The organism is Shewanella sp. MBTL60-112-B2, from assembly GCF_019655055.1.
Classification (GTDB): domain Bacteria; phylum Pseudomonadota; class Gammaproteobacteria; order Enterobacterales; family Shewanellaceae; genus Shewanella.
This window is the reverse complement of sequence record NZ_BPFA01000015.1, coordinates 1-57,671: the sequence shown is the minus strand read 5'-3', so window position 1 is coordinate 57,671 and position 57,671 is coordinate 1. Positions and strand designations below refer to the sequence as shown.

The 57,671-nt window shown below is 43.9% G+C and carries 45 protein-coding genes and 4 tRNA genes (1 of these 49 running past the window's edge); 18 read left to right on the top strand and 31 right to left on the bottom strand.

Annotated elements, in window-relative coordinates; translation table 11 throughout:
• The 3 genes from K5Q73_RS11340 to nfsA all read right to left on the bottom strand — a co-directional run.
• Positions 1 to 419, bottom strand: the 5' portion of a protein-coding gene (locus K5Q73_RS11340) for a helix-turn-helix domain-containing protein (RefSeq protein WP_220760001.1). 391 nt of this gene lie to the left of the window's left edge; 419 of the gene's 810 nt are visible here — the first part of the coding sequence; its start codon is at positions 417 to 419; its stop codon lies beyond the left edge, outside the window.
• Between the two features lie 64 nt (positions 420 to 483).
• A complete protein-coding gene (locus tag K5Q73_RS11335; protein ID WP_220759999.1) occupies positions 484 to 1,011 on the bottom strand; it encodes a YbhB/YbcL family Raf kinase inhibitor-like protein in 528 nt (175 codons plus the stop codon).
• Positions 1,012 to 1,210: 199 nt separating this feature from the next.
• Positions 1,211 to 1,933 (bottom strand): oxygen-insensitive NADPH nitroreductase, encoded by a 723-nt coding sequence (gene nfsA, locus K5Q73_RS11330; RefSeq protein WP_220759997.1) that lies wholly within the window; start codon positions 1,931 to 1,933, stop codon positions 1,211 to 1,213.
• Between the two features lie 310 nt (positions 1,934 to 2,243).
• On the opposite strand from nfsA, the gene K5Q73_RS11325 reads away from it, so the two are divergent.
• Positions 2,244 to 2,804: a CBS domain-containing protein gene (locus K5Q73_RS11325; RefSeq protein ID WP_220759995.1), complete on the top strand. Its 561-nt coding sequence runs from the start codon at positions 2,244 to 2,246 to the stop codon at positions 2,802 to 2,804.
• 521 nt (positions 2,805 to 3,325) lie between these two features.
• Here K5Q73_RS11325 and K5Q73_RS11320 read toward each other — a convergent pair.
• Positions 3,326 to 4,852 carry an EAL domain-containing protein gene (locus tag K5Q73_RS11320; protein WP_220759993.1) on the bottom strand — a complete coding sequence of 509 codons (1,527 nt, stop codon included), beginning with the start codon at positions 4,850 to 4,852 and terminating at the stop codon, positions 3,326 to 3,328.
• 597 nt (positions 4,853 to 5,449) lie between these two features.
• Between K5Q73_RS11320 and K5Q73_RS11315 the strand changes: the two genes are divergently transcribed.
• The gene (locus K5Q73_RS11315; RefSeq protein WP_220759991.1) at positions 5,450 to 6,448 is read left to right on the top strand and encodes a lipid A deacylase LpxR family protein; all 999 of its coding nucleotides are present in this window, start codon (positions 5,450 to 5,452) and stop codon (positions 6,446 to 6,448) included.
• A 67-nt stretch (positions 6,449 to 6,515) separates the two neighbouring features.
• On the opposite strand, the gene K5Q73_RS11310 is transcribed toward K5Q73_RS11315, so the two are convergent.
• From K5Q73_RS11310 to bshA, 3 genes are read right to left on the bottom strand one after another with little or no spacing between them, the layout of a single operon-like run.
• Positions 6,516 to 7,337: a hypothetical protein gene (locus K5Q73_RS11310; protein ID WP_220759989.1), complete on the bottom strand. Its 822-nt coding sequence runs from the start codon at positions 7,335 to 7,337 to the stop codon at positions 6,516 to 6,518.
• A 26-nt stretch (positions 7,338 to 7,363) separates the two neighbouring features.
• Positions 7,364 to 9,574, bottom strand: coding sequence for a cation:dicarboxylate symporter family transporter (locus K5Q73_RS11305; protein WP_220759987.1), 2,211 nt, complete (start codon positions 9,572 to 9,574; stop codon positions 7,364 to 7,366).
• Positions 9,567 to 10,748 carry an N-acetyl-alpha-D-glucosaminyl L-malate synthase BshA gene (gene bshA, locus K5Q73_RS11300; RefSeq protein WP_259655234.1) on the bottom strand — a complete coding sequence of 394 codons (1,182 nt, stop codon included), beginning with the start codon at positions 10,746 to 10,748 and terminating at the stop codon, positions 9,567 to 9,569. The genes K5Q73_RS11305 and bshA overlap by 8 nt, the downstream gene beginning before the upstream one ends.
• A gap of 316 nt (positions 10,749 to 11,064) precedes the next feature.
• Between bshA and K5Q73_RS11295 the strand changes: the two genes are divergently transcribed.
• The 6 genes from K5Q73_RS11295 to K5Q73_RS11270 all read left to right on the top strand — a co-directional run bounded on the left by K5Q73_RS11295 (position 11,065) and on the right by K5Q73_RS11270 (position 19,633).
• Entirely contained in the window at positions 11,065 to 13,221 is a 2,157-nt protein-coding gene (locus tag K5Q73_RS11295) for an LruC domain-containing protein (RefSeq protein WP_220759983.1), read from the top strand.
• Between the two features lie 11 nt (positions 13,222 to 13,232).
• Positions 13,233 to 13,760 (top strand): hypothetical protein, encoded by a 528-nt coding sequence (locus K5Q73_RS11290; protein WP_220759982.1) that lies wholly within the window; start codon positions 13,233 to 13,235, stop codon positions 13,758 to 13,760.
• A gap of 231 nt (positions 13,761 to 13,991) precedes the next feature.
• Entirely contained in the window at positions 13,992 to 14,669 is a 678-nt protein-coding gene (locus K5Q73_RS11285) for a CIA30 family protein (RefSeq protein ID WP_220759980.1), read from the top strand.
• Between the two features lie 35 nt (positions 14,670 to 14,704).
• On the top strand, positions 14,705 to 15,340 hold the full coding sequence (locus K5Q73_RS11280; RefSeq protein WP_220759979.1) for an HAD family hydrolase: 636 nt from the start codon (positions 14,705 to 14,707) through the stop codon (positions 15,338 to 15,340).
• Between the two features lie 478 nt (positions 15,341 to 15,818).
• Entirely contained in the window at positions 15,819 to 16,997 is a 1,179-nt protein-coding gene (gene rsgA / locus K5Q73_RS11275; RefSeq protein WP_220759977.1) for a ribosome small subunit-dependent GTPase A, read from the top strand.
• Positions 16,998 to 17,395: 398 nt separating this feature from the next.
• A complete protein-coding gene (locus K5Q73_RS11270) occupies positions 17,396 to 19,633 on the top strand; it encodes an acyl-CoA dehydrogenase (RefSeq protein ID WP_220759975.1) in 2,238 nt (745 codons plus the stop codon).
• 360 nt (positions 19,634 to 19,993) lie between these two features.
• On the opposite strand, the gene K5Q73_RS11265 is transcribed toward K5Q73_RS11270, so the two are convergent.
• From K5Q73_RS11265 to K5Q73_RS11245, 5 genes are all read right to left on the bottom strand, one after another.
• Positions 19,994 to 22,006: an alkyl/aryl-sulfatase gene (locus tag K5Q73_RS11265; protein ID WP_220759973.1), complete on the bottom strand. Its 2,013-nt coding sequence runs from the start codon at positions 22,004 to 22,006 to the stop codon at positions 19,994 to 19,996.
• A gap of 274 nt (positions 22,007 to 22,280) precedes the next feature.
• Complete coding sequence (locus tag K5Q73_RS11260) at positions 22,281 to 23,288, bottom strand: AraC family transcriptional regulator (protein WP_220759971.1); 1,008 nt, start codon at positions 23,286 to 23,288, stop codon at positions 22,281 to 22,283.
• Positions 23,289 to 23,326: 38 nt separating this feature from the next.
• Complete coding sequence (locus tag K5Q73_RS11255) at positions 23,327 to 23,812, bottom strand: hypothetical protein (RefSeq protein ID WP_220759969.1); 486 nt, start codon at positions 23,810 to 23,812, stop codon at positions 23,327 to 23,329.
• A gap of 201 nt (positions 23,813 to 24,013) precedes the next feature.
• Positions 24,014 to 25,426 carry an ammonia-forming cytochrome c nitrite reductase subunit c552 gene (locus K5Q73_RS11250; RefSeq protein WP_220759967.1) on the bottom strand — a complete coding sequence of 471 codons (1,413 nt, stop codon included), beginning with the start codon at positions 25,424 to 25,426 and terminating at the stop codon, positions 24,014 to 24,016.
• A 152-nt stretch (positions 25,427 to 25,578) separates the two neighbouring features.
• On the bottom strand, positions 25,579 to 26,790 hold the full coding sequence (locus K5Q73_RS11245) for an NnrS family protein (RefSeq protein ID WP_220759965.1): 1,212 nt from the start codon (positions 26,788 to 26,790) through the stop codon (positions 25,579 to 25,581).
• Between the two features lie 371 nt (positions 26,791 to 27,161).
• Between K5Q73_RS11245 and K5Q73_RS11240 the strand changes: the two genes are divergently transcribed.
• Together K5Q73_RS11240 and K5Q73_RS11235 are read left to right on the top strand one after the other, a co-directional pair.
• Positions 27,162 to 27,782: an NAD(P)H-dependent oxidoreductase gene (locus K5Q73_RS11240; protein WP_220759963.1), complete on the top strand. Its 621-nt coding sequence runs from the start codon at positions 27,162 to 27,164 to the stop codon at positions 27,780 to 27,782.
• Between the two features lie 2 nt (positions 27,783 to 27,784).
• Positions 27,785 to 29,713: a monovalent cation:proton antiporter-2 (CPA2) family protein gene (locus tag K5Q73_RS11235; RefSeq protein ID WP_220759961.1), complete on the top strand. Its 1,929-nt coding sequence runs from the start codon at positions 27,785 to 27,787 to the stop codon at positions 29,711 to 29,713.
• A gap of 328 nt (positions 29,714 to 30,041) precedes the next feature.
• On the opposite strand, the gene hpf is transcribed toward K5Q73_RS11235, so the two are convergent.
• Positions 30,042 to 30,398 carry a ribosome hibernation-promoting factor, HPF/YfiA family gene (gene hpf / locus K5Q73_RS11230; RefSeq protein WP_220759959.1) on the bottom strand — a complete coding sequence of 119 codons (357 nt, stop codon included), beginning with the start codon at positions 30,396 to 30,398 and terminating at the stop codon, positions 30,042 to 30,044.
• A 600-nt stretch (positions 30,399 to 30,998) separates the two neighbouring features.
• Between hpf and K5Q73_RS11225 the strand changes: the two genes are divergently transcribed.
• The 5 genes from K5Q73_RS11225 to K5Q73_RS11205 all read left to right on the top strand — a co-directional run bounded on the left by K5Q73_RS11225 (position 30,999) and on the right by K5Q73_RS11205 (position 34,615).
• Entirely contained in the window at positions 30,999 to 31,298 is a 300-nt protein-coding gene (locus tag K5Q73_RS11225) for a hypothetical protein (RefSeq protein WP_220759957.1), read from the top strand.
• Positions 31,299 to 31,301: 3 nt separating this feature from the next.
• Entirely contained in the window at positions 31,302 to 32,945 is a 1,644-nt protein-coding gene (locus K5Q73_RS11220; protein WP_220759955.1) for a PepSY domain-containing protein, read from the top strand.
• 3 nt (positions 32,946 to 32,948) lie between these two features.
• Positions 32,949 to 33,275 (top strand): DUF3325 domain-containing protein, encoded by a 327-nt coding sequence (locus tag K5Q73_RS11215; RefSeq protein WP_220759953.1) that lies wholly within the window; start codon positions 32,949 to 32,951, stop codon positions 33,273 to 33,275.
• Between the two features lie 189 nt (positions 33,276 to 33,464).
• The gene (locus K5Q73_RS11210; RefSeq protein ID WP_220759951.1) at positions 33,465 to 33,920 is read left to right on the top strand and encodes a hypothetical protein; all 456 of its coding nucleotides are present in this window, start codon (positions 33,465 to 33,467) and stop codon (positions 33,918 to 33,920) included.
• Positions 33,921 to 34,171: 251 nt separating this feature from the next.
• A complete protein-coding gene (locus K5Q73_RS11205; protein ID WP_220759950.1) occupies positions 34,172 to 34,615 on the top strand; it encodes an OsmC family protein in 444 nt (147 codons plus the stop codon).
• Positions 34,616 to 34,694: 79 nt separating this feature from the next.
• Here K5Q73_RS11205 and K5Q73_RS11200 read toward each other — a convergent pair whose 3' ends face one another.
• From K5Q73_RS11200 to K5Q73_RS11185, 4 genes are all read right to left on the bottom strand, one after another.
• Positions 34,695 to 35,279: a hypothetical protein gene (locus K5Q73_RS11200; protein ID WP_220759948.1), complete on the bottom strand. Its 585-nt coding sequence runs from the start codon at positions 35,277 to 35,279 to the stop codon at positions 34,695 to 34,697.
• Positions 35,280 to 35,534: 255 nt separating this feature from the next.
• Complete coding sequence (locus tag K5Q73_RS11195; protein WP_220759946.1) at positions 35,535 to 36,605, bottom strand: DUF2955 domain-containing protein; 1,071 nt, start codon at positions 36,603 to 36,605, stop codon at positions 35,535 to 35,537.
• Positions 36,595 to 37,740 carry an HlyD family secretion protein gene (locus K5Q73_RS11190; protein WP_259650720.1) on the bottom strand — a complete coding sequence of 382 codons (1,146 nt, stop codon included), beginning with the start codon at positions 37,738 to 37,740 and terminating at the stop codon, positions 36,595 to 36,597. The genes K5Q73_RS11195 and K5Q73_RS11190 overlap by 11 nt, the downstream gene beginning before the upstream one ends.
• Positions 37,741 to 38,111: 371 nt before the next feature.
• Positions 38,112 to 41,390, bottom strand: a complete 3,279-nt coding sequence (locus K5Q73_RS11185; RefSeq protein ID WP_220759942.1) for a S41 family peptidase — start codon at positions 41,388 to 41,390, stop codon at positions 38,112 to 38,114.
• A gap of 370 nt (positions 41,391 to 41,760) precedes the next feature.
• On the opposite strand from K5Q73_RS11185, the gene K5Q73_RS21600 reads away from it, so the two are divergent.
• A complete protein-coding gene (locus K5Q73_RS21600) occupies positions 41,761 to 42,024 on the top strand; it encodes a hypothetical protein (RefSeq protein ID WP_259650719.1) in 264 nt (87 codons plus the stop codon).
• 91 nt (positions 42,025 to 42,115) lie between these two features.
• Here K5Q73_RS21600 and K5Q73_RS11175 read toward each other — a convergent pair whose 3' ends face one another.
• The 7 genes from K5Q73_RS11175 to K5Q73_RS11145 form a co-directional block, all read right to left on the bottom strand.
• The gene (locus K5Q73_RS11175; protein ID WP_220759938.1) at positions 42,116 to 42,679 is read right to left on the bottom strand and encodes a hypothetical protein; all 564 of its coding nucleotides are present in this window, start codon (positions 42,677 to 42,679) and stop codon (positions 42,116 to 42,118) included.
• On the bottom strand, positions 42,669 to 43,259 hold the full coding sequence (locus K5Q73_RS11170) for a sigma-70 family RNA polymerase sigma factor (protein ID WP_220760194.1): 591 nt from the start codon (positions 43,257 to 43,259) through the stop codon (positions 42,669 to 42,671). The genes K5Q73_RS11175 and K5Q73_RS11170 overlap by 11 nt, the downstream gene beginning before the upstream one ends.
• Before the next feature lie 537 nt (positions 43,260 to 43,796).
• Positions 43,797 to 44,300, bottom strand: a complete 504-nt coding sequence (gene purE / locus K5Q73_RS11165) for a 5-(carboxyamino)imidazole ribonucleotide mutase (protein WP_220759936.1) — start codon at positions 44,298 to 44,300, stop codon at positions 43,797 to 43,799.
• A gap of 568 nt (positions 44,301 to 44,868) precedes the next feature.
• Positions 44,869 to 45,486: a hypothetical protein gene (locus tag K5Q73_RS11160; protein WP_220759934.1), complete on the bottom strand. Its 618-nt coding sequence runs from the start codon at positions 45,484 to 45,486 to the stop codon at positions 44,869 to 44,871.
• 126 nt (positions 45,487 to 45,612) lie between these two features.
• Complete coding sequence (locus K5Q73_RS11155; RefSeq protein ID WP_220759932.1) at positions 45,613 to 46,053, bottom strand: hypothetical protein; 441 nt, start codon at positions 46,051 to 46,053, stop codon at positions 45,613 to 45,615.
• 2 nt (positions 46,054 to 46,055) lie between these two features.
• Positions 46,056 to 47,624, bottom strand: coding sequence for a glutamate--cysteine ligase (gene gshA, locus K5Q73_RS11150; RefSeq protein ID WP_220759930.1), 1,569 nt, complete (start codon positions 47,622 to 47,624; stop codon positions 46,056 to 46,058).
• Positions 47,625 to 47,800: 176 nt separating this feature from the next.
• A complete protein-coding gene (locus K5Q73_RS11145; protein WP_220759928.1) occupies positions 47,801 to 50,638 on the bottom strand; it encodes a pitrilysin family protein in 2,838 nt (945 codons plus the stop codon).
• 476 nt (positions 50,639 to 51,114) lie between these two features.
• Here K5Q73_RS11145 and K5Q73_RS11140 point away from each other — a divergent pair, with 476 nt between their 5' ends.
• Both K5Q73_RS11140 and K5Q73_RS11135 read left to right on the top strand, forming a co-directional pair.
• On the top strand, positions 51,115 to 52,365 hold the full coding sequence (locus K5Q73_RS11140) for a dicarboxylate/amino acid:cation symporter (protein ID WP_374706843.1): 1,251 nt from the start codon (positions 51,115 to 51,117) through the stop codon (positions 52,363 to 52,365).
• Between the two features lie 102 nt (positions 52,366 to 52,467).
• Entirely contained in the window at positions 52,468 to 52,653 is a 186-nt protein-coding gene (locus tag K5Q73_RS11135) for a hypothetical protein (protein ID WP_220759927.1), read from the top strand.
• 78 nt (positions 52,654 to 52,731) lie between these two features.
• Here K5Q73_RS11135 and K5Q73_RS11130 read toward each other — a convergent pair whose 3' ends face one another.
• The 7 genes from K5Q73_RS11130 to K5Q73_RS11100 all read right to left on the bottom strand — a co-directional run bounded on the left by K5Q73_RS11130 (position 52,732) and on the right by K5Q73_RS11100 (position 57,641).
• Positions 52,732 to 53,862, bottom strand: a complete 1,131-nt coding sequence (locus tag K5Q73_RS11130; protein WP_220759925.1) for a sodium ion-translocating decarboxylase subunit beta — start codon at positions 53,860 to 53,862, stop codon at positions 52,732 to 52,734.
• An 8-nt stretch (positions 53,863 to 53,870) separates the two neighbouring features.
• A complete protein-coding gene (gene oadA, locus K5Q73_RS11125) occupies positions 53,871 to 55,694 on the bottom strand; it encodes a sodium-extruding oxaloacetate decarboxylase subunit alpha (protein WP_220759923.1) in 1,824 nt (607 codons plus the stop codon).
• Between the two features lie 20 nt (positions 55,695 to 55,714).
• Positions 55,715 to 55,960 carry an OadG family transporter subunit gene (locus tag K5Q73_RS11120; protein ID WP_220759921.1) on the bottom strand — a complete coding sequence of 82 codons (246 nt, stop codon included), beginning with the start codon at positions 55,958 to 55,960 and terminating at the stop codon, positions 55,715 to 55,717.
• A gap of 1,224 nt (positions 55,961 to 57,184) precedes the next feature.
• Positions 57,185 to 57,276 (bottom strand) — tRNA-Ser (locus K5Q73_RS11115).
• A 9-nt stretch (positions 57,277 to 57,285) separates the two neighbouring features.
• A tRNA-Arg gene (locus K5Q73_RS11110) sits at positions 57,286 to 57,362 on the bottom strand.
• A gap of 33 nt (positions 57,363 to 57,395) precedes the next feature.
• Positions 57,396 to 57,472, bottom strand: a tRNA-Arg gene (locus K5Q73_RS11105).
• Positions 57,473 to 57,549: 77 nt separating this feature from the next.
• Positions 57,550 to 57,641, bottom strand: a tRNA-Ser gene (locus K5Q73_RS11100).
• Positions 57,642 to 57,671 lie beyond the last annotated feature (30 nt).

Below are 57,671 nucleotides of genomic sequence, written 5' to 3'. Positions count from 1 at the left end.
AAAGCATCTAAGTAACACTGCTGCACAGCTGAACTTAAATCTTGCCCTGACATCGCGATAAGCTGTGAAAACGCAAAATTAAGGCTATCAGTAGCCCTAAGTCTCGGTGAACTCAAAGCCGTTAAATGATTTGTGTCTGTGTTAACCCGCTGCTTTAAAACCCATTCAGAGGGGCGCGATAAAAATGACAACTGAATTGACTGAAATTTATTCTGATAAGGCTCATTAACAAAGGTGAGCTCTTGAGCGGAAGAGGCAAGCAGCCAATAGTTAGGATCGAATGCTAGGGTTTCTCCCTGCCAAAGCAGGGCCTTCACGCCAGATGTAACCGCTATAATACTTGGTGTATACACAGGTACATTACGTAAAGGCTGCGACTTTTGCCCATAGAAACGTTCAATCTTCACCAATGGTGTCACTCTTACTCTCTCCCTCAATGGCACAACTATTTACTACAAAAGACTTCTACTACACAGTATACGGTTAACGTACATAAGTTGCTGTTAATACAGCTTTATCTATTGCCATTTTATTCAACGTGAAACCCACTACCGCAGGGGAAATATCTGTAGGCAATTCAATGTTAGCCTCTGGCAGCGCCCAGATAGTGAATTGATAACGATGCATGCCATCACCTTCTGGTGGGCAAACACCGCCATAACCAGGCTTGCCGTAATCTGTTCTGGTTTCATGACCGATTTTAAGCTTGCCTGATGCGCCTTGCTCTAACGATGTGGTCGTAACAGGAATATTGAGTAGCGTCCAGTGCCACCAACCACTACCTGTTGGCGCATCGGGATCAAATGCTGTAATAGCAAAACTCTTAGTGCCTTTCGGTGCGTCACTCCAGCTAAGTTGAGGTGAAAGATTACCACCATCGCAACCCATGCCCTTGTATTCAAACTTAGATGACATCAGCTGACCTTCGCTGATATCTGAACTTGTTAATTCTAAGGCATAGCTATGAGCCGAAAAAGCAATTAAGCCGATAGATAAAGCAAGACGTTTCATTTTATTGTCCTAGATTACATGGTGAGTATCTAGCTAGTTTAGACAAACCCCTGAACAATAATTAACACAAATAGTCATAATAGAGTGCTCATTACCAGAATGTGAGAGTTTCTGTAGAAAATTGACGGGTAAAAATACGCGCATAAGGTCCTAACTAAAGTCCTGTTCAACACGGCATATTTTCACCCTAGCAAACGACTCACTTAGTGCTAAAGCCTTGACCGTTTAAATAGGCTTGCATAAAAGGTCTCGACTCCTTATTCAGAGTCGCCCTAATTTGATCAGACCAAGAAGTCTGCTTGTTATTACTACTTCTACTGCCGTAATAGGCTCTTATATGCTGATCATAATTCTCAAGCTCTGCCTTATCTAAGCTCTGATAACGCTCTTGATGGACCACTATACTCAAGGGCAAGCGTGGTTTTGGCTGTGGTATTTTGGCTGGGTAGCCAAGGCACATACCAAATAAAGGTAATACATGCTTAGGTAAAGCAAGGAGCTCTGTGACTTGCTCAGGGTCATTGCGGATCCCACCAATATACACGCCACCCAGCCCCATAGATTCCGCGGCTAACATGGCATTTTGCCCCATTAAACCGGTATCGACTGCACCAATTAATGTTTGCTCTGTAAAACCAAGCTGAGCATCAGAGTATATTTGTTGATGACGCTTATAGTCGGCGCAAAAAACCAAAAACTCCGCAGCTGATTCAACATAGGCTTGCCCACCTGCAAGTTCAGCTAACTTGGCTCTGACACTTGGTAACGTCACCCTGATAATGCTGCTGCACTGTATGAAACTGGAGCTAGAAGCGGCATTGGCACAGCGTAGGATGAGTGCTAACTTTTCAGCTTCGATCTTTTGCTCTGTAAAGTGCCTAATCGAGCGATGCTGTAACATGGTTTCTATAGTGTGATTCATGATTAAGTCACTTTGAAGATTTTAAATAACAGCCTACTTTTCCTTCATGCTAGTCGCAAGCTAAAGCATTAAAAATAAGCTTGTTTTCAACTGTAAAAGCCACTTCCCCCAGCTTATATTCCCTTATTGAATCAAAGAAAAACGAAACAAAATAGCAAAATATCAACAATTGCATCAGATAGTTAACTAAAATTAAATGTGATTCATCTTTATTGACCTGTTGCTACTACAGGAATAGGTTAATAAACATATGGTGCAGAGATCACATTTTGCCATCTCCGTCAGCCATAAATTGTCATGGAGCATACTGATGAGAAATTTAGAACTATTTAGCACAGCCTCAATTGACCATTTAATGTGGTCACGTAAAGAATACTCAGCAAATTTGGACTCGCCAGCCCTTTCTATTTTCACTGATTTTGACCACTCTCAGCCAATGGTTATCGACTCATCAGCAAGTGCTGTCGATACAGCTGAAATCATGGAAAAAACTCACGCTTTTATGCGACTGGTTGTAGACAAAAATAATCGTTTTCTAGGCATCATTACCCAGTACGAATTATCCCACAGTAAAATGATGAAGCTTGCCGCTAAAAACTCAGCTCATATCAACGATATTCAGGTCACCGAACTCATGGTGCCAAAAAATGAACTGATGGCGTTAGACTATCATCAAGTTTCGACCGCCAATGTCAGCGATATAGTACGGGCACTGCAAGAGAATGGCTTGCATCACATGTTAGTCATCGATCATGAACTGCACCATATTAGAGGATTAATTGCTGCCAATGATGTAGCAAGGAAACTTAATATCCCAATTGATATTCAAAAGCCACCTTCATTTATACAGATTTTCAAGGCTACAAGGTAACCTTAGTTTGCGACTTTAAGCGTCGAGATGAATTTGGCACTTGAGTGTTTATAATACCAATCAGTATAAAGATTTGGTCGCTCAGCGAGAGTTTAACGGTTCTGATGCAAGGTCATTAATTGCTCCTGCATTAATGACATTCACCACATCTGACCTCCAAGGATGGAGGAAATGTCTTATGTATGTCAGGAACATACAAGACCGTGTGGCTTGCAACGAGTGAAGAGCATAGTTGTTCTACGGTTTAGTTCGTGAACACAGCAGCTTAGCCGCTAAAACTCGCCATTCTGGAGCGTTTTTGGCTGCCTACTTCAGCGTTGAACAGCTTTACAAGGAAATAGCCATTCTTACAGCTATTCGCCTTGAATTAGTTTGCCAAAAAACGCTCTGAGTAGATCAACTTCTTATATTGATTGGTAGTAAGCATCTGCGGGCTAGAAATAAAAAAGCCTGAATTAACTATATTCAGGCTTTCTGACTTTGGTTCTTACTCTATGGCTTTGTATCGCTAAACAGCCAGCTTATGACGCTTTAAGTAAATATGCTTCAAACTCTCTAATAGGTACTGCCTTAGAGTAAAGCCAGCCCTGATGCAAATTAACACCGAGTACTTTAAGGATCTCTGCCTGCTCTAAGGTTTCAACTCCTTCGGCGATAACACCAATATTTAATTCTTTAGCAATCGCAATATATGATGCGATTAAAGACAGCTTACTTTCTGGCGTGCCTAAATGACCAACAAACTGCTGATCGATTTTCAAGTAATCAAACTCTAAATTCTGTAAACACAAGCTACCGCCATAGCCAGTACCTACATCATCAAGCTTAACCTTGCAGCCTAGCTTTCTACACTCCAACATAAAATACTCAAGCTGTTGCCAATTATTAATGGGAAGCCGCTCAGTCAATTCGAAGCTTAAATATTCTACAGGGTAGCCCTCATCCACTAACTCCCGTAAAAATGGCAGCATCTTGCCCTGCTCAATTTCCATTGCACTGACATTGATACTACACCAGCCAATAAGCTTGCCATCTAATTGATCTTTAAGTTCATTCAATGCCGTTTTAACAACCCAACGAGTAACCTCTGGCATAATAGGATCTTTCTCAAGCATCTCTATAAACTCTCCGGTATTACGCATTGTGCCATCCGCTTTTTGCCATCTTAATAGCACCTCAACCCCAACAGCTTCTTGCTTTTGGTTGTCGAGAACAGGTTGGTAAACTAAGGTAAACTCCTTCTTTTTCAGTGCCTTTAAAAACAGCCTATGCCAATAAAATTGCCTCAACACACCTCTAAGTAGCAACCCGCTAATAAATAACATACCAAAAGTCACGACTACCCCAATAAAGTGGCGTAACCACATTAATGCCTTGCTATATAGATTAAGAGAGAATCTATAGGTCAACCCTGTGACTTCTGAGTTAAATTGCAAAGCCCCCCAATATGGGGCACTTTTATCTATCTTAAATAGTTCATGGTTTTTATTAAGCTCGATAGTTAATGACCCACAGAAATTACAATTTTTCAATATTTCATGCATGTATGGAAAAACATCAATACCGATAAACCAGCGATACTGATCGGTATGCCGTCCCACATAAATAGGCTTTATTTCCTCAAGATTACCATTATGCGCCTTTTGATAGAGCTCTAGCCCATTTCCCATAGAAGCAATCAAGGGATAATATTTGTCCTCTAGTAATTGGGAAACACCAAGCGCCGAACAGAGACTTGGCTCATCGATAAAATTTACCCAAGCGATATCTAGGGAGCCTGAAGATAAGATATAGTCTTTTAGTGAAGTAACTACCCCTTGTGAGCATCTCCCCACCTCTATATTTTTCAACACCTGTTCTACGGCAAGTAAACTGCGATCAGCACTTTCTAGGCGTTCGCTATAAAAGTTGTCAAAATCATTAACCCTAACTTCAAGCCTTTTGTATAGCTGATATTGAGTCAAAACATAAGAAATAATTAGGCACAGCATCAACAAGGCAAAAATTAGCCAAGAAGAATGTCGTTTATCTAGCATATTGTTAAGCATAAAACCTTTGCCTGACAGATTGAAATCGATTAAAGGATAACAAGAGCCCTTTACGACAGCTTGCCCTACTAGAGCCTCCTAAGGGTTTTACAACAAAAGCGAATTCCCTCATGGCAAACAAACTGTCGACGCTGTCATGATCTTGTTGATACTCCACAAAGTGTTACTTTTCGCTTAATGAATATTGTTAACATTAAAATAGACGGATTCTGGTTAATAACTTTCTGCCACATTAAAACAGCACTACCTAATATTTCATGTACTTACGTACCGTTAAACATAAACAGCATATTTAAAATGACCGCTCCTAAAGCCTCTTTTTCGGAGCCTTTTGCTCAAAAGGAGCGCGAATTTACGCCCATTTAGACAAAAACTCAACAACTATTTTGTATGAAAATCGCACACAGCTATAGAAAGCTTTAAAAACCTATAAAACATAACCCAATAAAAGACCAAACTCTGGACTATCAAAGACAAAGAAAATAGGTGACATTTAGGTTTGCAACTCGCCATTCTTTAACGCTATTCTGGTCAGGTTAGCCTGAATGTAGAATTTTGCCTGAAATCATGCATCCCTAACCTTTGAGGAGTCATACCTTGACCTTCTTATCGAATCCCCAAACGTTCGGCAGATTAAGCTTAGCGAGTCTACTTATCTGTATCCCTTTTTCGTCCTATGCTGACCAATGGCATTTAAGTTTTGATAACGATGTGGTGATTGGCCAGGATGGCGATTACTCCAATGGTTTCGTTTTTGGTTGGCAAGCTCTTCCTCAAGCTGATTTTACCCAAGCTCCTTGGCCATTTAGCTGGCAACAGAAATTACAATTCTCAAACCAGAGTAGGACGGTGCAATGGGGAGCTAAGATCTATCAAAGAATGTGGACTCCGAGTGAAATTGAATATGATTACGCTCAGCCCAATGATCGCCCTTACGCTGGCCTGCTTGAGCTGGAAAGTTTTACAGGAAGTTATAGTGCATACTTTGCGCAAAAAAACTGGTTCAGCGTTGGCGTTATTGGCCCAGCATCTGGTGCACAAACTATGCAGGAGCTAGTGCATAAGATCACCCCATCGACCCAGCCCCAAGGTTGGCAATATCAAGTCGAGAATCAACTCACGCTACAGCTCGCTTACGAGGTGGATGCATTGGCGTTTCGCCAAGATGCGACAGATGATAGCCAGTGGGAAATAAGTGGCTATAGTCATACCATGCTGGGGAATTTTCGCTCTGAAGCAAACCTTGGTTTTACACTACGCTGGGGAGATGACTTGGCCGAGTCATTTGGTCAACTCAGTAGTCATGCGGGTCACTATGGTCAATACAGTGCTACAGCACTCACTGACGGAAGTTGGACTGTATATGCTCGGGCACAGGCGGGGTATCGATTTAATGATCTCACCATCGACGGTGATGTGCCCTACGACTCTTATGTGCAGATCAAGCACCAACAAGTCAAAGCCAGTACAGGAGTTATCTGGGCGTTTCCCACTTGGTCTGTCAGCTGGAGTTTTGAGGTTTACACTCCAGAGTATGAGCCAGATCCAAACAAATGGCATGGCTATGGCGTGCTGAGTTACAGCTTCGTGCTATAACAAAATAGAAAATAACAATATAAGATAAAGAGATAAGCTTAAAGGTGTTTACTTGGCAACACACGGCTCAAAAACTAAAGGCCCAGCCTATCTGTGGGCCTTTTTCAATAAAGTCCATCTCATATTGAACGCCATCAATCTCACTGTCGTTACCTATTTGCAAGTAACGATAACCTATCCAAACATTATGTAGATCTCCGAAACGGTATAACGCCGAAGCATTAAAGCCATAATCTCTGTCATTATCACCGTAAATCTTAGTGTCCACACCAACAGAAACGCCCCAAGACTCCGATAACCAGTAGCGATAGGTCACACCCACTAACCAATCAAACAGGTGCTCATTGGCAATTGGTACATTGGCATTGATGTTGATGATCCCCGCGTCACTTAATGGTTTGACGTTAAGGTCGATTTTGCTAAACACATGACGTACTCCAGTAAACAAACGTAACCCCGGCATCACTTCATAACCTGCTAGTAAATCATTAACGGCTAAATGCATGTCGGTTTCGATATTATGCCCCGGAGAAATAATACCACCTGTAATAGGCCCTTTAAGGCCCTCTGTTTGGCTATCACTTTTCACTCTTAAATAGTTAATCCTAAGGCTGTAAAGCCAATCACCTTTTTGAGCGTAAAGCTCACCAATCACACCAAAATTGAGGTTGTCTATTATATTTTTAAACGGTACATCTATATCGAGTCTGTCGGCATCAGCCGCAATAGAACCTGAAATATCCGGCGCCCATACCATAGGAAAAGCGATTAAATAATTCCATTCATCTTTGCTTTCATCATAAGAGTCGGGGCCAATCTCATACTCATCGCTGGCAAAGGCCGTAGAATGAGTCAGCGTCATCAATAATAATGCAGTTGCTATTCTCACCAACAATACTCCTTATCATTAGTCACTTATTCGACCCAGTGCAGCACATCTTTTATCACAGACCAACGAGGCTCTTGTGGCTTGGCATTCTTGCCTAAAATCCAATAGCCATAGAGTTTATCTACATAACCCGATGACTTTTGAAGTTGCAACCAACTATTTAAAAACGTTTGTAACGAAGCGTTGTCACGAGCCACGGCATAAGATGCTGGAAACGATTTAATCTCTTCTCGATTATAAAGTGTGGCGTACTCTGGATATAAGATGGTCCAGGTTTTACCCGCCTCAAGACTAATCATAAGCCCATCCCAGGTCTTACCATCATCTTCAAAAAATAATCGGTCCGATTGTATGGTCACAAACTCAATATTGGGAAACTTTTCCTCTAAGTGAGGAATAATCGAATAACGTCCCACTGTGGCTATGCGGATCTTGTCGGCATCACGAATTAACTTGTCAGTTTTAAATTCATCAACACGATGATCTTTCACCACAAATGCGTAGTGTAGGTCGAGTACTGGAGTGGTAAAGCCCACCTGCTCGATGCGCTTGGTTGTCATCTGTAAACCCGATATTGCAATATCGAATTGTCCTTGATTTATCCCTTCTAACACATTGCTAAAGGTATAAGGTACAAATGCAATTTTAAGCTCCAATTCTAAGGCTAACTTTTTCATTAGCTCAACATCAAATCCCACAAGCTGTTGCTCTGCATTATAAAAAGAGAAAGGAACCTGAGTCGGGTTATAACCCACTCTGATCACACCACTCTCTCTAATCTGCTGCATGCTGCGTGGCCCGTCTGCTTGGGCTAAGTCAGCCCAGTTATAGGCGGTAACTTGATCTGGTACTTTCTCGGCTGCACTCATCTGTGCCACCACTTCATCCATCTCATATTCGGTATTGACGATAGAGCTTAGTAACCAACTCGTTGCCAGTAAACTCACACCGAAAACTACGGGAGTAAGTAGGCTTACCATAGCTAATCGTTTCATACTCACTTTAGCTATCCCCACCAGCATCGCCGTACCGCCGATAGCGAGTATGAAGATATTCATAGCTGCAAGTAGAGAAGTAAAACGACTAGTGAACAGACTCGACACCATATACAACTGAAAGAGATCGGAAGAAAGCTCAAGAGAGTCAAGCAGCATAGGTATGGTCAAGTAAACACTACCAAATAGGCTAACTAAACCATTTAATGACATAGGTAAGTAAGTTAAAAAATCCAGTTCAGTTCCTGAGAACCAAGCGGCAAATAGCACAAAGACAATGGTAAGTAATTTGCCAAGATTGGGAAAGCTGAACACCACTGGAATAATAATATTGGCATAGTCATCACTCTGTTGACTGCCGATATTGTATTTATGGAATAACTCTTTAGTGCGCTCAATTAGAATAGGAATAACGATAAAAATATTACCCGCAGCAAATGCAGTGATCATCGCATCTTTAGCAATACCTGTGATATCTCGATACGAGAAAGGTGTGATCACCACTAAAATACCCGGCAAGACCCAGTAAGTCAGGATAAGCGTCATTACCACATGGGCCACAAAATAGACCTGGAGCTTTTGAAACTCATCAAAGTCCATGGTGCCAGCTGTCGCCGCAGTCATAGCAAAGATACCAATCGGCATTAATTTCACTATGCTTTGAGTCACCTTATTAAAAGACTCACCAAGGAGCTGCATCGGCTTCATAAGTGAGTCTTTATTATCGATAGAGATCAGCGCAATACCCGTGGCAACACAAAACAGTACAATCGCAGGGATATAACTGTTCGATAATGAAAAGAATGGATTAGAAGGAATATAGATATCGAGCAGATTGACTGAGTTAGGATCTTCCAGAGCCGTTAAGCTAAAAAACTCTCCCGCCTGCCAGTCAGGAAAAGTGTACTTGATAAGATACATGGTCAGTAGACCAAAGGCCCAGATCACCAGCATCAACTTACCAACCTTCACCCCCAAAGATTTAGCTTGCTCCATGGTCAAACTACCGAGGCTCGAGACCAAGGACACTATGATATAGGGAATAATGGTCATCTGTAGCAGTTTAATAAATGCATCACCAATGACTGACATCCACGCCAACATTTCACCAAAAAACAGTCCGGCAATGATCCCTACCGCAAACGACAATAAAACCAGAGTCGACATACTCATCTTTTGCTTTGGTTTTTGTTGCTCTGACGGGTTAGTTTCTGGCTCTATCGTTTCCGTTTTACTACTCATTACTGTCTCCGTGTAATGTCTGCGCCGATGAAGAGTTGGCTTGGCAATCATTTATTGCTTCAAGGTAACAGGCTAGGTATTGCTCAATTTTCGCCTCGGGATTAAAGAGCTTAGCTGCCCGCAGTCTGCCAGCATGCCCCATCTGCTTTTGTCTACCCGGCTCAAGCAAGACCTGCTCCATGCCTTTAGCCATTGCAATTGCATCATCGGGATCAAACATAAATCCAGTTTGCCCATCGTCTACAACCTCTGGGATCCCATCGATATTACTGCTTACAGTCGGTACCCCACAGGCCATAGCTTCAAGCAGCACCATGCTAAAAGATTCACGGTAGCTAGGTTGGATCATGCAATCTGCATTTGGCAGGTAGTGCTCAACATGAGTCACATCTCCCATAAAGGTGACATACTTTAAAATTCCCAACTTTTCACATTGCTGCTTAATACCATCAATATCGGGGCCGCTACCGAGCAAAACGAGCCGTGCTTTGACCTTCCGGCGCAGCATATGAAAGGAGCGGATCACCGTATCACTATTTTTTAACGGTCTAAAATTTGATACATGCATGACGATTTTCTCATCATCTTTAGCCATCTTACGACGAACCTCGATATCGGCTAGATCAGGTGAGAAAACGCTTAAATCAATGAAATTATGAATCACATCTATCGACTTTGTTTTGTCGAAATGGCTATAGATGTAGTTTCGTTGAAAATCCGATACCGTTGTCACTCTGGTACTTTTATGAATACTGAACCGATTAAGAGGATAAAGCGGCTTATCTTGCCCCACTATGGTGACATCAGTGCCATGAATAGTCGTTACTGTTGGGAATTTATGCGTGGTAATTTCGCCAGCTAGATAGGCACATAGAGAGTGAGGGATCGAGTAGTGCGCGTGTACAACATCAAGCTTAAATTGCTCTACCACTTCAACGATTTTAGCCGTTAATGCAAAAGTGTATAACGGATCTGAAAATAGCGGATAATTGATCGCTTCTACCGAGTGAAAGAACAAACGGTCTGAGTCTTCTATTAATTTAAAAGGGCGTACGCTCGATATAAAGTGTACTTCATGGCCAAGCTTAGCCAGCCCAAGCCCCAATTCTGTTGCCACTAACCCTGAACCACCAATACTGGGGTGGCACACTATCCCTATGCGCATCTTCGACATAAATTCCTACCATCACAAAACAGTTATAAGAATGTTACAACAAAGAAAACTTAGCACTGTTAATCACTTAATCCAAGCGAATCCTTAAATGAGTGTACACAGCTAACTGCTAACAGAGCCAACTCTGTTAACTCGTAGCAAACTGAACTCTAATTAAACCAATGTTGGCTTAAACTTGTGATTTGCAAAATGCAAATAACGGCATTCCTCCTAAAGCTATAAACAACTTAAACCATTGAATTTATGAAGTTAAACCTAGTGGCACAGAATATGCTCTTCCTAGTTATATTGACTTCCAGACTGCGAGAGATGCATTATGAAAATAGCCAAGCCAATTTCATTAACCTGTTCCCCATTACTCCTCAGCGTACTGATTTGTGCCAACGTCAGTGCATCAGACCCCTTTAGTGCATGCCCTACAGAAGCCTTTGTTATCCAGAAGCAATCTAATACTCCTAAAAGTTATGGCGTTAACTTAGCAACAGGTAGCTATGTGGTTTTATCTGATGATATGGGGACCGGTAATGGCTACAACGGCGTAGGATTTAATTACCATGATAACTACCTCTATGGTTGGGATTACGCCAGTGGTTCACTCGGGCGCACAGGTAATGACTATCAGATAACAGCACTGAGCGTCACCAAGGATGCAGCCTCTGCCGCGGCTGGTAACTTCTTTGTGGGTGATATCGCCATCAATGACAATGTTTGGTATGGCTATAGAAAAGGTAAGGGGCTATTTAAAATTCCACTGGATAATCCCGACAGTTACAGCATGACACTGGTGCCCGGTAGTACCAACTTTGCCAGCTACAATATCACCGACTTTGCCTTTCATCCCACCGATGGTTACCTATACAGTATCAGTAATGGTGCCTCTGGAAAGCTGCTAAGAATTGACCCCGCCACAGGCGAAGCGACAGATTTAGGTACTGTGATTACCTCTGACGCCGGAAGCTTTACCTTCGGTGCACAGTTCTTCGACCCCGATGGTAATCTCTATGTCAGCAATAACAGCAATGGCTACATTTACAAACTGAATGTTAATGCCCTCTCACCTAGCCCTGTTTTATTCGCCTACGGCCCGGCCTCTTCGAGTAATGATGGCGCTCGCTGCGCTCTAGCCGAAGTCGTACTCGGCGATGATGTCGACTTCGGTGACGCCCCTGACAGCTACGGCACCCTCTTGGCCTCTAACGGCGCAAGGCACACAATGAGTGATGACTTATATCTAGGTGCCAGCGTTGATAATGAGTCCAACGGTTATCCATCACCATTGAGTGATGACAGTAGCGACAACTCCAATGATGAAGATGGGGTATCGATGCCGACGGGGTTTGAACTAGGGGAAAGCGCAATTTTATTGGTCACAGCTAAAGGAGGCGAGGGTTACCTAAATGCCTGGTTTGACTGGGATAGAGACGGCAGCTTTAGTGCTGATGAGCAAGCTATCAGTGGAGAAAGCCTCACTGACGGCCAAAATAGCATTAGTATCGATGTGCCGAGCTGGGCTAGAGCAGGCTCAACTTGGGCACGCTTTCGCCTAAGCACTCAACAAGTGATAAATCCAACGGGTGGTGTCGGTGATGGCGAGGTTGAAGATTATGCCGTAACCCTAACGGAAACCGGCGTGACCATTAATTACTACCCCTCGTCTTCCACTTATACCACCCTCGCCTACGAAGATCTTTACCCTGATCAAGGTGACTTTGATATGAATGATGTGGTTATTCAGTTACGTCTCATCGAATATGTTAAAAATGATCAGGTTAGACGCATCGGCTTCGAAGCACAGTTAGCCGCTATGGGGGCAGCCTATCACAATGGCTTTGCCATACATTTACCCGGCGTCAGCCGTAGCAACATCAAAGAGTCTGTTATCAGCTGGTCAATTGATGGTGTAGCTCAAACAGACTCCCCTCTCGAAACAGGACAATCTAACGCGGTCTTTGTTTTCACTGAAGACTTAAAACAGTACGTTACCCTCGAGCAAGGCTGTCAGTACCTGAGAACCGAAACAGGTTGTGATGCAGCCTATAGAACCACTTGGTCATTTGAGATCCCCTTTGAGAGCCTTGTGGATGAAAACCTAGTCCCTGCATTTCCTTATGACCCATTTATTTTTGCTACCCCAAATACTGATCACGGCTTAGCCGCAAAAAATGTGGTCGGTGCTCTTCCCGGCCGTCAGTTAGAGATCCATCTAAAGAACCAGACTCCAACCGATAAGTTCTCAACTAATTATTTTGGTGCCCGAGACGATTCATCCAACCCAAGTGCTGGGCAGTACTTTCAGGATGAAAATGGTATGGCTTGGGCCATCGAGATCCCCGTCACTTGGAAACACCCAAAAGAGAATCAGCGCTTAGATGATGCCTACACAGAGTTCGTAGACTTTGCCGCCGATAGCACAGGTAACACCAACCCGACTTGGTATGAAAATGCCAATGACTCGCTAATTTTTAACAACTAATGGAGAGCGTTATGAAGAATAAAAATGAGAAGTTTATGAGCAGCCACTTTGTTCTGTTATCTATCATTGCGGTATTCATTAGCGCATGTGGTGGCGGTGGCGATGATGCAGCCGATACTCCGGCTCCGATACAAACGCCTACAGAAACGACGACATCGACTGATACGACAACTACAACTACAACAACCGATGATCCCGCGCCAGATCCAACATCATTGGACGATCTTGTAGTCGATGCAGATAACAAGCTGGAGTCAGCCTATCTTTTAACGATAGATGTCGACCGAGTCAGTACTGAAAGAGGCTACTTTTCACTGTGTGATGACTACCAAGCCCAAGGTGATGGCTATTCAGTCAACTTCAACTCTTGCCTATTTAGGGGACCATTAACTCAAGGCAAACTGAGTAAAGAAGTCAAAGTTGCCAATCATGAGAGTCAATTGATTGCGGTTATTTGGTTTTATGAAGGGCAAGCACCACAATTTATAGAGTGGAGTTATTTGCAAGATGTGGAGTCACAAGTACTCACTATGAATTAATCTTGAAGTTACTCGCGATAGCTTAATTTAAAGTTTTGCTGCGGTTCATTCTCCACTGGAGCGCAGCTTTTTATGCGAAAAAATAGTAACCAAAATCCAAAGTATTGATTCCATTTTGCTTGCTATCGCTTATCTGCAAACGGCTTACTGAGATTGAATGAATCACTTCAGTAAACTTTTCTAGTCATAACTACGTAATCAAAAGAAAGTGATTACAATGATTAATAAGCAATGCTAAAAACAATCAGAAAATTTAGATTCAATGCTACTGAAGGTTTACGAAAAACAAGCAACAATCAGGTACTGAGACTGTTCTTGGCCGCGAGACCGCATACTTTAATCGTGATCCTAACTATGGGCTTAACTTTAGGCTTAACTATGACCACAAGTTATCAAGCTAACGCAGCAGAACAAGCAATCAGCTTCGATGTAACAGCACCTACAATTTGGCGGACAGTAAACGACACTGTGATGGGCGGGATCTCGCAAAGCACCGTAACGGCCAATGCCACCAGCGCAACTTTTTCTGGCGAACTGTCATTAGAGCGAAATGGAGGCTTTGCATCAACCAGAACTCCAATGACTCAAGCAGTCCCTGCTACTCATAATTTAATACGTATTGCCGTTAAAGGGGACGGCAGGCAGTACCAGTTAAGAATACGAACAGACGAGCAATGGGACTCTTATGCTTATTCAAAGCCTTTCAATACTGAGAATAACCAATGGTTACAATTAGTGTTTAAAGCTAAAGATTTTACGCCGGTATACCGAGGCCGCGAGGTTGACGCTCCAGCGCTAAACTTTAGCCAAATTAAGCAAATTGGTTTTCTACTTGCCGATAAGCAGTCGGGTGCATTTGAGCTAACGTTTAAAAATATAGATTTTATCGCTAATGCATCTGAGCAGTAACATCAAAAAATCATCAATAATTAAAGGCCCTCCAATTGAGCATAACGGTAAACCGACATTTCAATTTTAGTCAGATCCACGGCGTTATCTTTGATTTAGATGGCACTCTAGCGGATTCGAACCCAGATTTTGCAAGCTTAAGAGCGGAGCTTGGCATTGAGTCATCCATAGATATCCTAGGTTACGTTAATTCACTTACTGAACCTGAGTGTGCGCTTAAAACTCAAGCGGTCATAAAGCGTTATGAACTTGAAAGCTCACACAGTGCAACATGGATCGACGGGGCTCAGCAGCTAATAGCCTTTTTAAAGCAGATGCAAATCCCCCAAGCCATACTGACTCGTAATTTACCCGAGGCCGCTAATATCACCTTAAGTAACTTAGGGTTAGAAATAGGCTCAGATATACAGATATTACTCACCCGCTTTGACGCTAAAGCTAAACCACACCCAGAAGGTGTTGAATTGATCTGTGCAAAGTGGCAAATCAAACCCGCAAATATTTTATTTGTCGGTGATTATTTGTTTGATGTTCAAACCGCCAAAAACGCCGGAACAAGAAGTATCCTTTATACGCCAAGTCTAATACCAGACTACGCCGACCAAGCCGATATGGTTTGCAGTTGCTACCTAACACTAATTGACTATTTTCGCTCTCAACTGCAGCTATAAAGCCAAACAGAAGCAGGTAGCTTAAGTAAGGAAAGCTGAAGACAACTGCCGTTCGCTAGCGGTCTTTCTCCCCTAGTTAAATGTGAGAGCCACCACAACTTCATCAACATTAATTAACCAAACCTAGCCTTCTAACTAAGGAGTTGCTAAATTACATTTAAAGTTTTTATTGTTGTATTTCACACTACAAACGCCCTATTAACGACAGCTTTATAGTATGGAGAATTTGATGATTGTAGTAAACCCTAACTGGGCAACTACAGCACTTTAAGTACCTTCTCTTGCTTAAAACAAGAGTCAGTATTATGCATGTTTATCATGCGAGTCAGATCAGCGAGTTGGTATGATATTTATCATGCTTACCTATTCTGCTGACACTTTAAAGCGCTTTGCCCGGTAACTCTTTTCTAAGTACCGGGGTCTTATCGAATCAAGTCCCCCCAGAATCATTATTCAGGCGCTTTGCGCTGGGGTTTATATGACAAAATCAAACCGTTTTAACCACCTAAAATCCAGTACATTTTCACGTACAACATCTTCAGTAAACACAACTTCAGCTGGTACATCGACGGCTACGAGTGTAGAAAACGATCCAAGCGTGCCTACGCCGCTAGACAGTGCTTCTATATACAGCTTAAAACAACTTGGTTGGAATGGATTTTTTCAGCAACAGCTGCAAACTAAAACTCAAGAGTACGTGACTGTAGCAAGGATTAGTGCTCATCACCGTAGCCAGTATCAATTACTCACTAAAGACGGAGAGTCGACACTGGCTATCCATCTAAACATGCCAGAGATGACTGTGGGTGATTGGTTATTATTAGATGACCAACAGCACTTTGTGTCGCTGCTAGAGCGCAGCGCATTGTTTAGTCGAAAGGCAGCAGGCGCTAAGGTTGAGCAGCAACTTATCGCAGCGAACCTTGACTGGGTATTTATCGTTTCATCACTTAATGATGACTTTAATATTAACCGCATCGAGCGCTACTTGGCACTGGTTCACGAAGCGAAAGTGACTCCAGTTATCGTGCTAACAAAAGTCGATTTATGTGATGATCTTCCCCCCTACATAGAGGCATTAAGAGAATTAGATTCGAGCCTATTAATCGAAACCGTTAACGGTCTTGATGAGCAAAGTACTCAAGCACTATCGAGTTATTGCGTTGACGGTAAAACCGTGGCTTTTATCGGCTCTTCTGGTGTGGGTAAGTCCACTCTTGTTAACGCACTATTAGGTGATAGCAGCCAGTTAACTTCGGCCATTCGCCAAGACGATAGTAAGGGACGACATACCACCACCAGTCGTTCACTGCATTTAACTCGTGGCGGTGGGCTATTGCTCGACACTCCAGGGATGCGCGAATTACAACTAGCCGATTGCGAAGAGGGGCTTAACGAGACCTTTGCCGATTTGGTTGAATATTCGCAGCAATGCCGCTTTGTCGACTGTCAGCACGAGCAAGAACCCGGCTGCGCTGTTCAGGCAGCAATTGAAAATGGTCAATTAACAGAGCGACGCTTACAAAGCTACCAAAAACTGATGCGGGAGCAGGCGTTAAACGGCGCCAGTATGGCCGAGAAACGAGCTAAAGGTAAAAGCTTAAGCAAAATGTACAAGCGAGTTCAGGGCGAGGCTAGATTAAATAAGCGAGGTTAAAAGGCCTAAAACCTAATAACTAATGTGCTTAAGCGACCAAATCTTTATACTGACTTCGTATTAAACCAAGCATTAACAAGGGCGATATCGCCCTTGTTTTATTTTGTAACTCCATGATAGAACACCTCTAATAGTAACTTAGACAAACAAGCCATCTACCATCTCTATTGCAGGCTCTAGTAAGTCATTAACACTATTCAAAAGTCATATCACTAAAAAATAAATTCATTCGAGCGTACATGCGTAAGCTTATGAAAATTTTAACGTAAATAATCAAAACTAAACAGAATCTTAGTCAAAATCCAAACAAGCGTTTAAATTTATCGTTTGAAAATTTGATCTACGCCTCGTTTTGTGACGTAATGTGAAGCATAACTTCTGGTCGGACGAGCATTTATATGAGCATAAGAACACAACTAAAAAAAATATTGCCAAGCATTTCAACCACAGAACAGGAAGCACTCGATGCCGGTGATGTGTGGTTAGAAGGCTCGATTTACCAAGGTGTACCAGACTTTGCAGCCCTACGTGATATTCCTGTAGCAACTCTATCGAACGACGAGCAGGCATTCCTAGACGGACCTGTAGCAACCTTATTAGAGATGGTGGATGACTTTGAGATCCAGCGCAGCACACACCTTCCTGAAAACATTCTTAACTTCCTAAAAGAGAATAAATTTTTCTCGCTTATTATTCCCAAGTCATTCGGTGGATTAGAATTTAGCCCTTACGCAAACTCGACGATTGTGGCAACCATTGCAGCTAAGAGTTCGGCAGTTGCGGTCACTGTTATGGTGCCAAACTCACTCGGACCGGGTGAGCTACTGATGCATTACGGTACATCAGAGCAACAAGATTACTGGTTGCCTCGTTTAGCCAACGGCCAAGAGATCCCTTGTTTTGCACTGACTAGCCCTGAAGCGGGTTCAGATGCTGGCGGTATTCCAGATATTGGCACAGTGACCATGGGTGAATACCAAGGTGAGCAAGTTCTCGGCTTAAGCGTGACTTGGGATAAGCGTTATATCACCCTTGCTCCTATCGCCAGCGTATTAGGTTTGGCCTTTAAAGTAGAAGATCCAAATGGCCTACTCGGTGACAAAGAGCAGCTAGGCATTACCTGCGCGCTTATTCCTAAGTCGCACCCGGGTGTGCAATTAGGTAATCGTCACGACCCTATGGGCATTCGTTTCTACAACGGTACTACTCGCGGTGAAAACGTATTTATTCCAATGGAGTTCATCATCGGTGGCCAGAAGAACATCGGCCGCGGCTGGGCAATGTTGGTAGCCTGTTTAGGCGCTGGACGCGGTATTTCACTGCCAGCCCTTGGGGTGTCAGTGAGTCAGGCATCATTTAAGTCTTCTGCTGAGTACGCCGCGGTACGTGAGCAATTTGGTTTATCGATTGGTAAATTTGAAGGTATTCAAGAAAAGCTGGCCGATATTGCCGGTAAAACCTATCTACAAGAAGCAATGCGCGTACTCACAACTGAGGGCCTAGGCCTTGGATTAAAGCCATCAGTGGTAACCGCCATCGCTAAATACCATATGACAGAGCTTGGCCGTGATGTGCTCGACTCAGCAATGGATATTCAAGCCGGTAAAGCGATTCAATGCGGGCCGCAAAACACCTTAGCCTCAGGTTATGTGGCGCAGCCCATTGCGATTACCGTTGAGGGCGCCAACATTCTGACCCGTAACCTGATGATTTTCGGTCAAGGCGTGATGCGTTGTCACCCATACCTACAGTCTATGGTGGAGTCTATCCACTCAAACGAAAAAGGCGCCGACAAAGAGTTTAATGGCATCTTACGTAAAACCGTTAGTTACAGTGTCGGTAATAGCCTGCGTGCTTTTAAGCTTGGATTACTTCCGTTTACAGCTGCTGCGGGTTCGACACTTGCAGAAGTTAAACCTTACGAGCAGTCAGTACATAAGCTTGCCTCTAAGCTAGCAGTATATGCCGACTTCTCGCTATTAGTATTAGGTGGCAAGCTCAAGCAGGCAGAAATGCTGTCAGCCCGCCTAGGCGATGTGATGAGCTACCTTTACGCTGCTATGGCTTCAATTCGTTACTACGAGAAAAAGCTAACCGCCGCCGAGCGAATAGAAGCTGCGCCATACTTCCACTACGCAACGCGCTGGTCACTATGCCAGGCAGAAAAAGCACTGCTTGAGTTTTTAGAGAACTTCCCATCATCGGCGACTCGTAAGTTTATGCGTTTAATCACGGTCACTTACTCGGCTAAGATGCCAAAAATTAACGACAACTTGGTTCGCGAGCTGGCTGAGCAGGCACAACTTAATACCGAATTTAAGAAGAACCTGACACACTTAGTTAAGCCTGTAGCAGGCGATGGTAACGACATTAACGAGCAAGCTTACCTTGCAAAAATGGTCTGCTTGCCATTGCTAGCTAAGGTCAAAAAAGCCATTCGAGCCAAGGCGTTTAAACCAGGTGTAAGATTTGCACTGACCCTAGATGCTGCGCTTGAGGCTAAGGTGATCACCAGTGACGAACACAAGCTTTTACAAGATTACAATCTTAAGCGTGAGCGTGCTATTCGTGTCGATGAGTTTGATTTTGATATGAATTTGATTAGCGACAGACCTGACTTAAAGATTGCTAACTAATTGCTAGCTGTTTGATATCGATTACAAGTACTCACTAAAAGCCACCGCAAGGTGGTTTTTTTAGCTTCGAAATAAGCTAATTAGATTTTTGTTTTTGCTCGGTGTTATATGGTGGTGAGTTCTAAAATGTATCTTCATTGCTATCAATCGCCTGCAGCGGGTGATGGACAGGATGTCCGAATGTCGTGATCACATGGTCAATGATGTTCCCTACATCATTATGACATTTCCCATATCCCTATGGGTCAGATGTGAAGGAACGACCTTATGCGCTGGCCATTGGAACCACTTTTGTTAGATGCCACAGTTAGCCTCGATAACTCGGGCGCCCGCTATGACGCCCAATCATCATAGAGCCAATTATGGTGTGACAATATTAAACACGCCCTTGGGCTTATCGAGAGAGGAGAAGAAACTCACCAGATCCAGCTTACTGCCCTCAATTTCAAGCTCGTCAGAAAACAGTACTTCTTTCACTCCTGCATTGCCTATGATGAGGTCGACAAACAGCTCGTGACTGATGTTGAGTGTCGCGTTAGCCTTATCGGACTTAGGCGCGAGCTTATGATGCAGCACCGCATTGTTAAGGCTTAACACGTAATTTTTATTAAGATCGGTAAAGTGAATATTTAGCACAAACTCCTCACCAAAAACCTCAGGGCCAATCACCCGTGTTGCCATCGACAGCATAAAATTTTCAATGGGAGATTGCAGCAATATCTGCTTCATCGAGGCGAGATCGATGCCCTTTTCAGGGCTACCGTGGCGTAACTCATAAGCAGCAGTTAGGTATACATCTCGCCACGGCGCCGATTCCGCTTGATAACCCAACTGATCATAGATATGTGCCAACAGAGCTTTGGCCTTATCGTTATCAGCGTCGCTAACCACCAAGTGATTAATCAGCTCGGCTGCCCAGCGATACTCTCCTGAGTCCACCGCCATCTGCGTTGCCGCTATCACCTTGTCTGCGCCCCCCATCAGCTCAACATACTTAATGGCGGTTGCAGTTGCGGGCAGAGGATCTAAGTTAACTGGGTTGGCGTCATACCAACCTAAATAGGCTTGGTACACTGCCTTGGCATTATGCTTAGCCGTTCCGTAATAGCCTCGACTAGCAAAGGTGTTAGAAAGCGATGGTGGCATGTTAATTTGTTCGGCAATTTCTGCTGGAGTGAGTCCAGCATTGAGCATTCGTACAGCTTGGTCATGAATATACTTATAGGTATCTCGCTGCTTTGCTAAGAAGTCATTAACCCTCTCTTGGCCCCAAATAGGCCAATGGTGACTGCCAAAATAGACTTTCGTGTCTCGCTGGGCCATTAATGCCTCATCAATTGCACGGCTCCATGTCAGCGCGTCCCTGACCTTAGCACCGCGCAGGGTATACAGGTTATGCATGTTCTTAGAGACGAGTTCGGCGCCGCAATAGGCTTGCTGCTCTGGCAGGTAAAAAGTAAATTCGGCAGGCGCTTCTGAGCCAGAAACGATTTGAAACTCAAACGGCACTCCGTCAATCATCATAGATGAATCTTGTTCGATGACTAAGGTCGGGTTCAAGATCCCAAATTGTCCAAATGCGGGCTCTTTACCAAGACCCGAATCGATATGGCCACGCTTTGATCGCGGTAATTGCTTACCATACATATACATGGCGCGGCGACTCATGGCGGTACCCGCGGTAACGTTTTCGCTGGTTGCCTCATGCATAAAGCCTGCGGGCGCAATAATATCCACGGTCTCTGAAAACACCTCTCCCGGTGCCAATAAACCGAGTGCACCGCCGAAGTGATCCATATGGCTATGGGTGAAGATTATCGCTGAGACGGGACGTGGCCCCAATGTCTTATTGAGAAACTCGAAGGCAAGCTTCGCCGTTTCGGCTGTGGTAAGCGGGTCGACAATGATCCAGCCCTTCTCTCCTTCTATCACCGTCATATTGGCCAAGTCAAAGCCCCGCAACTGATAAACCCCCTCTGTGACCTCAAATAGGCCATCTATGTTGTTCAGACTCGCTTGGCGCCAAAGGCTAGGGTTTACGCTTACAGGGGCTTCTCCCTGGATGAAATCATAAGCCGTTCTATCCCAGACAGTATTGTCCTCACTATCCAATACAGTTAGCTGCGGCATTCGTGCGATAAAGCCTCGATTGGCGTCTTCAAAATCCTGAATATCATCGAAGGGTAATTGAGATTTCACGGCCAGATTAGCCGCGACAGTATGGGTACTGGCTGGAGTAAACCCCGCGCTATCAGCGACGGAGGAGGAAAGTTCTGTCGATGTAGTTTCAGGTTGGCAGCCCAGCAGTAAGAGAGCCGTTACTCCTGCAACTGTGTAGGGTATAAAAGTTTTTTTTATTGTTTTAATTAACATGCAGCTACGCCAAGTTGTGAATAAATTAAAACCAACTTATTACATACTTGCAACACTGCAGTTATCATTTTTCGCCAAATTTCTCGCACAGTCATTTTTCGACTGCGTTTAACTACAGCGTGTAACGGCTGCTTAAACAGTGAATTTAGCTATGGGCTTAAATGGCAGGTTTTAATAACAGGCTTTTAATTTTGGGCTTTTAGCTATGGACTTTAGCAATAGACTTTTAGATATGGGCGTTAACTTTGGCTTTTAGTGAGCAAGTTTTCATTGGTTAGCGGCGGATTGTTTGACGATATTGCGAAGGGCTAACCCCCAGCCAGGACTTGAATGAACGAGTGAAATTACTCACGCTACTATAGCCTAGAGTATCGGATAGCAGGCTAATGGACATATCGGTATGGGTAAGATAATGATGAGCAAGTTCTTGACGCTTAAGGCTGAGTAACTCTCTAAAACCCGTGCCTTCGTGCTGCAGGTAACGGCCTAAACTGCGCTCACTAATATTATACATCTGCGCAATTTTAGCCGCCGTAGGCTCTTGATTCAGTAAGCTTGCGTGGATCCCTTGGCTGGTTTTCTGCCTCCAGCTCAAAGCCTGCATATTATCGAGATATTGTCGCACGGCAATTTCATTAGACCTAGCCAATAACGGATCTTTGGTCAGCGCCGCTTGCTCTAGTATGCTTCTGTCCATCCACATGCAATTATCTGACGCATTCATTACCACAGGGCAACCGAAACACGCTTGCCAGGCTTTGGAAGACTTAGGTTCCTGACGTATTAACTCGACTCTACGCACAAAGTGACTGTGGCCTACCATCTGCTTACCATGCTGCATTAGGCTACTAAAGAACGCATCGATAGCTAATTCGCTAATTTCAACGCCTTTTAATGGGCTAATCGTCAGCCCAAGCATGTGTGGCGTTCGCTGTAAGCGGATCTGGCCACCATTGCTCACCAGCGCTGAATAGTCAGGCAATGCTTCGAAGGCTTGCGCTAATGAGTCACTCGCCATTAATAGCTTACCCAAGTTATGAAAATGCATTGGATATGCATAACGGCCAACGGTTAGCCCAAAAGCCGCAGAAGTTGATGCCTTTTCAGCAGCTTGCCAAAGCCGAGTCATTTTGTCGATATCGACTCTGGCATCGGGTTGAGCTTCTAACTCATCAAGATCTAAACCGACTTGCTTAAACAAAGCGCTAGGCTCAATGTTACTGACGCTTAATGCCCGTGCAATCGCCAAAGACCAAGCTGCAATCGTGCTGTAGTTATCCAAGACTCATCACAGCCTCTTGATTAGGAATGTTCTTCAACTCACAACGACTCACCGTGCCGCCGTATATGACTGATAAAGCCTTGCTTATCAAATTCTAAAGTAATAACGCTGACTCGATTGATATCCAGAACCTGATCCTGTCCCGAAGGTATGATTTTTCCTTTTTCCGCCAGTTTTAACACCACCACGTTAGGCCCTATAATCATCTGCTGCAAAATAACTTGATTCTCTAGTGTTTGATGTTTCATTTTCTCAATCAAACGGGCACGTAACTTGGTTTTATCGGCAGCGAAAGTAACCTTATAGTGCACATATTCATCGATAAAACTCTCTGACAACAAACTCAAATAGTGGTCAATATCAGTAACTGCGCTATCTGGCTTCTGCCTAGCATTTTTCGCCGCCACAAATGCCTCTGCCTTCAGCTTAAGCTGTGAATCACTCAAACTTGTTGAGGCAAAACTGGAACTTGAAAATACTAAGCAAGTAAACACTAAAGCACTTAACATAAAATTATTCTGCATATTCAGTCCCAGTTCTTAGTTAGCGGTAAGTCAGTTATTTATGTTCCATTTAACACTCAAACACTCTGTATGAAATTCACTCACTACACAGATTATCAGCTCGACTTAGCACTGTCATCTAAGTACGCCAACAAAAAAAGGCTCAAAGGAGAACCTTTGAGCCTTTAATATAAAACTAAAAATATATCGCTTTTTTAATGCTTATTCATAGCCATAACGGGTCACTTCTGACCAATTTTTATCGACCTCTTGTTTGATAAACTGCTTTTTTTGCTCTGTTAGTTTATCAAGCTCAATACCAACCGCTTTTTGTGCAGACTCTTTAGTGGTGATATCTGGGTAAGCTACGTTATTGACCTCGAATTTCTTCAAGATCTCAGCAAGCGATGAGCGAGCATAGTTGACTTGTTTTATCGACATATCTAGCAATGCATGGCCTTCTTCAGGATTATGAGCATAAAGACCGTGCGAAGCCATGGCAAAGTCCCAACGCCATTGTGAATGACGAATAGCCATAATAGCGTCATTCATCAGCGGCCATGTCGCGCCCGCATCCCAAGCCGCTTTCGCTTCATAGTGGGCTTTAACTAATAAACCTTCAACTTCACGGGCTTTAGCGTTAATTTCAGCCTTGCTATTCTCAAGTGATTTAACAATCGTCTTTTCACTCGTATGGCAACCTTGGCAAACCGTATCAAAGTGATCCAAGGCTTTACTCACCTTATGGCTGGTAAAAGTATTACCTTTAGCATCTGTTTCTTCTGGCATATGACAAGTGATACAAGTTACACCAGCTTCTGCGTGTTTACTGCGGCTCCAATGCTCAAACTCAGGGTGACGCGCCTTTAAAATCGGCGTTTGTGATATTGGATGGATCCACTCATAGAAACGGCGAGTATCGTAGTACTTTTCGATATCATCAACGTTGTTACCGAAGATCCACGGAATGTTCACTTTATCGCTGCGTTCAGGCTGAAAATAGTAAGTCACATGGCATTGACCACAAGTCTGCGCGCCTTGCATATTGGCATCTTGTTTATCAAATGGGAGATGTACTTTTGCCATTGCATCTTGGGCGTGCGGACGAGGCATAGCAAGCTCAGCCTTACCGTCTACGTGACAATCGGTGCAATAGACCACGCTATTCACTTCAGTGCCAACATCGGTAAAATTTTTGGCAGAAAACCCTTCAACGCCTAACTCTTTCATCAGTCTTGGTGCATCGGGTGTTTTACAAGTCCAGCAGCTGGCCGACAGCCCCTTTTTACCGTCTTTTGGCGGTACGCCAGTGCGCAATGTATGGGTTACGTCGGCAACCGCAAAGTGATGGCCTCGTGGGCTATTGTACTCTTTTGCAAATGACGAACCCGCCCATAGAATAATCGCTGCGGGATAGCTAGCAAGCATGTCTTCACGCTCTGTTTGCTCCGAAGTTTCCTGCCAGCTTTGATACTGAACCGGAAATTGAGCCCGTAGTGATTTGTCTCTTTGCTGCTGTTCCTTTGCTGCAGCAGTCTGAGCATTGGCATTATCAGCCGCTTGCACACTCGTTATTGGCATCAGCAAGGCTAACGATACTGCCCCAGCCATTTTTATCAGGTTGTTTACTGTCATTTGGTTCTCTATCTACCTTATCTACGTTCTTATTGTTCAACTTTTTAAGCTGCTTTACTAAGCTTTTTTAACTCGCTATTCCCCCACCAGCCATTTGATTATGTTGAATTACCTCTTGCTCAAGCTAATGAAGGAAAACTAGCAGCGTAAATCTATCCAGGTCGACCATCAACACGTGGCTTAGATAAAATTGCTGCGTAATTGCCAACAAACATAGCAAACGCCAACGACCATAATCCCCCCGCTAACCATAGCCACAGCTGGTACTGAGCTGGCGCGATGATTGGCATTATCGAGCGCAGTATGGCTGCAACGGGCAAACAAGCGAATGCGACAGCCATATTCGGCCCTTCATATATATTGCGACTGGTGTGGCCTAACGACACTCTTGAGATCATTGACAAACAGATCCCTGCCAGCGTACCTATGGCAAATAGGTGCAGTAAATGGCGATAAGCCATTGAGTCATTAATATTCCAAGCTAATAAAAATAGCGTAATGGGAAGAAACAAATAAGCAATTTGTAACGACCATAACATAGGCTCTTTTAGTGTTTTATGGGGAAACCAGCGCGACCACCTTACAAAGTGAAGTGCTGCTGCAGTAAACAATAATACCTGTTCTAGCCCTTTGGGCATCACTTGGCTAATTGCTTGCACCACAAGTAAAACCATAATAGCAATCAAGCTTTTATCTATTACGGCAATTGGATTTGGCTTGGTTTGTTTAATACGAATGGCGGTAAAGAATGGGATCACACGTCCACCGACTATAGTGATAAGTAAACCCAACCACCACAACATAGCTTGCCAAATATTCTGACTCAGAGAGAAATCTCTCTCACTTAGGGCGTAATAGCTTAAAAGGTTAATCAGCATCGCCACAAACAGCATTATAGGAAACCCAATATTGTGCCATTGCTTTACTTTATAAATGCAGCGCCAAAGCTTAATAGCAGTGAAGGTTAGAAACAGAGAGTCGAGTAATGCTGGTAGCCACAGAGGAATAGAAACCGGTAACAGCAGAGCCAGCCTTGCTAAGAGCCAACAAGAGAAAGTCAGTGCCAAAGCCCAACCTTTCATGCCGGGCTGATTAGTCCATGTCTGTACAGACGTCAGCAAGAAGCCACAGACTATTGCCAATGCAAAACCAAATAGCATCTCATGGGGATGCCACCATAACGGCACGACCTTCACCCAGAAGTCGGTTTGGAACAGACTGAATTGCGGATAAAACCAGGTCAGTAACCAGAGAGGAACGAATAGCATGGCAACCGCTGCACCACCTAAGAAAAAGGGTCTAAACCCTAAGCGAAAAATGGCCGGGATCTTTTCCGTCTCTTTTGGATCGTCAATATTCAACATGGTCCACCCTATAAACACGTATTTGAAATACAGCTTTAATTTATCCGTCAGTGTATATGCGCATATTCGTGATAACAATCACTATTGATTTAGATTATAGCTTCTGTGACCAATGTAGCTATCTGACTGTTTTAAAGATATATCTTTATGAGTAGCTAGTAAGAATAAACTTATTCTTAGGCCGCTGTTATTCTCCGCAGTGTTATATCAACCGTTACATAATAACAGCGAGCAATACGCTGCATGTAACGCAACGAATCCATCAGCTCTTCTCAAGTCACTATCGAGGCTTCTTCCTAAAAACATTTAGCGCATCTTGTTGTCTATGCTAGATTGAATAACAATCTGTTATGTAATCTGGTTGGATAGAAATGGTACTCGCGGCAAAAAAAATCCTCGTCCTTTATGCTCACCCCTCTCAAGAACGATCTGAAATCAACACCCCATTATTTAAAGCCACCCAATTACAGCCGAACGTGACTGCAGTTGATCTCTATGGTGAATACCCCACTTTCAGGATCAATATCGACAAAGAACAACAAAGACTTAGAGATCACGACATAGTGGTCTTTATGTTTCCACTGTACTGGTATTCCACCCCAGCAATTTTAAAAGAGTGGCAAGATCTGGTCTTAGAGTACAACTTTGCCTACGGCACTAAAGGCAAAGCCCTATGTGGAAAAACCTTTCTGTGTGCGATTAGCGCTGGCGGTAGCGAAGCCGCCTACAATGAAGATGGCTACAATCACTTTACCCTTAGAGAGTTACTACGCCCCCTAGAGCAGATGGCTAACCTAACCGGTATGCATTTCTTAGCGCCTTTTGCGCTCTTCTGCGCCCGCTCTGCCTATGAAGAGAATAGGGTCGATACTCACGTACAAAAGTGGCAGCGAACCCTGTCAGCACTCAGTGAGGGCCGATTTGATATAGAGCGAGCGCTATCTCTCGATAAATTGAATGGTCACCTCGACCAATTGATCCAGGAGCACTAATAATGACAGCTTACTTTATTCAAGCTTTTATCTATTTATGCGCCGCCGTTATCGCCGTGCCTATCGCTAAACGCCTCGGCCTAGGCTCAGTGCTCGGCTATTTAATGGCAGGTGTTGTGATTGGGCCAATTATTGGCCTAGTCGGTGCGGAGACCAATACACTGCAGCATTTTGCCGAATTTGGTGTAGTCATGATGTTATTCCTGGTCGGTCTTGAACTTGAGCCCAAAATGCTCTGGAACATGCGTAATAAACTTATTGGCTTAGGCGGGCTTCAGGTAGGGATTTCTACCTTAGTCGTGATGGGTATTGCCCTGAGTTTTGGCTATGGCTGGAGCATAGCCCTCACAGTGGGGATGATTTTTTCTCTGTCTTCAACGGCTATTGTACTGCAGACATTCAATGAGAAGAGTCTGACCAAAACTGAAGGCGGCAAGAATGCCTTTTCAGTACTCTTGTTTCAAGATATCGCCGTAATCCCTATGCTAGCGTTTATCCCACTTCTTGCTTTGCCTGAGCTGGTGGAAAAAGCACAATCGGTCACCCAAAGTGCGGCAGAGCACCATGAAGAGCTGTCACTCGTCGCAGGTCTGCCCGGTTGGGCTTACGGGATAGTCGTATTAATGGCCATCGCCAGCGTTGTGGTAGGCGGTCATTATTTAAGTCGTCCGTTATTTCGCTATGTCGCCAGCTCAGGACTTAGAGAGATTTTTACAGCCACCGCGCTTATGCTCGTTATCGGTATTGCAGCCCTCATGAGTTTGGTAGGTCTGTCTCCGGCGCTGGGCACCTTCCTTGCGGGCGTTGTGTTGGCAAACAGTGAATTTAGACACGAGCTTGAGTCTAATATTGAGCCTTTCAAGGGCTTATTACTCGGGCTATTTTTTATAACTGTTGGCGCAGGCATCAACTTCGACGTGCTGTTCAGTAATATCGGTCCAGTGATGGCGATGACAGCAGGAGTCATTGTCATTAAGGCCTTAGTATTACTCGTTCTGGCTTTTATTTTTAAGATCAGGGGCAGTGACCGCTGGTTGTTTGCCCTAAGCCTAGCCCAAGCCGGTGAATTTGGTTTCGTGCTCTTAAGTTACACAGTACAAAATCATGTGATCCCTACAGAGCTAGCGCAATTACTCTCGCTAGTCGTCGCCATATCTATGTTCCTCACACCAGGTTTGTTCATCCTATTTGATAAAGTTATTTTGCCTCGCTACGAGAAAACAGAAAATACTCGAGAGCCAGACGATATCGATGAGACAGGCACTGTGATTATCGCCGGCGTCGGCCGTTTTGGTCAGATAGTTAATCGCCTGCTGGTGACGAATGGCGTTAAGACTGTGGTATTGGACCATGAGGTTCAGCAAATCGAAAACTTGCGTAAAATCAATACCAAAAGCTATTACGGCGATGCCACTCAGCCTGATCTACTTCATACTGCGGGTATAGAACAGGCTAAGATGCTTGTTATTGCCATTGATGACCCAGATCGAGCCGTTGGTTTAGTCGAATACATCAAGCATAGCCACCCCCATGTGATTGTGATGGCTCGTGCCTTTGATCGACGTCACCTATATCGTCTTCGTAATGCTGGGGCTGACTTTATGGTAAGCGAGACTTTCCATTCAGCGCTCAATCTAGGTAAACACGCCCTGATAAGACTTGGCGTACACCCGTTTAAGGCTGAGCAACAACGTGCGACTTTCTATGAGACCGAAACGACTCATAAAGATACTCTGTATGAGGCTTGGAAGCAGTTCACCGAAGACGATAAATATCTAGTTCATTACCGCGATATGTTTATTCAGCTTGAAGAAACCCTAAGCGAGGCGATGAAGGACGAACGTTATCGCAGCTTTTCTAAAATAGAGCGTAGCTGGACGCCACCGCCTAAGGAGAATCATACTGAGTTCTCTAAAGCCGAAAGCGATTAAGCCCGATAGCAAACGACATAGGCCACCAGCCCATGTCGTAACTATTTGCAACGACTGCCACACACAGACCCTTTACCGAACTTTAAGGCTTTGGAGTATGGCTTAGGCTTTGAGGCTTTGAGGTTTTGTATCTAGTGGTTTTGAGGTTCTAGTGGTCTAGTGTAAGGATGTTTAAAGTAAACGATTTAGCCTCTACTGTGAGTAGGATGCAGCCGAGTATTTGTTGCTATGGAACATGTTGACAAAACAGTTAAAAAAAGCCCTCGTTACCATTAGGTAGCGAGGGCTTGTGATTTTTTGTCTGGTGACAAGAATCTATCTTTGGAGATTAGACTAAGTTCATCTCTTGAACTTTCTCATGTGCAATCTCTGGTGTCGTCACAACAGGCTTGGAATGTAGATCTGCCTTTAGTTGACCTTTACGATGCTTTAGTGCCGCATCGAGTTTTTTAGCTGCGTTGGTAATCGCGGGATACATAACTGGATCATTACCAGACGCCGAAATTCGACTTCCCTCATAATTAGTTCTAATTTCAACCTGGAATTCGCCGTGCTCTTTCGAAACGATAATATCTAAAGCGATCAGGGTTGGAAAATGACTCTCTATCTTCGAAAACTTCTCTTGGACATGCTGCCTAACAACGTCTGTAACTTCAACGTGGTGACCAGAAAGATTTATTTTCATAGGTTTTCCTTTTTACAATGACTTCTTACCTAATACATTTGAGGCTTTCGCTTTAAATTACAAGCTTTATTAAAAATAATTTATACAAAATTTTGAAGAAATTATCCTAATAATTCGCTGTAGCCCAGTATATACAGGGGAAGTACACATTTTGTTATATTGATAATTTTAATCAAGCGACCGGTTAACTATGGTTAAAACATAAGCTAACGGTGGCATTCATAAGGATACTGAGTATTAGCAAACAGCAATCTAACCTCGTTATACCTCTACTAATTTAGACAAAAAAAAATGCTTTAGCTTGATTTTTATCACTCTTTTATCAAATAAATTTAATTTTATTTTGATGTTTACCTCCCATCAGACACTTACGCGCAAAACCATTCACATATTGATAGTGTCGTAGCCATCAAATCTTAACCCTGTCTGCGCTTATTTGAGCAACTATTCACGCTTAAGAAAGTGCGAGCTATATCGCAAGTTTACAAGCTGACAAAGTAAACACGAATGAAAACAGTTCTCAGTTACAGGTTTTAATGTAAAATGCCATCACTTTCATAATGTGCTTTCCAAACTTACGTCAAACAGGTGTACGCCTAAGTGCAAACAACAAAAATAAACTTACTTCAAACTCTAAATTCAGACAGAGTGAAGATTGGCTGCCGTGCCTTATCTGCTATTTTTGCAGGCTACCTTTTAGCAGCCACTGTATCGAGTGCTCTCGCCTTAGCACTGCCCTTCTCCCCTATTGATAACGTATTAGCCGCAATGATGCTGTCATTTGCAGTTTATGCCTGTGCAGCTATATGGGCCTTTAGTGTACAAAGCCATTGGCGTGCAATAAGCGATCTTGTGTTACTTAGTGGGCTTGTCTACCTGATTATTCTGGCAATAGGTTAAACAATGAAAGAGACTTTTTTTCGCAGCATGACTTGGCTGCATACTTGGGTTGGCTTACTCGTATGCTGGATATTATTACTGGTGTTTTTTGCTGGCACATTAAGTTACTACCGTTATGAAATGACGTTGTGGAGCAAACCAGAACTGCATAAAGATGTGTTCCAACAGTATGATGCTACCCAGGTCAGCAATGAACTTGAGCGCGCTCAACGCTATCTACAACAGCATGCTCCAGACGCGCGAGACTGGCGAGTAAATTTCCCTACCGACCGCAAGCCTTATATGAGTTACAGCTGGCAAACACAGCCAAAGGACGGTCAGCGTAGGGGTAAATTTATTGAGCATATTGTCAAAACAGACTCCGAGGAGCTGGTCACAGAGGTACGTGAATCAAAAGGCGGGCACTTTTTCTATCGTTTGCACTTTGACTTGCACTACATGCCAGCTAAAGTCGCTCGTTGGATAGTCGGCTTTTGTACCATGTTTATGCTCTTAGCACTGATTAGCGGCGTAGTGATCCATAAGCGTATTTTTAAAGACTTTTTCAGCTTTAGACGTAACAAAGGCAGTCGCTCATGGTTAGACGCCCATAATGTCAGCTCGGTACTTGCTCTGCCTTATCACCTGATGATCACCTATACAGGTCTTGTAACGCTGATGGTGATGTATATGCCATGGGGGGTCATTACGGCCTATGATGGCGACTTTAAAGCCTTTAGTAAGGAGTTAAGACCAAGCAGAGTACTCGTTAAACCTGTAGGCATTGAAGCGCAAACCGTATCTCTGAATGCGTTATTACCCGAGGTAACAAATATCTGGGGCGATGCTCAGCTTAAACAAGTCGTTGTTAATAACCCGAGCGATCAAAATAGCCGAGTTAATTTCTACAAAGAGACCGGTGAAGCAGTGACTGACAGAAGAACGGCAATAACCTTTAACGGTACCAATGCCGAATTACTCAATGCCGGTATAGAGCCTGACTCGGGTGCACATAACACTCATGATACTTTAATAGCCTTGCATACCGGACGTTTCGCAGAGCCAATACTGCGCGTGCTATTTTTCATTAGCGGTATCCTAGGCTGCGCCATGATTACAACTGGCACATTACTCTGGGCGGTTAAGATCCGTCAGAAACAACAAAAGCAAATTAAACAAGGTCACAAAGCCAGTTTGGGCCTACGCCTAGTTGAAGGACTCAACCTAACCTTTATTACTGGTCTGCCTTTAGCCACTGCGAGCTTCTTTTACGCTAATCGTCTGCTACCTGTGGATTTAGTTAATCGAGCACAATGGGAAGTTAATAGCTTCTTTATCGCACTCGCTTTTGTGGGATTAATAGCCTGTTTTAACCGTACGCTTAGCGCCTGGCGCCTTGTTATGACGGTAACGGCTACCAGCCTAATTGCCATTCCAGCCTTAAACGCACTGACCTCAAATAGCGACCTATTAAGTAACATTGCACAAGAGCAGTGGCCTTTAGTGGGATTTGATTTAATGTGCGTAGTGATTGGCTTATCACTTATTTTCGCGACAACGAAACTTGGTGCTAAACAAGATGTCATATCTAAAAGAACCGTGCGTACACGCTGTGAGAATAATCAGCTAAGAGTCGACACCTCATCAGCGACAAAAGAAGGAGTATAAGCGGTGATTTTAAGTCTTTTAGGATTTAGCTACCTTGCATTTGGCTTATTAGCGCTGGCCATGTTTTCACACTACCGAGATACTTTTGGTAGTGCTCCTAGCCCAACACAGGCTAAGGTTTTATATCTTGCAGGTTGGCTCGCCATCGCAGGCACTTATTGGGGCTGCATAACAAGCCTCGGAGGCGCTTACGGTAGCATTTTGTTTTTCGGGTTTTTGTCCTTTGCAGGGCTATTGGTCATTCTAACCTTAAGCTACCGCGCTAAGTTTCTGCCTTATTCTATGGCGCTAAGTACTCTACTAAGCTCCGTTTTGGTGGGCTTTAACTAAAAATATAGCGGCCTAATATCACTATGGTTTAGCAAATAAAGCAGCCTTTTGCATCGCAATAAAAGCGCGCACAAAAGGCTGTTTTCTATCTGATAAGCAGGGAATGAAAGCTGACGTAAAATGATTCAGCTTACATACAGCTAACTAGCGCTAAGGTGTTGACATATTTAAAACTGACTTAGAGAAATGATGCTTGTTTCAAACCACAGCTCGCAACAATTGACTACGCCGTCAAACGTTCCAAATCATAGCCAGAACATGTGCTATCAAGCTAATCAAGAACCTAAGTTAACAGCACAAACTGACACCCTAACTCTCAGTTCTAAAGCGATAGCGTTAAGCAATCAAGACCCTATATCTCAACCTTCGCAAACACGTCCGGATCCAAGTGAACGACCCAATAATGGTGAGAAAGCCGAAGCTTATGTGCAATATAAAAAAGCAATGGTGCAGTATCAAATCTATGCTGATATGGCGAATATCGCCACTGGCAGCAACAGTGGTATCTCTCCAGCCACAGCCTACTACCTGTCTAAAAATGATGATGCTCGGGCAGCAACAGTGAACGCTAAGTCCCAACAACACCAGATTGCTAACATGCAAATCTACGTAAAAACAAGCCAAAACTCTATGGAGAGTAATTAGCGACGCCTCCTTATTCAAGGGAGTTTGACTCAGTTCTTATAGCAAAGCTTTTTCCCCCTGTAATCCCCCTCACTAACACACAACCGTGATGCTTTTGATTAAAATCAAACTCTCGCCCTCTTTAGTGCGAGTACACTTTCGTTTAATTATTTTGAAGTTGCTGCAATTTAACTAGCAAATCCTAGCCAAATCGCTTAAACCTAGTCATACCCTGCAGCGCGAGTTATTCACGAATTAAATGAGTTAACCTTATGAGCTTTAAAATCAACCTCTGTTGGACCGCCCCTGAGGAGCCTATAAACGATCCACAAAAGTTTTGTCGCGATCATCAAATTACCTTTGGCAGTGGCCAACAAGTTAACGGTTCTTCCGCACCAGAATATAGCGGTAATCCTGAGAATGTTAATCCTGAGGAAAGTCTATTGGCGGCGCTTTCTTCTTGCCATATGTTAACTTTCCTGACAATTGCACACCTAAAACGCTTACCCATTGTCTCGTATCAAGATAATGCCTATGCAGAACTTGGTAAGAACTCAGCAGGAAAAATCTTTGTCAGTAAAATTGTCTTAAACCCAAAGATTGAGTTTTCGACTGAAGTCGAACAAGAGGTGCTAGACAAGATCCATGAAAAGTCTCACAGTAACTGTTTTATTGCTAATAGCTTAAGCCCTGAGACTGTATTCGAGATCAAATAGGTACCTTTTAAGTGACCATTAAGCCACAAAAATAGCTAGGTAAAAACCTAGCTTTTTAATACCGGGCAATGACTAAACTCTAGCCATCATTTTCGACAAAATCATCGGTAAAATCGGTTTCCCAATATTTATAACCTTGTACCGTTGCCTGAGCCGCAGCGCCCATCAAGTTAACTTGATAAGTCTTCACCCCTGACACGTCAACAGACTGGTTTGCCGATGCCTGATCACCACTTCCTTCGTATTCAGCACTTGCCTCAGCCTGAGCTTGGCCTTCATATCCTGACTCTTTAAAGCGTGTTAATGCCGAACGCTCAGTAAAGGCTTGAACAAACGCCATTTGCTTCCAGCCAATACCCGCGCCTACACCGCCCGTTGCAAAGCGGTAGTAAGAAACCTTGCCGCCTTCATGTAAAACACAGATCCCCCCACCGGTCGATAAGGCAAACAGATAGCTATTACTACCAGTACAAACTACATAGCCAACCGAATTAGAAACCGCTGTTTTAGCCGCTGGATGCTCGGTATAGATCTCCTGAAGTGCTGCTTGCGTTTCTTCTCTCGCATGCATTTTCTTTGCTTCAGGGGTGTCACCTGTTGCACAACCAACAAGTAATACTGGTAGCGCTACTGCTGCTAGTTTAAGTTTATTTAGTCGAAACATTGTTTCATCCTTATCGATAAATGTTGAGTGGCCGATGCACTCTCTCTGTGATATCTACTGATTAATACTCTGCGCCATTAACATATAGCATATGAACCAAGTCATTGATTCAGTTATATAACAAAATTTTGCTTAACCGCCCCTTAACCAAGCGTAATCTCAAAGGGGATACTCAACTTTACGTGATCTGATCTCCATACTACCGCTTATACTGACTCAGTAATTGCCATTTAATGACAGTTAATAACTTTTGTTTTATAAGCTGTTACGCTTCTTTAAGAATTTCCAGTCTCTAGATTCTAAAAAGAAAGAAGCGAAAATCATGTAAACGCCCACTAAAAATAGTTGCAAGATCCTCAGGTAAAAATTGACTGCCACATCTTTATCGGTCGATGATGCCGTTGAGCCCACAACCACAAGTAGTGCCGATAAGATCCCTGCATAAAGAGGGGCTTTAGCCGGCTCTGCATAGATTTTTTGGCCAAAAAACAAAGCCGCTAACATAGACATACCAATATAAAATTGGATCTCAGGGACTATGGTGAGCAAGTTATAGAACACCACGGCTAACGCGCCGCCAATTCCATTGGTCACCAGCAAAAACAAACTCACCTTAATACTTTTAGCCCCTGCAGCTTGCAAGGATAAGATGGCGATAAAGATCATGGTCAGTAGCGCACCTGAGATCTCGAGGAAATAGAAGAAACAGATCACCGGGAAAGCGATAATTAGCGCGCGAAATGCCTCATGGGTTCGCTCATCGTGACTTTGTTCTGCGCTAGCTAACTGCTCTTTTTGAGGAGAAAGGTCCGGCAACAAGGCATGCAGTAATGCAAAGATAGTCACTGCCACTACGCCAGAAAAGCTCAAGCCGACCCCCACCATTATCGCCGCGCCGGGCTGTAATAAACTTAAGTATGGCAGCAGCAAGGTCGCCACAATAAAAATGGTGGCGAAGAAGTTCCACTTAGGATCGCTAAATAAGTAATAGCCCCACAGCATCATCATGGCGAGCAATGGCAATAACACCATAGGGTATTGCGTCGGTCCAAAACTCACTAACCAGGCTAAGCCTATGGTACAGATCATGGAGATAAGCAACTCATACACGGTCTGCATTGTCGGCTCTTGTCTATCAACCAAAAACTTAGCCACAAATACCGGGACGATAAAGGCTAACGGCCAAGCCCAAATGGCTGACACGGCTACCGCAAGGCCTATCCCGAGGGTAAAACGCAATACCCTACGAGTATAAATGGCCTCTTCAGTCGCATTTTGGCTATTTGCTGAAGCAATCGAGCTCTGCTGTTGATTGCTATCTGACATAAGAGAACCAGCTTACTAGGCGGATCCAGAACTTACCAAAGAGGTTAATGATACTGCTGTCACTGGTATAGACAATTACATCGGCTTGGCCGCCGACTCGTCTTAAGCCCACCGCTTCATCAGCAGGCAATACAATAGTAACAGGGAAACGCTGAGATTGACGTAACCAGCCCGTTTGACCTGTGACTTGTGCTAATTTTCCAGTCTGCTCGCTCTGGCCCCAGTCGATACCGTAATCTATGCTGCCAACCGTTGCTTGAAAGACCTCTCCTGGTGCATAGTCGAGGGCAAACTCTACTTTGTCACCTGGCTGCATATTACCTAAACTGTTTTCCCTAAAGTAAGCTTCAATCCATACATCTTCCGACGAAATAAAGGTCATCACAGGCTGACCTGCACTGGCGTAAATGCCCTCTTTTAATCGAAAGTTAGACGCGACACCATTGGTTGGAGCTGTAATAGAAGTTCGGGTTAAATCTAGCTGAGCTTTCTCTAGACTCAATAATGCAGATTTAACATTGGTATTATTCTCACCCTCGGCGCCTAAACGCTCCTGTGCTTTGGCTAAATCAGCTTTAGCGCTGGCAACGCCTGCTTCAGCCTTAGTTAACTCGGCTCTTGCATTATCGGCATCTGCCTTAGACATCACCGCTTTATCAACCATGGCAAAAATACGCTTAGATTGAACTTGAGCATTGGTTAAATTGGCCTGAGCATTGGTGACCTTAGCTTGAGCGGCTGCAACATTGGCTGTTTGGGCACCAACATTTTGCCCGGCTTTTTTGAGTGATTGCTCTGCCTGATGCAGCGCGATTTCATAATCTTGAGGGTTGATCTTAGCGAGAACGTCACCTTGTTTTATTAAGGTGTTAGGCTCAACTAAAATATCAATTATCTCACCGGACACTTGAGGGCTGATGGGAACCACATAACCACGAATGCGACCGAGATCCGTTGACGGGATAAATCGGTCAGCAATGAGATGAAAAACAAATAGAAAACTAACGACAATTAAGATGATATTAGTAGCTTTACGAATTTTATTGTTCTTTTTATTTTCGCTTTGCTCGGGCTCGTTACTCTGCTCACTTCTTGTAACGTCCTCGCTTACAGCCACACCCTTTTCTTCAGTCATACTCATCCCTTTAGTCGCCGATAAGCCTGTATCTAATTACGATTAGTACACGCACTCAATATTGCTGTCTGTTAACACTCAATTAACCGAGCTATTTTTAACCAGTTTAGTGTCTTAAACAGTTAACATACAATAGTTTTACCAAATTTATTCACAAACCAAACATTTACAAACCATAGATGAGTAAAAGGTCTTAAATTGGTAACCGATTCAGGCGAAATTAGGATGATTTTTAGGCAAGGCTTTATGAGAGTTTTTTATTTGAATAGGTCAATAACTGACAATATTAACCAGGGGGGCTCAGTTTATAACGTCCAAAACAGTGATTAAGCGCCAATTCCTATATAATTAGAAATTGGCGCTTAGAGCCTTTAAAACGCCTTATGTACGTCTTCAGCCATGCCTTTGATTGGCATAGGCTTTGGCGTCAATTCTTGAGTCGGTTGCTTTTGTAGCGCTCCCTTCAAGTAGCTTATCGCTTTTTCTAACTGCGCATCCGCGCCGCTAAATGTAGCATAAGGTAAGTTATCCACTTCAATATCTGGGCTAACGCCACGACCTTCGATGATCCAACTGCCATCCATCGCATATTGAGGATACTCGGCAACCCTCGCCATACCTTTATCAGTCAGCGAGTTACGACCTGAGAGCCAAACACCTGCGCCCGCTGTCTGTTTACCTATCAAAGGAGCAAGCCCTAATGCCTTAACGCCGGCAGAGAAGGTTTCGCCATCTGAATAGGTCAACTGATCGGTCAACACGACCAACTGCCCCCTAAAGGTCTGCTGCATATTACCCGACGGAGTACCATGAGTGGGTGCCCAAAACGCCCAAGTTCGACGTAGTAGCTTTTCGATGATCCAGCTATCAATATTGCCACCACGATTACGGCGCACGTCAATAATCAAACCATCTTTGTCGACATTGGCATAAAACTCACGTGCAAAGCTGGCAATATCACCGCTTCCCATCGCGTATAGGTGCAAATAACCTATCTTACCATCGCTGCTTTGAGTCACCTCATCGCTGTTGTGTCGTACCCAATCAACATACCTTAGCTTGGCATTTTTAGACGCCGAGACCGGTTTAACTATGGTCTGGTGTGTTTTACTGCCACGCTTAAGGGTCAGCAATACCTGCTTGCCACCTTGGTTACGCAAAAGTTTAGTCACATCGGCAATACTGGTTAGCTTCTTAGCATTGATAGCAACAATTACATCACCTACCTTTGCGTTCACGCCCATCTGCATTAGCGGTGCAGCCTGTTCTGGTAACTCTGGGTCGCCCTGATAAATATGTTCAATAACTACCCCAGCTTTAGTTTGCTCAAGACGCGCCCCTAAGCTTGCCGACTTAGCTTTATCGGCATCTTTAGGTGTATCACCACCACGCACCTGAGAGTGGAGTGAATCTAGCTCCCCCATCATCTGCATAAAGATATCATTAAGCTCATGTCGGTCAGTGAGTCTGTCGACCAGAGGTTGATATTTAGCTTTGGTTGCTTGCCAGTCTAAACCGCGCATGTTTTTGTCATAAAAAGAGTCTCTATGCATTAACCAGGCATCTTCAAACATCTGCTGCCACTCGCTCGCGGGTTCAATGGCGAGTTGCCATAAATTGGTTTGAACTTTGGCGTGGTTAAGCTCTTTAGGAAGCTTGTCACCTGCATCGACAATCAGCATTTCACTGCCCTGCTTAGACTGCTTACGGATAAACAGCTTTTCGCCATCTTGAGACAGTTGGTACTCGCCAACATCTTTAGAGAAAGTTTCAACCTTAGGGCTAAGCGCGTCAAACTTCACCAGTTTAAGTGTCGACTTGCCACTAGTTGATGTATCGAGCAGATAAAACTTATCTTTGGCCATCTGCAGAGAGTCATAGTTCCCCGCAGCAATCGGCACTTGCCATAGGCGACTAGATAGCCCTTGCCAATCGACTTCTGTTTCTATCTCATCGTCATCGGACTTTTTAGCTTCAGACATCAGCTCATTGGGCTTTTGGAAAGCAAAGCGCGCATCTTCATTTAAGGCAATAGCAAACACTTGAGTGCGCTTATCGAACATAGGGCCTAAGTTTCTGTCTCCCCAAGGTGAGCTAGGAGTGGAGACAAACTTTCGATTAGACAAGAAATATAACCAATCGCCATCGGCGCTGAAGCTTGGTGAAAATGACTCGTACTTGTCGCTAGTTAATGATTCTGCCCGGTTATTCTTTAATGAGTACAGCACGATTTGCGGCCGAGCCTTACCCATTTCGGCCTTAGTTAAGGCAATAAAGCGGCCATCTGCTGACCAGACGATATCGGCATAAGGTCCAAGACCTTCACCTTGAGTGATGATCTTTTTATTGCTGCCCTTTTTAAGATCCAGTAACCAAACATTGCCGTCGTAGTCATCATGAGCTAGATAGCGCCCATCAGGGGACAGGTGCAAACTCAGCTTAAGTGTTTTGGCATCTTTAGTCAGTTGCTTAGAATTATCACTGCCATCGGCTGCAAACTGCCATACTTCTTGTTCACCAGAGGCGTCACTAATCCCGTAAACCCAAGCGCCATTTGTGCTCATTACCGCATTACGTACACGACTCTGCTCTGGCAATGCGATTTCAACTAAGCGTTGACCATCCGTGCCCGCTATTGCCACATGACTTCGCGCCGTGATCACCACCTTATCGCCATTAGGGGCAAGAGTGGTGGACGTGGCGTACTTCATTGGCTCTTGTACCCAATGCTCACGCTTTTGTGCAAAGTCGGAGACCAGTTCAATATCGAGAGCCTGCTCTTTACCAGACGCAATATCGAACAATTTAATATCGGCGCCTTGCTGAAACACAATGCGGCCTTGATTTAGACGAGCCGCACGAACTTGCCACTCTTTATAATGAGTATGCTGCTTAATGTCACTGCCATCTGTGGCCATTGACCAGATGTTGTCATTACCATCGCTATCGCTTATAAAATAGAGGCGCGACTGCCACAACATTGGCTGCCTGACAGAGCCTTGATGAGTTTGAGTCAGAGGCGTGGCTTCTTGCTTACTGCCTAACTTGAACTTCCACAACTCGCCTTTAGCACCGCCACGATAAACCTTAGCGTTGTCACCTGTGGTCTGCAGACCAAATCGAGTGAAGTAGAGGTATTCTCCCTTGTCATCTATAGCGCCTTCAATCGCATCGGCTAGTGGTAAGTCTTCCGTTATCAAAGTGTCGGGATCGACGGTTCTTAACACCCAGTAGTTCGCTGGGCCAAATGCATTATCGGTTGAATAAAGCACCTTGCCATCAGCAGTCCAGCCCTGAACGCGTACTCGGCTATTTTCAAAGCTCACCCGTTTAGCCTGTCCACCAGCAATAGGAATAACGTAGACCTCAGTTGAGCCTTCATAATTGGCCATATAAGCCACAGACTTGCCATCGGGGGAAATGGTCGCTCCGAGCTCCTGTGCTGGTAAGCTCGTCAGGCGTTTTGCTTGAGCCTCACCAAGAGACTGCGTCCAAAGATCACCTTCTGCGGTAAAGACTAAGGTCTGTTGATTTAAAGCTGGCGCGCGGAAGTAACCAGGCTTTACTGTGGACTCAGCGGCAAAAGAGGGAGAAACACTAATGGTGCCTAAGGCAAGCATGCAGCATACGAGAGAGTGACGGAGTTTCATCTGGCTACCAATCCTATTGTTATTGTTCTTAAAAGAATTAATTTCAAGGCAACAAGGTAGCAAACTTTTCACAAAGCAGCAGCAAAAGAGTCCCAAATAATTATTAGTAAATGTGTTTCATCGACATAAAGCAAAATAACTAAAATTGGCCAAGTTCTATAACTGCTATGCTTAACTTTCAAGCATCATGCGCTAAATGAATCAACATGAGGAATGAATGCCAAAAGACTATCTTCGTCCTTCTCTTAAAGATGATACTAGAGTTAATCGAGCCCTTGGCAATATGCCGAAGGTTCACGCCGATAGTTTTTCAGAACCACAACTTCTCTACCTGCGGCGTGCATTAATTAACAACAGATGGCAAAAACATATGATAGATAGTCGTGGGAGCTTCTATCTACCTTTTTTAGGATGGCGTTTTTTCTATGTATTCTTACTCGGGCGTAACAATCGCGCTTACACGCGAAGGGAAAAGCAGCTTTCATTGGTACTCTTCCTTCTATGTATCTTTGCCTTTATCGTGATGTCTATTGCATTTGGCCTGTTACTTCTCTACTTACTAAAATCCATGCTAGGTATCGATCTGTTAGAGGGAACCTCTCTCGGCATTTGGGATTGGTTCAAAGCGCACTAGCAAAGTTGCTCTCTAGATATATGAAGCTAAAAAAGCCCGCAAATGTGGGCTTTTTTATTAAAGCGTTGCTCAGTGCTATTGATCCGCCTTGTTAGTGGCCTGACATTAGCGCCTTTTGCAAAGTTAGGTATCTTGCATTTAACGGATGGTTCGGCTTCAGTAACAGCGGCTCCTGCTCAACCAGTAATTTTAGCAAGCGATTAGCCTCTGCAATTTTCTTATCTCGAATTAACCGCTCAATATTATCTAGTTGCGCAGTTAAATCAGCATCTTCCGACTTAGGATCATTGCCCTGCATTGTCATGGGAGCCTGCTCATTCAATTGCTCAACCATTGGGTTGGGGTTATCCATCGAGCGCATCATCTGTGGCTTAGGCGAAGACATCATTACAGGTTCACCTTGCTCTAATACATCGCCACTTTTCATTGCAGGATTAACCACAAATAAGGTCACTACCACTAAAACTGAGGCGGCGGAAGATAATGGCCAGCGGTATTTGCGCCAAAAAGACTGACTCTCTTGCCGCTTAACGACACCACTACGAGCCATTTTAAGGATTTCAGCATCGAGCTGACTCGAAGGCTGTTCTTTGTCGATTTGCTGATAAAGCGACTTAATCTCAGCCTCTACTGCTTCATGCTCTTTATCTGTCATGTTCAGCTCCTTGCCATTTTAAGTCTACGCAATCTTTAAGCCCTTTATAAGCATAACGAATGCGACTTTTTGTCGCCTCTAACGTTGCCCCAGCTATGTCTGCGATAATCGCAGCGGTAAAGCCCATCTCGACGTTTAGCACGAACGCCTCTTTTTGTACTTGCGGTAAGTTGGCCACACAACCTTTAAGCAGAATCGACTTTTGCTTATCTACCATTTGCAGCTCAGGATTAAAATCATCGTTACTCAGCAGTGACTCAGTATCTTGCTCCGGCTCGAAAACTTCACTGAAGTTATTTACCGGCTTTAATGCCCTAACATGATCGATAATAAGGTTATGAGCGATGCGATATAGCCAAGTGGTAAATTTGGCGCTGGTCTCATAACTGCTGGCCGCCTTTATCACTCGACTCCAAGTTTCCTGATACAGGTCTTCTGCTAGCTGTTGATCATAAATTTGCCGAATGAAGTAGCGATATAGCGGACCTTTGTGCTTACTGTAAAGTAGCTCAAACGCTCGAGCGCTGCCTGCGGCATATTGCAACATCAAGGCTTGATCTGAATCGACCTCATTAGGCATTTCATCTGAGGGCAAGGGTTGCTCCACGGTATCTTCCTTAGCTTAAGTTTTTCGCTCATTGAGTCTGCATCTTACCTAAAGCATTGTCTAGTCTATGCAAACTAAAGCTAGTTAGCCAAGTGATGATTGAGCGAGGAATGTTCAGTATCAGCGATATAATACCAATCAGTATAAGAAGTTGATCTACTCAGAGCGTTTTTGGCAAACTAATTCAAGGCGAATAACTGAAAGAATGGTTGCTCCCTTGTGAAGTTATTCAACGCAGAAGTAGGCAGCCAAAAACGCTCCAGAATGGCGAGTTTTAGCGGCTCTGATGCTGCGTTAACAAGCTTAAACGTAGAATAACTATGCTCTGCACTCGTTGCCTTGTCTCAGTGCCGCTAAACTCTCGCTGAGCAACCAAATCTTTATACTAATTGGTATGAGTAATCGAGAAGGGCTAAGCAGATGTGAGAATTGAAGTAACTAGAATAAAAAATGCCACCTAAATGGATATTTAGATGGCATTTGATATTTACAGGCTAAGTGCCTGTTAAATTAAGCTAGTTTAGCTTGTAGAGCTGCGTCTTTAGCTTGAACAGCTTCGGCAGACTTTGCACGCTCTTCTTTTACAGCTACAGCTAGAGCATCATCACCTACAGCTAACATTTGCGCTGCTAGGTAACCTGCGTTTTTAGCACCAGCACTACCGATAGCAACAGTTGCTACAGGAACGCCGCCAGGCATCATTACTGTAGATAGCAGTGCGTCATGGCCTTGTAGTGGACCACAATCAACTGGAACACCGATGACTGGACGAGTAGTAATACCCGCTACAGCACCAGCTAAGTGCGCAGCAAGACCTGCAGCACAAATAAAGACTTTACAACCACGCGCTTCTGCATCGGTTACGTAGGCATGCGTAGCAGCTGGCGTACGGTGCGCTGAAGTTACTTTTGCTTCAAAGTTGATTTCGAAAGTTCTAAGCACATCGAGGGTGGCTTGCATTGTAGGAAGATCTGAATCAGATCCCATTAATACTGCAACAAATGGTTTGCTCATTTTAAGTCCTTGAGTAGGGCGGTACATTATTATATTTGCGCGCATTATACTGAAATTTAGCGCACTTAGTAAACAGGCTTCCCCCAAGCCTGCGGCGCAATTATCCCTAAGGTTGGCCTCAACTGCAAATAACTTATTCATACATATGTATAACAAACATGTAAAATTACACATGAATAATTAAACCCATAACTTAGGCTACTCTGATAAGCCCACCCAGCTAAGGGTTGTGACAAAAGCAGTCCATTTTCCATCATAAAAAATATGCTTTTAACTTAGCTTTTAAATTTAAGTGAAATGGCTTTTGAATTAGCTATAAACCGAGAAAAATCGATAGCTCACCAGAGAGTTTGTCGGCATTGCGCTACTTAGCTAAACATGAAAAGTATTCAGTAGATTAAAAAAATACCGCTCTTTTTTGCTTCAGCTCCAACAATGAGAGGTTTTTGGATGAATATGAAATTAAAGAAAGCCAGCAAATAAGCTTAAATGTCGCGGTTTGCGGGAAAGTAGATAAGACCTGAAAATAAAAAGCCCCTACTAATGTAGAGGCCCAATTATCGTTTTTCTAACCAAAAAAGAGTCGCCATAACCAAGAGGAATCGAGATCTTCCTGGCACTGTCTATATTGAGCCGCATAGCGCTTAGAACGTGCATCGACTTTACCTGCCACCTTAATTAACCAGGGTTTTTGGTTATAGGTTTTACGCTTGTAGCCCCCCCAACCTTCGTGATAATTAAGATATTGATTTCGGGCATCCCACTTCGACACACCATTAATCTTGTGGCTCTTGTAAATAAACCAGCCCATAAAGTCCATAGCATCGTCGAAGTTACTTCGGCTCGACCAAGAGTTACCGGTTTCTTTAACGTAATCATCCCAGGTCATCGTCTTAGCCTGAGCATAGCCATAAGCAGAGCTTGCTCGACCAATAGGAATAAAGCCTAGGAAGTACTCCATAGGTGGCGCTGCGTTGTGTTTAAAAGAGCTCTCTTGATACATCATGGCCAAAGGTACGTGAACCGGAACGCCCCACTTTTCGCGAGTATTTTTAGCGGCGCTATACCAAGATCTGTTTTCGGTATATATCGAACAAAGATTCTCAGGATCTTTTGGCGGAGGAGTGGCACACCCTGTTAACAGGGTTGCTAAAACAACAGTCGCAAATAATGCAGGCCATTTCATAAAATAAGGATACCAACAGACAGTAAAAGCAAAGCCGTAGTGTCACATTGATAGGCCAAACATGCAATTGAGGTTTGAGTAAATTGTGTTACAAATCAACAAGGGAAAAACCATATAATCTGTAGATTAAAGCGGTGCAGGAAACTCGCAATCGTGGGCTTCTTGTTGCCACACTTCAGGCTGCCAAAAATCACTGTCATTGCCTCTGTATACCTTGTCGGTATTCAGCTTTGCGCCTATATGGTAGCGTTGGTTATGGGCTACATTCACCTTGAGTTGCTTAGGCGTGCGAGCAGCGAGTTTAACCTTTAAGCTAGGCGCATCAATCAACTCGGCAACCGTAAAGGTATGCTCTCCAACACTCAAACGGTAGTTAGGTTGAGAAATCACTGGCTTTCCATCAAGATGAGTCACTACCACTCGATAGATATCCGCCTTACGGTCAGGCTCCATATAAGTCGCAACTATGCCACACTGATTAGCCGTATCGGGCTGTGAAGCACAACCCGATACAAGCAATAATAGTACGGCTATGCCTAATACGCTTTTGAAAGCCTTTATCGCCAAAACTAAACCTTAAAGTAGTCGACTAAAAACTGATCGAAGCTCACACTAGGCTGCGACTCAAGATCAGCCTGTTTCTCTAGTGATTCGACAGCATCTTGCTGATATTTTTTGTCTACGCTCTCAGTTAGCGGGTAAGCTTTCAGCTGCTGATGATACTGCTCAGCAAGCTCCATCACCCACTGACTATGATCAATTTGCTCATCCTTTAGCCCTGCCATAATTTTACCCGACAGAGTTTCATTAGGATTTTCGACCGCTTTATGCCATTTAGCCAGTGCGACTTGATAGTCATCTTGGCCTTCATCGTCTAACAGCTCGGCGATCTGTTTTAAATTACCGAATAGTGACTCTAGCCAATCAGTTAAACTTAACTCTTCTCCAGAACGCTTTAGCAACAAGCCTGGCTTACGCCCTTCTAGCACAACTGCCTGCAAGTTTTCGGCAATTTCAGCTTCTTCACTTGCATCTGACGGAGCCGATGGCTGCAGCAAGCAGTTCAATAGGAAAAGATCTAAGAAGCGGATCTGCGACTTTTCGATGCCAACAGCGCTATACGGGTTAACGTCTAACGCCCTAACCTCAATATATTCCACTCCTGCGCGCGCTAGAGACTCTGATGGTTTTTCATTGCCCTTAGCCACTCGCTTGGCGCGAATAGGCGCATAAAATTCGTTTTCTATCTGTAAGATATTGTCGTTCAACTGACGATATTCACCATCAACTTTAACGCCTATTTTGGCAAAGTTTGCTGATGGCATATTTATCGCGGCTTGCATGCCAGTTAAATAATCTGTGAGACTGTTGTAACTGATATTTAAGTTATCTTGCTCTTGATTGGTATAGCCTAAATCACTCATACGCAATGACGTTGCGTAAGGCATAAACAAGGTACCATTACCGATCACTTCAAACGGAAAATGACTGGTCTTAGGGTCCTCAATAAAAGTACTGCACAGTGCTGGTGATGCACCAAATAGATAGGGTAATACCCAGACTAATCGGCGGTAGTTGCGGATCAGACCAAAATAGGATTCCGAAATAAAATCATCTAAACCTAGTGACTTATCAGAAAGTTCGTACAGTCTGTGCCAGAGTTTGTCTGATACAGAGAAATTAAAATGTACCCCAGAGATAATCTGCATCTGAGCGCCATACCGATAAGTTAATCCTTTACGATATAGTTTCTTCATTTGACCTGAATTAGAGCTACCATAATCGGCGATAGGAATATCGGCACCATCACCTAGATAACAAGGCATACTCACAGGCCATAAGCGTTGGCCATTGAGGTGACGCACGCTATAAGCATGAGTCTGAGTGAGATCTTCAACTAATTCATCGATATCAGCAAAAACAGGCGTAATAAACTCAAGTAGAGATTCACTATAATCTGTAGTGATCCGCGAATGCGTTAATGCCGAGCCCAGTGCTTTAGGATGTTTATCCAGTGCCAAGTGACCCGACTTTTCAATTCTTAACGCTTCACGCTCAATGCCTCGCTGCATCGATTTTAGCGCTTGCCGACTTGCCGGATCCGACAACTTACCAACTAATTCATTGAAAGATTTCAATACATTATTCTCTAGTGCGTGACTCTAACCTTATAACTGATCTGGTAGACCCGCTATAACTTACTTAAATTTCAAGTCGTACCAAATTAGCGTTTATCAATCACCAGCCTAATAAACGATGAGATGGTGCCATATCCATGGCACCATCTTTCGGATATATGGCCTAGCGAAGTCTTTTACAACTGTAAAATTTCAATTGGATAACCAAGTGTTGATAATTCAGACTCTATTTTAGCGCGATCCCCCACAACTAAGATCACCATGTCATCAATATTCAACTGCTCTTTTGCCAATTTATTCAACTCATTACGACCAATACTATTGGTGATTTCACTTTGCTTTTCACTATAGTTATCATCCAAATTGTAGCGTTGAATATTACGCATCAACCCCGCTTTTTGATACGGCGTTTCATAATCAAGAGCCTTTGATTGAGAGATAGAGCTTTTCATAAAGTCTAGCTCTTTCTCTGTCATTCCTGACTCTTGGAACGTATTAATCTCTTTTATGAACTCGATTAATGCCTTGGTGGTAACATCGCTGCGCACGCTTGCTGTCGCTTGATAGAAACCTTGCTCAGGCCCGCCCGAGAAGTAACTTCTCGCACCGTAGGTGTAACCTTTGTCTTCACGCAGGTTAAGGTTTATACGGCTGTTGAACGCACCACCTAGCGGATAGTTCATCAAGTATGACTCAAAATACTCGCCTGTGGCATCAAAAGGTAATGCTCGCTTACCTATTTTGATAACTGACTGCGCCGCATCTGGCTTATCTACAATAAAGACTTTGCCACCTTGAAACTTTGGTAACTCAGCAAGCTCTGGGAATGGTGTCGCTGCGCCATTCCAACTTGCAAGAGTCGAAAGTTTCGCTAACATTTGCGCTTCATTCAGATTACCCACAGCCACAACTTGTGCATTGCCCGCGGTGTACTGCTGCTTATAGAAGGCTTTAACATCATCTAGAGTGATTGCCGAAACAGTCTCTAAAGACCCACCACTGCTAACACCAAATGGGCTTTTATCGCCATACAACAAGCTACTAAATGCCGTGTTCGCCAAATAGTTTGGCTCGGTAAGCTCACGTTGTAGATGCTGTAACTTTTGCTGTTTAACACGCTCAAAATCAGCAGCCTTAAAGCCCGGTTCAAATAACTTCTCTTGCACAATCTCCATAGTCTTATCGAGGTTTGTCGTTAGTGATGAGATCTTCAGCTGGCTTTGGTAACCGCTAGCACTGAAACTGACATTACTGCCAAGCATCTCTAACGCCTGAGTTAACTCCTCAGAGCTACGTTTTAAACTCGACTCGTTCATCATAGCAGCCGTTAAACCGGCAAGGCCCGCTTGGTTTACGTCGAGAAGTCGATGACCACCATTCAGATAAACTACAATCTCTACCGTTGGTGTCTCGCTGGTTTGCGTGCCAATGACTTCGATATCATTTGCAAGTTTCCCCTTCCAAAGTTCAGGCATAGTCAGCACTGGAGCAGGGCCTGCCGCAGGGATAACACTTCTGTCGAATGATGAAACTATCTGCGGCGCGAGCGCTAGCTCTTCTACCGCTACGCTAGCAACTTGTTCAGCGGGTGCTACAAAGTTATCAGCCTTAGCAATAAGCTGTGTCTGCCCTTGAGGCACAACGCTCATTATCACCATAGGCTTATCTTTGATGTACTTATTAAAGACTCTCATCACATCTTCTTTAGTGACATTGGCATAACGAGACAGATCAAACCCAATCATATTAGGGTTATCTGAAAAGGTTTCGTTAAAGGCTAGGCTTGCCACCTTGCCTTGTACGCTTTGCAGGCCAAAAATGGTGCCCGCCTCAAAGTTTACTTTTACTTTCTCAAGATCGTCATCGGTCACGCCACGCTTTTCAAACTCTTTAATCGAATCTAGCATCGCCTGCTCGATTTCGGCTAAGTTGCCGCCTCGTGCAGGGTTAGCCAGTGCATACATAGAGAACTGACAAGCCAATTCCTGACATGGATGATTCACGCCAGCCTGTACGGCTAAGCCATCTTTAACGAGGTTTTTATAGAATAGTGATGTTTTACCACCACCTAAAATATTAGACAGTAGATCCAGTGCCGCTTCATCTTCATGACGGGCATAAACCGTTGGCATACCGATTCTAAGCAGTGGCAAATGGACTCTGTCTTCCATCGACAGGTGAAGCGTCTCATCAAGGGTCACTAGCTCTTTTTTCGGTGCATCAACTTTAGGTCCCGATGGGATCTCGCCGAAATACTTATTCACCCACGCAAGAACTTGCATCTCATCAAAATCACCGCCTATGGTAAGAGTGGCATTATTAGGGCCATACCAGCGTTGGAAGAAATGTTTCACATCTTCAACATCGGCGCGATTTAAATCTTCTGGCCAGCCAATGACAGGCCATGAATATGGATGCCCCTGAGGGTAGAATGCTTGGTTAAAGCGCTCTCCCATGCGACCATAAGGACGATTATCGACTCTTTGTGCACGCTCATTCTTAACTGTCTCACGCTGTACTTCAAACTTCTCTTCGGTTAATGCTGGTAAGAAGAAGCCCATGCGGTCCGACTCTAACCAAAGCATTTTTTCTAGTTGGTTATTCGGTACCGTCTCAAAATAATTGGTTCTATCGCTATTAGTCGTGCCGTTTAATGTGCCACCGGCCTCGGTAACCATCTTGAAATGCTGCTCATCACCGACGTTTTGTGAGCCTTGAAACATCATGTGCTCGAATAGATGGGCAAAGCCGCTTCGACCTTCAAGCTCACGGCCAGAGCCGACATGATAAGTCACATCAACATGTACTAAAGGATCGGAGTGATCTTCATGTAAGATCACAGTAAGGCCGTTAGCTAACTGGTATTTGCGATACGGGATCCCTACTTGCTCACCACTAAAGCTAACCGTCTCTAATAGAGTCACCCCTTCAGGTAAAGAGGTTTCGGCCTGTTGCTGTCCTGCGCAACCCATTAATGCAGCACTAATGGCTGCGGCTAATATCCATTTTTTCAATGACTTTCTCCTTTTTACAACAGGCGTTTTTTTCGAACTCTTGCCTTGCTGTTTATTAATGCAGCTAGTATTACCTACTACAGATAAAACAACCAGCATTGAAATTTGATTTAAATTGCGAGTAAACATGTCGTTTTATATAACAATTAACACTTAAAGACATGCATTCCATCGACAGTCTCATACCAAGGTAAGTTCCTTAACCTGTGAATTAACAGATATTTTCACACTGCTAATGCCAAAAAGCCTACAATGTTGCAACACAGTTAAGATTTAAAGTTATTAAAACAAGCTTACATATCACGATAAGTTATAACCAAATCGGTTTGTTCTGCAAGTAGATCTATCTATAGAATGAATGACAATTAGGTAAGTAAATGTAAATTTAAACAACAATTGCCTGAAACAAATACTGGAGTGAACGAAGATTCACCCGTAGAGTAACCTGATAAAAATTAAACAATTGGAATTCGATAATGTGGCAAGCGATTAAAAATATCCCTTTTTGGCAGAAAGTATTAGCTGCCTTTATCTTAGGCGCCGGTGTGGGTGTCATCTTTGGCGAGTCGGCCACTGTATTAAAGCCGCTAGGCGATCTATTTATCAGTGCAATTAAGATGTTAGTTGCACCACTCATTTTCTGCGCTATCGTTGTCAGCATCACCTCTTTAGGCTCTGAAGTTAGCTTAAAGAGACTTAGCTTCAAAACCTTAGCCATGTTTATGTTTACAGGCACGATAGCATCACTTATTGGCCTAACAATCGGTTCCTTGATTGATATGGGCGGCTCAATGGAACTGGTAGCTACAGAGGTGCGTGAACGTAATGTTCCGGGCTTCGCACAAGTCTTGCTCGATATGATCCCTGTGAACCCTTTTGCCTCTCTTGCCGAAGGTAAGGTGTTACAGATCATCATCTTTGCCGCCCTAATTGGTATTGCCATAAATAAAGTCGGTGAAAAAGCTGCCCCACTAAAACACACGATTGAAGCGGGTGCAGAGGTGATGTTTCAACTAACTCGCATGGTGCTACAACTGACTCCTATTGGTGTGTTTGGTCTAATGGCTTGGGTTGTTGGCGAGTACGGCTTATCGACTTTACTGCCACTAGGTAAGTTTATTGGTGCAATATACTTAGCTGCACTAATCCACATTATCTTTGTTTACGGTGGTTTAGTTAAATTCGCGGCGAAACTAAGCCCTGTTCAATTTTTCCGTAAAGCGATACCAGCACAAATTGTCGCATTTACCACAGCATCAAGTTTTGGCACTTTACCTGCTAGTACTCGTTGTACTGAGTCGATGGGCGTATCTAAACGCTATGGCTCATTTGTATTGCCACTCGGTGCAACCATGAATATGGACGGTTGTGGTGGTATTTACCCTGCTATTGCCGCCATATTTATTGCACAGATTTATGGTATTCCGCTTGATATGACCGACTACATGCTAATTGCGGTAACAGCGACTGTCGCGTCTGTAGGTACTGCAGGCGTGCCAGGTAGCGCAATGGTGATGTTAACGGTGACCTTAGGCGTTGTTGGCTTACCGCTTGAAGGTATCGCCTTTATTGCCGCTGTTGACCGTATTATTGATATGATCCGTACAGCGACCAATGTTACCGGGGATATGATGACAGCCGTAGTGATTGGTAAGTCTGAAGGTCAATTAGATGAGCAGCAGTTCTATACCCAAGAAAATACTGAAATAGAGCAAGCTCGTAGCTAACATTCAGTTTAGCTTCAATAAAAAAGGCCGCAATTGCGGCCTTTTTACTTTATACTTTTCAATATTCTACTAAATATAAATACCCTATTGGAGCGCTTAGATATGACTAAACTTTTCATTCTGCCAATATTACTTTCTCTGGCATGGGCGCTCTTTCTAAACTATAACGGCGTACCGTTAAAGCAGGGTAAGACCGGCTTCCTCTATATCATCGGCATTAGCCTAACCGTTATTTTTGCACTCGCTTTTTTACTTTGGCTAACGGCAGGACAAAACTTAAAGTCTTAGATAAGCAGCCCAATTAGCTATAGTTTGAAAACAAAAAAGTCCTGCAAAAAGCAGGACTTTCTTATCAATAACTCCTAACTAACCAAGTACAGCTAATAAGACACCTGCTGCAACTGCACTACCAAGCACCCCGGCCACATTTGGCCCCATTGCATGCATCAATAAGAAGTTTTGGTTATTCGACTCAAGACCCACCTTGTTCACCACTCGCGCCGCCATAGGGACAGCTGAAACACCTGCCGCACCAAGTAATGGGTTAATCTTACCACCGGATAGTTTGCTCATCACTTTCGCCATTAATACGCCTGAAGCCGTACCGATAGAGAATGCAACTGCACCAAGCACTAAAATACCTAAAGTTTCCATCTGTAAGAATTGCTCTGCAGATAACTTAGAGCCGACTGCAAGGCCTAGGAAAATAGTCACTATATTGATTAGCTCGTTTTGCGCTGTGCTCGATAATCTATCAACAACACCTGATTCGCGCATTAAGTTACCTAGACAGAACATACCCACCAGTGGTGTAGCTGCAGGCAGGAACAAAATCGTTAGTCCAAGCACCATCAACGGGAAGATAATCTTCTCCTTCTTGCTCACCTCACGCAGCTGCTCCATCTTAATTTTACGCTCAGACTCGGTCGTCAATAAACGCATGATAGGTGGCTGAATTAGCGGTACCAATGCCATATAAGAATAGGCTGCAACCGCAATCGCTCCGAGTAAGTCCGGTGCAAGCTTGGACGCTAGGAAAATAGCCGTTGGCCCATCAGCACCACCAATGATGGCTATCGCCGCCGCATCTTTCATTGAGAACTCAAATCCGGGTACCCAGTTAAGTGCAATCGCGCCAATTAAGGTGGCGAAAATGCCAAACTGAGCAGCGGCGCCTAGTAATAACATCTTAGGGTTAGCGATCAGTGCTCCAAAATCAGTTAATGCTCCCACGCCCATAAAAATCAGTAGCGGGAAAATACCGGTTTCGATACCAACATAGTAGGCAAAATACAGTAAGCCACCTTCTTCGGTAAATCCACCATTAGGAATGTTGGCCAATATGGCGCCAAAGCCTATAGGCAACAAGAGTAATGGTTCAAACTTCTTTGCGATTGCTAAATATAACAATAGGCAACCCACACCCATCATTAGCAATTGGCCTGAAGTAAAATTGGCGATGCCAGATTCAGCCCAAAACGCGATTAATCCTTCCATGATGACCCCTAAGCTAATGCCAACAATTGGCTACCCACTGCAACAGCGTCACCTTCTTTAACCCAAACCTTAGAGATCACGCCATCGGCTTCAGCACGGACTTCAGTTTCCATCTTCATCGCTTCTAGGATAATCACAACATCACCCTCTTTAACGCTATCGCCAGGCGATACGTGAACTTTGAAGATGTTGCCCGATAGCGGTGCATTCTGCTGATGCTTAACTGCAGACAGATCTACAACTGGCGCAGCTTGCACTGGAGCAGTAAAAGGCACTACATTCTCGCTTGGCGTGATCTGACTGATATCGCCACCTTCGGCGACTTCAACCACAAAACTTTGGCCTTGAACGGTTACGGTATATGTTTCAGGCCCTTGCTGGCTCGCCGCTTTTGCTTCTGCTTCTGCTTCTGCTTTTTTCGCTTCCTCAAGCGCTTTAGCTGCGACTTCAGGTTTTGGCTCAAATGCATCAGGGTTATTACGGTTACTTAAGAATTTAAGGCCGATTTGCGGGAATAACGCATAGGTCAGAACGTCATCATCTAGCTCTTCAGCCAACGTAATGCCATCGGCAGCAGCTTTGTCTTTTAGCTCGATACGTAATCGGTCTAATTCAGATTCGAGTAGATCAGCTGGACGACAAGTAATGGCTTCTGTACCCGCTAATACTCTTTGCTGAAGTTCAAAATTAACAGGCGCAGGTGTTGCACCGTACTCGCCTTTTAACACACCTTCCGTTTCTTTAGTCATCGACTTATAACGCTCACCCGTCAGCACGTTAATCACTGATTGAGTACCGACAATTTGTGAGGTTGGTGTCACTAAAGGCAAGAAACCTAAGTCTTCACGAACGCGAGGGATCTCCTCAAGTACTAGATCTAACTTATCTGCTGCGCCCTGCTCTTTAAGTTGGCTTTCCATGTTTGTTAGCATGCCGCCTGGCACTTGAGCGCGTAAAATACGCGAGTCGATGCCTTTTAGCTCACCTTCAAACGCCGCATACTTTTTACGTACGACTCTAAAGTAGGCTGCAATCTCTTCGAGCAGCGCCATATCGTAGCCAGTTGCTCTATCTGTGCCTTCAACCATGGCAACCAAAGTTTCTGTTGCACTATGCCCGTATGTTTGGCTCATTGAGGAGATAGCCGTGTCGAGAACATCGACGCCTGCTTCAATGGCTTTTTGGTAGGTTGCGGTGCTCAGACCTGTGGTTGCGTGGCAGTGCAGAGATAAAACTAGATCGGTTTGAGACTTTATTTGACTGATAAGTTCGAATGCTTCAAACGGCTTTAATAGCCCGGCCATATCTTTAATACATAAAGAGTGACAACCCATATCTTCGATACGCTTAGCCATATCAACCCAGGTACCTAAGTTGTGTACCGGGCTAGTGGTATAAGATATTGTGCCCTGGGCATGACCGCCCACTTCAATTACCGATTTTACTGCGGTTTCTAGATTGCGCACATCGTTCATCGCGTCAAAGACACGGAACACATCAACACCATTGGTATGAGCTCGCTCAACAAAACGATGTACTAAGTCATCGGCATAATGACGGTAACCTAAAAGGTTTTGTCCACGAAGTAACATCTGTTGCGGCGTATTAGGCATAACCTTCTTGAGTTCACGGATCCTTTCCCAAGGATCTTCACCTAAATAGCGTATACAAGAGTCAAAAGTGGCGCCGCCCCATGACTCAATAGACCAAAGACCCACTTTATCGAGTAATGGTGCAATAGGTAACATATCTTCGGTACGCAAACGAGTAGCGAGAATAGATTGGTGTGCATCTCTTAAGGCAACATCAGTTAAAGCCAATGGCTTGCTCATACAAAAACTCCCTACTTTTATTATGCTTTTTTACGGTGCTGATGAATTGCAGCAGTAATTACCGCGGCCATTAATGGGCTCACGGCGGATTGACTCGATTGCGGTTGACTCTCAGTTAATAGACTTTCGGATGGGGGCGTAGGTCCAAACTTTCGAGCAACCAATGTCATCGCAACAATAAGAATACTCAGAAAAATAAATACTAGAGACATGCCTAGTATCATGATCCCCAGTGCGTCATATAACTGCTCAGATATTGAAGCCATCTCTTCCTCTCATTAGCATGAAGTTGTGAACATTATTAGTGCTTACAAAATAAATATTCACGATCCGTTCACACGTTATGCAATTTATTCCATTCATTTCAGGTACAGGTTTACTGTTAAGGGGGCTAATGCCGACTTAAACAATAACTAATTTATAACAAAGTAGTGAACCCCTTGTAAATTGGTCATACCATAAAAACAATTATTAACCGCCAACGACTAACAATTCCATATTAAATCAACGCCAAAAATGAGCATTCCACAACACAGAGACTTTGATAGCGATTTTTTCAAATTTAACAGCGTATTTACGGGAAAATGAATTCAGAAAAAAGAACAGCTAAGGCTGAAATATACTCATCTGCAATTTTATGCAATTTCAACTTCTGATTTTCAGCATAATTTTTCAGCAGTATGAGTGAGTAAAAAGAGGGGGGGATGATTGGTAAGGTCATATCATACCAATCAGTATAAGAAGTTGATCTACTCAGAGCGTTTTTTGGCAAACTAATTCAAGCCGAATAGCTGTAAGAATGGCGATTCCCTTATGAAGGGTTCAGCGTAGCAGTAGACAGTCAGAAACGTTTCACAATGGCGAGGCTTAGTTGACAACAACACTGTGTTAACGAGTCTAGCCCTAGAACAACTATACTCTTCACTCGTTTCAAACCACATGGTCTTGTATGTTCCCGACATACATAAGACATTTCCTCCATCCCTGGAGGTCAGATGTGGTGACTGTCATTAATGCACGACTATATGGATATAGGAGGTAGAGTAACGCAGGAGCAGTTACCGAGGAGCATTTAATAACCTTGCCTCAGAACCGCTAAACTCTCGCTGAGCGACTAAATGTATATACTGATTGATATAATACCAATTAGTATAAGCAGTTGATCTACTCAGAGCGTTTTAGCGGCTCTGATACTGCGACTCTTAATAAACAAAGAGGGAGCTTAAACCTAGTTTAACTATGCTCTTCACTCGTTGCAAACCACACGAATGTGTTGAATGTCATTAATGCACGACTATATGGATATAGGAGGTAGAGTAACGCAGGAGCAGTTACCGAGGAGCACTTAATGACCTTGTCTCAGTGCCGCTAAATTTTCGCTGAGCGATCAAATCTTTATACTTATTGGTATAAGAGTAATCAAATCAGAATTGGCTAATTAACAGATACAAAAAAACCGCAACTAAGTGCGGTTTTTTTGTATTTAATGATGGCGGAGAAGGAGGGATTCGAACCCTCGATGGGAGTTAAAGCCCATACTCCCTTAGCAGGGGAGCGCCTTCGGCCACTCGGCCACCTCTCCGTCAATTCATGGTGCGCGTGGGAGGATTCGAACCTCCGACCGCCTGGTTCGTAGCCAGGTACTCTATCCAGCTGAGCTACACGCGCAAAATCGGTACTACTTAAATCAATTGTTTTATATGGTGCGGATGGGAGGATTCGAACCTCCGACCGCCTGGTTCGTAGCCAGGTACTCTATCCAGCTGAGCTACATCCGCTCATATAAAACTTAAACATCACACTCATTCTGAGGACAAAAAACCGCAACCAAGTTGCGGTTTTTTGCTTCAAATGATGGCGGAGAAGGAGGGATTCGAACCCTCGATGGGAGTTAAAGCCCATACTCCCTTAGCAGGGGAGCGCCTTCGGCCACTCGGCCACCTCTCCGTCAATTCATGGTGCGCGTGGGAGGATTCG

Bases quoted from the DNA above. Each gene is read 5' to 3' on its own strand.
- K5Q73_RS11270 (WP_220759975.1), top strand. From the start codon at position 17,396: ATGAGCATAAGAACACAACTAAAAAAAATATTGCCAAGCATTTCAACC.
- K5Q73_RS11190 (WP_259650720.1), bottom strand. From the start codon at position 37,740: ATGACTGAAGAAAAGGGTGTGGCTGTAAGCGAGGACGTTACAAGAAGT.
- K5Q73_RS11265 (WP_220759973.1), bottom strand. From the start codon at position 22,006: ATGTTAATTAAAACAATAAAAAAAACTTTTATACCCTACACAGTTGCA.
- K5Q73_RS11205 (WP_220759950.1), top strand. From the start codon at position 34,172: ATGAGCTTTAAAATCAACCTCTGTTGGACCGCCCCTGAGGAGCCTATA.
- K5Q73_RS11160 (WP_220759934.1), bottom strand. From the start codon at position 45,486: ATGAAATGGCCTGCATTATTTGCGACTGTTGTTTTAGCAACCCTGTTA.
- K5Q73_RS11290 (WP_220759982.1), top strand. From the start codon at position 13,233: ATGAAGAATAAAAATGAGAAGTTTATGAGCAGCCACTTTGTTCTGTTA.
- K5Q73_RS11295 (WP_220759983.1), top strand. From the start codon at position 11,065: ATGAAAATAGCCAAGCCAATTTCATTAACCTGTTCCCCATTACTCCTC.
- nfsA (WP_220759997.1), bottom strand. From the start codon at position 1,933: ATGAATCACACTATAGAAACCATGTTACAGCATCGCTCGATTAGGCAC.
- oadA (WP_220759923.1), bottom strand. From the start codon at position 55,694: ATGAGCAAGCCATTGGCTTTAACTGATGTTGCCTTAAGAGATGCACAC.
- K5Q73_RS11240 (WP_220759963.1), top strand. From the start codon at position 27,162: ATGGTACTCGCGGCAAAAAAAATCCTCGTCCTTTATGCTCACCCCTCT.
- K5Q73_RS11325 (WP_220759995.1), top strand. From the start codon at position 2,244: ATGAGAAATTTAGAACTATTTAGCACAGCCTCAATTGACCATTTAATG.
- K5Q73_RS11235 (WP_220759961.1), top strand. From the start codon at position 27,785: ATGACAGCTTACTTTATTCAAGCTTTTATCTATTTATGCGCCGCCGTT.
- K5Q73_RS11245 (WP_220759965.1), bottom strand. From the start codon at position 26,790: ATGTTGAATATTGACGATCCAAAAGAGACGGAAAAGATCCCGGCCATT.
- K5Q73_RS11285 (WP_220759980.1), top strand. From the start codon at position 13,992: ATGCTAAAAACAATCAGAAAATTTAGATTCAATGCTACTGAAGGTTTA.
- K5Q73_RS11140 (WP_374706843.1), top strand. From the start codon at position 51,115: ATGTGGCAAGCGATTAAAAATATCCCTTTTTGGCAGAAAGTATTAGCT.
- K5Q73_RS11210 (WP_220759951.1), top strand. From the start codon at position 33,465: ATGCTTGTTTCAAACCACAGCTCGCAACAATTGACTACGCCGTCAAAC.
- K5Q73_RS21600 (WP_259650719.1), top strand. From the start codon at position 41,761: ATGATAGATAGTCGTGGGAGCTTCTATCTACCTTTTTTAGGATGGCGT.
- hpf (WP_220759959.1), bottom strand. From the start codon at position 30,398: ATGAAAATAAATCTTTCTGGTCACCACGTTGAAGTTACAGACGTTGTT.
- K5Q73_RS11305 (WP_220759987.1), bottom strand. From the start codon at position 9,574: ATGAGTAGTAAAACGGAAACGATAGAGCCAGAAACTAACCCGTCAGAG.
- K5Q73_RS11130 (WP_220759925.1), bottom strand. From the start codon at position 53,862: ATGGAAGGATTAATCGCGTTTTGGGCTGAATCTGGCATCGCCAATTTT.
- K5Q73_RS11135 (WP_220759927.1), top strand. From the start codon at position 52,468: ATGACTAAACTTTTCATTCTGCCAATATTACTTTCTCTGGCATGGGCG.
- K5Q73_RS11170 (WP_220760194.1), bottom strand. From the start codon at position 43,259: ATGCCTAATGAGGTCGATTCAGATCAAGCCTTGATGTTGCAATATGCC.
- K5Q73_RS11335 (WP_220759999.1), bottom strand. From the start codon at position 1,011: ATGAAACGTCTTGCTTTATCTATCGGCTTAATTGCTTTTTCGGCTCAT.
- K5Q73_RS11175 (WP_220759938.1), bottom strand. From the start codon at position 42,679: ATGACAGATAAAGAGCATGAAGCAGTAGAGGCTGAGATTAAGTCGCTT.
- K5Q73_RS11220 (WP_220759955.1), top strand. From the start codon at position 31,302: ATGAAAGAGACTTTTTTTCGCAGCATGACTTGGCTGCATACTTGGGTT.
- K5Q73_RS11120 (WP_220759921.1), bottom strand. From the start codon at position 55,960: ATGGCTTCAATATCTGAGCAGTTATATGACGCACTGGGGATCATGATA.
- K5Q73_RS11185 (WP_220759942.1), bottom strand. From the start codon at position 41,390: ATGAAACTCCGTCACTCTCTCGTATGCTGCATGCTTGCCTTAGGCACC.
- rsgA (WP_220759977.1), top strand. From the start codon at position 15,819: ATGACAAAATCAAACCGTTTTAACCACCTAAAATCCAGTACATTTTCA.
- K5Q73_RS11195 (WP_220759946.1), bottom strand. From the start codon at position 36,605: ATGTCAGATAGCAATCAACAGCAGAGCTCGATTGCTTCAGCAAATAGC.
- K5Q73_RS11255 (WP_220759969.1), bottom strand. From the start codon at position 23,812: ATGCAGAATAATTTTATGTTAAGTGCTTTAGTGTTTACTTGCTTAGTA.
- K5Q73_RS11200 (WP_220759948.1), bottom strand. From the start codon at position 35,279: ATGTTTCGACTAAATAAACTTAAACTAGCAGCAGTAGCGCTACCAGTA.
- K5Q73_RS11320 (WP_220759993.1), bottom strand. From the start codon at position 4,852: ATGCTTAACAATATGCTAGATAAACGACATTCTTCTTGGCTAATTTTT.
- bshA (WP_259655234.1), bottom strand. From the start codon at position 10,748: ATGTCGAAGATGCGCATAGGGATAGTGTGCCACCCCAGTATTGGTGGT.
- purE (WP_220759936.1), bottom strand. From the start codon at position 44,300: ATGAGCAAACCATTTGTTGCAGTATTAATGGGATCTGATTCAGATCTT.
- K5Q73_RS11250 (WP_220759967.1), bottom strand. From the start codon at position 25,426: ATGACAGTAAACAACCTGATAAAAATGGCTGGGGCAGTATCGTTAGCC.